This window comes from Micromonospora sp. NBC_00821 (assembly GCF_036347035.1).
GTDB classification, from domain to species: domain Bacteria; phylum Actinomycetota; class Actinomycetes; order Mycobacteriales; family Micromonosporaceae; genus Micromonospora; species Micromonospora hortensis.
This window is the reverse complement of sequence record NZ_CP108880.1, coordinates 2,295,288-2,352,958: the sequence shown is the minus strand read 5'-3', so window position 1 is coordinate 2,352,958 and position 57,671 is coordinate 2,295,288. Positions and strand designations below refer to the sequence as shown.

General features: G+C 69.1%; 50 protein-coding genes and 1 pseudogene (2 of these 51 cut by a window edge). 21 read left to right on the top strand and 30 right to left on the bottom strand.

All coding sequences use genetic code 11. The features are described 5' to 3' along the window. Positions 1–246, top strand: the 3' end of a protein-coding gene (locus tag OHB44_RS10795) for a family 43 glycosylhydrolase (RefSeq protein WP_330440670.1). The gene continues 741 nt to the left of window position 1, outside the view; 246 of the gene's 987 nt are visible here — the last part of the coding sequence; its start codon lies beyond the left edge, outside the window; its stop codon occupies positions 244–246. A 64-nt stretch (positions 247–310) separates the two neighbouring features. On the opposite strand, the gene OHB44_RS10790 is transcribed toward OHB44_RS10795, so the two are convergent. The 6 genes from OHB44_RS10790 to OHB44_RS10765 all read right to left on the bottom strand — a co-directional run bounded on the left by OHB44_RS10790 (position 311) and on the right by OHB44_RS10765 (position 8,306). Then, entirely contained in the window at positions 311–2,704 is a 2,394-nt protein-coding gene (locus OHB44_RS10790) for an RICIN domain-containing protein (protein WP_330440669.1), read from the bottom strand. 80 nt (positions 2,705–2,784) lie between these two features. Then, positions 2,785–3,636: a sugar phosphate isomerase/epimerase family protein gene (locus OHB44_RS10785; RefSeq protein ID WP_238686444.1), complete on the bottom strand. Its 852-nt coding sequence runs from the start codon at positions 3,634–3,636 to the stop codon at positions 2,785–2,787. A 6-nt stretch (positions 3,637–3,642) separates the two neighbouring features. Next, on the bottom strand, positions 3,643–4,815 hold the full coding sequence (locus OHB44_RS10780) for a substrate-binding domain-containing protein (RefSeq protein ID WP_238686446.1): 1,173 nt from the start codon (positions 4,813–4,815) through the stop codon (positions 3,643–3,645). A 25-nt stretch (positions 4,816–4,840) separates the two neighbouring features. Continuing rightward, positions 4,841–5,824 carry an ABC transporter permease gene (locus OHB44_RS10775; RefSeq protein ID WP_091401048.1) on the bottom strand — a complete coding sequence of 328 codons (984 nt, stop codon included), beginning with the start codon at positions 5,822–5,824 and terminating at the stop codon, positions 4,841–4,843. A gap of 2 nt (positions 5,825–5,826) precedes the next feature. Beyond that, the gene (locus tag OHB44_RS10770; RefSeq protein ID WP_330440666.1) at positions 5,827–6,753 is read right to left on the bottom strand and encodes an ABC transporter permease; all 927 of its coding nucleotides are present in this window, start codon (positions 6,751–6,753) and stop codon (positions 5,827–5,829) included. Positions 6,754–6,794: 41 nt separating this feature from the next. Then, a complete protein-coding gene (locus OHB44_RS10765) occupies positions 6,795–8,306 on the bottom strand; it encodes a sugar ABC transporter ATP-binding protein (protein WP_238686451.1) in 1,512 nt (503 codons plus the stop codon). A gap of 519 nt (positions 8,307–8,825) precedes the next feature. Between OHB44_RS10765 and OHB44_RS10760 the strand changes: the two genes are divergently transcribed. Further along, a complete protein-coding gene (locus tag OHB44_RS10760; protein WP_330440665.1) occupies positions 8,826–12,368 on the top strand; it encodes a ThuA domain-containing protein in 3,543 nt (1,180 codons plus the stop codon). An 89-nt stretch (positions 12,369–12,457) separates the two neighbouring features. Here the strand turns inward: OHB44_RS10760 and OHB44_RS10755 are convergent, their stop codons facing one another. The 8 genes from OHB44_RS10755 to OHB44_RS10720 all read right to left on the bottom strand — a co-directional run bounded on the left by OHB44_RS10755 (position 12,458) and on the right by OHB44_RS10720 (position 20,511). Continuing rightward, positions 12,458–13,450, bottom strand: a complete 993-nt coding sequence (locus tag OHB44_RS10755) for an aldo/keto reductase (protein ID WP_266303215.1) — start codon at positions 13,448–13,450, stop codon at positions 12,458–12,460. After that, positions 13,447–14,325: an amidohydrolase family protein gene (locus OHB44_RS10750; RefSeq protein ID WP_330440664.1), complete on the bottom strand. Its 879-nt coding sequence runs from the start codon at positions 14,323–14,325 to the stop codon at positions 13,447–13,449. The genes OHB44_RS10755 and OHB44_RS10750 overlap by 4 nt, the downstream gene beginning before the upstream one ends. After that, positions 14,322–15,083, bottom strand: a complete 762-nt coding sequence (gene kduD / locus OHB44_RS10745) for a 2-dehydro-3-deoxy-D-gluconate 5-dehydrogenase KduD (protein WP_238686458.1) — start codon at positions 15,081–15,083, stop codon at positions 14,322–14,324. The genes OHB44_RS10750 and kduD overlap by 4 nt, the downstream gene beginning before the upstream one ends. Continuing rightward, entirely contained in the window at positions 15,080–16,105 is a 1,026-nt protein-coding gene (locus tag OHB44_RS10740; protein ID WP_330440663.1) for a zinc-dependent alcohol dehydrogenase, read from the bottom strand. Before OHB44_RS10740 ends, kduD begins: the two co-directional genes overlap by 4 nt. A 106-nt stretch (positions 16,106–16,211) precedes the next feature. After that, positions 16,212–17,435: a mandelate racemase/muconate lactonizing enzyme family protein gene (locus OHB44_RS10735; protein ID WP_238686463.1), complete on the bottom strand. Its 1,224-nt coding sequence runs from the start codon at positions 17,433–17,435 to the stop codon at positions 16,212–16,214. 1 nt (position 17,436) lies between these two features. Further along, the gene (locus OHB44_RS10730) at positions 17,437–18,264 is read right to left on the bottom strand and encodes a carbohydrate ABC transporter permease (RefSeq protein WP_112601630.1); all 828 of its coding nucleotides are present in this window, start codon (positions 18,262–18,264) and stop codon (positions 17,437–17,439) included. After that, positions 18,264–19,238 (bottom strand): carbohydrate ABC transporter permease, encoded by a 975-nt coding sequence (locus OHB44_RS10725; RefSeq protein WP_238686464.1) that lies wholly within the window; start codon positions 19,236–19,238, stop codon positions 18,264–18,266. Before OHB44_RS10725 ends, OHB44_RS10730 begins: the two co-directional genes overlap by 1 nt. A gap of 10 nt (positions 19,239–19,248) precedes the next feature. Continuing rightward, positions 19,249–20,511, bottom strand: a complete 1,263-nt coding sequence (locus OHB44_RS10720) for an ABC transporter substrate-binding protein (RefSeq protein ID WP_238686466.1) — start codon at positions 20,509–20,511, stop codon at positions 19,249–19,251. A gap of 146 nt (positions 20,512–20,657) precedes the next feature. Here OHB44_RS10720 and OHB44_RS10715 point away from each other — a divergent pair, with 146 nt between their 5' ends. Then, positions 20,658–21,428 (top strand): FadR/GntR family transcriptional regulator, encoded by a 771-nt coding sequence (locus OHB44_RS10715; RefSeq protein WP_210781643.1) that lies wholly within the window; start codon positions 20,658–20,660, stop codon positions 21,426–21,428. Positions 21,429–21,500: 72 nt separating this feature from the next. Here OHB44_RS10715 and OHB44_RS10710 read toward each other — a convergent pair whose 3' ends face one another. The 3 genes from OHB44_RS10710 to OHB44_RS10700 all read right to left on the bottom strand — a co-directional run bounded on the left by OHB44_RS10710 (position 21,501) and on the right by OHB44_RS10700 (position 26,257). After that, positions 21,501–22,802, bottom strand: a complete 1,302-nt coding sequence (locus OHB44_RS10710; protein ID WP_442932665.1) for an RICIN domain-containing protein — start codon at positions 22,800–22,802, stop codon at positions 21,501–21,503. Positions 22,803–23,331: 529 nt separating this feature from the next. Next, positions 23,332–24,801, bottom strand: coding sequence for an endo-1,4-beta-xylanase (locus OHB44_RS10705; protein WP_372488394.1), 1,470 nt, complete (start codon positions 24,799–24,801; stop codon positions 23,332–23,334). A 448-nt stretch (positions 24,802–25,249) separates the two neighbouring features. After that, positions 25,250–26,257 (bottom strand): PaaX family transcriptional regulator, encoded by a 1,008-nt coding sequence (locus OHB44_RS10700; protein ID WP_266303221.1) that lies wholly within the window; start codon positions 26,255–26,257, stop codon positions 25,250–25,252. A gap of 250 nt (positions 26,258–26,507) precedes the next feature. Between OHB44_RS10700 and OHB44_RS10695 the strand changes: the two genes are divergently transcribed. Further along, the gene (locus tag OHB44_RS10695; RefSeq protein WP_330440661.1) at positions 26,508–27,827 is read left to right on the top strand and encodes an extracellular catalytic domain type 1 short-chain-length polyhydroxyalkanoate depolymerase; all 1,320 of its coding nucleotides are present in this window, start codon (positions 26,508–26,510) and stop codon (positions 27,825–27,827) included. Between the two features lie 81 nt (positions 27,828–27,908). Here OHB44_RS10695 and OHB44_RS10690 read toward each other — a convergent pair whose 3' ends face one another. Together OHB44_RS10690 and OHB44_RS10685 are read right to left on the bottom strand one after the other, a co-directional pair. Further along, positions 27,909–29,477, bottom strand: coding sequence for an arabinofuranosidase catalytic domain-containing protein (locus OHB44_RS10690; protein WP_266303223.1), 1,569 nt, complete (start codon positions 29,475–29,477; stop codon positions 27,909–27,911). Between the two features lie 185 nt (positions 29,478–29,662). Then, a complete protein-coding gene (locus OHB44_RS10685; RefSeq protein ID WP_330440659.1) occupies positions 29,663–31,498 on the bottom strand; it encodes an RICIN domain-containing protein in 1,836 nt (611 codons plus the stop codon). A 298-nt stretch (positions 31,499–31,796) separates the two neighbouring features. Here OHB44_RS10685 and OHB44_RS10680 point away from each other — a divergent pair, with 298 nt between their 5' ends. The 4 genes from OHB44_RS10680 to OHB44_RS10665 all read left to right on the top strand — a co-directional run bounded on the left by OHB44_RS10680 (position 31,797) and on the right by OHB44_RS10665 (position 36,615). Then, complete coding sequence (locus OHB44_RS10680; RefSeq protein ID WP_238686474.1) at positions 31,797–33,035, top strand: sugar ABC transporter substrate-binding protein; 1,239 nt, start codon at positions 31,797–31,799, stop codon at positions 33,033–33,035. Positions 33,036–33,185: 150 nt separating this feature from the next. After that, entirely contained in the window at positions 33,186–34,025 is an 840-nt protein-coding gene (locus OHB44_RS10675) for a carbohydrate ABC transporter permease (protein WP_238686476.1), read from the top strand. Then, the gene (locus OHB44_RS10670) at positions 34,022–34,846 is read left to right on the top strand and encodes a carbohydrate ABC transporter permease (RefSeq protein ID WP_266303225.1); all 825 of its coding nucleotides are present in this window, start codon (positions 34,022–34,024) and stop codon (positions 34,844–34,846) included. The genes OHB44_RS10675 and OHB44_RS10670 overlap by 4 nt, the downstream gene beginning before the upstream one ends. A 56-nt stretch (positions 34,847–34,902) precedes the next feature. Further along, positions 34,903–36,615: an amylo-alpha-1,6-glucosidase gene (locus OHB44_RS10665; protein ID WP_238686479.1), complete on the top strand. Its 1,713-nt coding sequence runs from the start codon at positions 34,903–34,905 to the stop codon at positions 36,613–36,615. Positions 36,616–36,625: 10 nt separating this feature from the next. On the opposite strand, the gene OHB44_RS10660 is transcribed toward OHB44_RS10665, so the two are convergent. After that, on the bottom strand, positions 36,626–37,639 hold the full coding sequence (locus OHB44_RS10660; protein ID WP_091401000.1) for a LacI family DNA-binding transcriptional regulator: 1,014 nt from the start codon (positions 37,637–37,639) through the stop codon (positions 36,626–36,628). Between the two features lie 199 nt (positions 37,640–37,838). Between OHB44_RS10660 and OHB44_RS10655 the strand changes: the two genes are divergently transcribed. Beyond that, positions 37,839–39,314, top strand: coding sequence for an arabinofuranosidase catalytic domain-containing protein (locus OHB44_RS10655; RefSeq protein ID WP_266303226.1), 1,476 nt, complete (start codon positions 37,839–37,841; stop codon positions 39,312–39,314). Positions 39,315–39,519: 205 nt separating this feature from the next. Next, a complete protein-coding gene (locus OHB44_RS10650; RefSeq protein ID WP_330440656.1) occupies positions 39,520–40,116 on the top strand; it encodes a VanZ family protein in 597 nt (198 codons plus the stop codon). Positions 40,117–40,152: 36 nt separating this feature from the next. Here OHB44_RS10650 and OHB44_RS10645 read toward each other — a convergent pair whose 3' ends face one another. From OHB44_RS10645 to OHB44_RS10635, 3 genes are read right to left on the bottom strand one after another with little or no spacing between them, the layout of a single operon-like run. Beyond that, positions 40,153–40,932, bottom strand: a complete 780-nt coding sequence (locus OHB44_RS10645; RefSeq protein ID WP_266303228.1) for a MerR family transcriptional regulator — start codon at positions 40,930–40,932, stop codon at positions 40,153–40,155. 44 nt (positions 40,933–40,976) lie between these two features. Further along, entirely contained in the window at positions 40,977–41,738 is a 762-nt protein-coding gene (locus OHB44_RS10640) for an ABC transporter permease (protein ID WP_238686489.1), read from the bottom strand. Then, the gene (locus OHB44_RS10635; protein WP_330440655.1) at positions 41,735–42,532 is read right to left on the bottom strand and encodes an ABC transporter ATP-binding protein; all 798 of its coding nucleotides are present in this window, start codon (positions 42,530–42,532) and stop codon (positions 41,735–41,737) included. The genes OHB44_RS10640 and OHB44_RS10635 overlap by 4 nt, the downstream gene beginning before the upstream one ends. Positions 42,533–42,629: 97 nt before the next feature. On the opposite strand from OHB44_RS10635, the gene OHB44_RS10630 reads away from it, so the two are divergent. Both OHB44_RS10630 and OHB44_RS10625 read left to right on the top strand, forming a co-directional pair. After that, positions 42,630–43,172, top strand: coding sequence for a hypothetical protein (locus OHB44_RS10630; protein WP_330440654.1), 543 nt, complete (start codon positions 42,630–42,632; stop codon positions 43,170–43,172). Positions 43,173–43,280: 108 nt separating this feature from the next. Continuing rightward, entirely contained in the window at positions 43,281–44,735 is a 1,455-nt protein-coding gene (locus OHB44_RS10625; RefSeq protein ID WP_330440653.1) for an alkaline phosphatase PhoX, read from the top strand. An 83-nt stretch (positions 44,736–44,818) separates the two neighbouring features. Here OHB44_RS10625 and OHB44_RS10620 read toward each other — a convergent pair whose 3' ends face one another. Both OHB44_RS10620 and OHB44_RS10615 read right to left on the bottom strand, forming a co-directional pair. Beyond that, the gene (locus tag OHB44_RS10620) at positions 44,819–45,235 is read right to left on the bottom strand and encodes a VOC family protein (protein ID WP_266303233.1); all 417 of its coding nucleotides are present in this window, start codon (positions 45,233–45,235) and stop codon (positions 44,819–44,821) included. A gap of 50 nt (positions 45,236–45,285) precedes the next feature. Further along, a complete protein-coding gene (locus tag OHB44_RS10615) occupies positions 45,286–45,807 on the bottom strand; it encodes a CGNR zinc finger domain-containing protein (protein ID WP_238686496.1) in 522 nt (173 codons plus the stop codon). 78 nt (positions 45,808–45,885) lie between these two features. Between OHB44_RS10615 and OHB44_RS10610 the strand changes: the two genes are divergently transcribed. Then, a complete protein-coding gene (locus tag OHB44_RS10610) occupies positions 45,886–46,620 on the top strand; it encodes a pyridoxamine 5'-phosphate oxidase family protein (RefSeq protein WP_330440652.1) in 735 nt (244 codons plus the stop codon). After that, positions 46,617–47,372, top strand: coding sequence for an MBL fold metallo-hydrolase (locus OHB44_RS10605; protein ID WP_330440650.1), 756 nt, complete (start codon positions 46,617–46,619; stop codon positions 47,370–47,372). The genes OHB44_RS10610 and OHB44_RS10605 overlap by 4 nt, the downstream gene beginning before the upstream one ends. 18 nt (positions 47,373–47,390) lie before the next feature. Here OHB44_RS10605 and OHB44_RS10600 read toward each other — a convergent pair whose 3' ends face one another. After that, positions 47,391–47,765 carry a cupin domain-containing protein gene (locus OHB44_RS10600; protein WP_238686500.1) on the bottom strand — a complete coding sequence of 125 codons (375 nt, stop codon included), beginning with the start codon at positions 47,763–47,765 and terminating at the stop codon, positions 47,391–47,393. Between the two features lie 187 nt (positions 47,766–47,952). Between OHB44_RS10600 and OHB44_RS10595 the strand changes: the two genes are divergently transcribed. After that, positions 47,953–48,468, top strand: a complete 516-nt coding sequence (locus OHB44_RS10595) for a GNAT family N-acetyltransferase (protein ID WP_238686502.1) — start codon at positions 47,953–47,955, stop codon at positions 48,466–48,468. 32 nt (positions 48,469–48,500) lie between these two features. Here OHB44_RS10595 and OHB44_RS10590 read toward each other — a convergent pair whose 3' ends face one another. Beyond that, the gene (locus tag OHB44_RS10590; RefSeq protein WP_238686504.1) at positions 48,501–48,998 is read right to left on the bottom strand and encodes a YcxB family protein; all 498 of its coding nucleotides are present in this window, start codon (positions 48,996–48,998) and stop codon (positions 48,501–48,503) included. Positions 48,999–49,091: 93 nt separating this feature from the next. Between OHB44_RS10590 and OHB44_RS10585 the strand changes: the two genes are divergently transcribed. The 4 genes from OHB44_RS10585 to OHB44_RS10570 all read left to right on the top strand — a co-directional run bounded on the left by OHB44_RS10585 (position 49,092) and on the right by OHB44_RS10570 (position 53,090). Next, entirely contained in the window at positions 49,092–50,051 is a 960-nt protein-coding gene (locus OHB44_RS10585) for a PaaX family transcriptional regulator (RefSeq protein ID WP_330440647.1), read from the top strand. A 282-nt stretch (positions 50,052–50,333) separates the two neighbouring features. After that, a complete protein-coding gene (locus OHB44_RS10580) occupies positions 50,334–51,542 on the top strand; it encodes a cellulose binding domain-containing protein (RefSeq protein WP_330440646.1) in 1,209 nt (402 codons plus the stop codon). Between the two features lie 85 nt (positions 51,543–51,627). After that, positions 51,628–52,215, top strand: coding sequence for a DinB family protein (locus tag OHB44_RS10575; RefSeq protein ID WP_330440644.1), 588 nt, complete (start codon positions 51,628–51,630; stop codon positions 52,213–52,215). Between the two features lie 20 nt (positions 52,216–52,235). Continuing rightward, entirely contained in the window at positions 52,236–53,090 is an 855-nt protein-coding gene (locus OHB44_RS10570) for a DUF4253 domain-containing protein (RefSeq protein ID WP_330440643.1), read from the top strand. Here the strand turns inward: OHB44_RS10570 and OHB44_RS10565 are convergent. After that, complete coding sequence (locus tag OHB44_RS10565) at positions 53,049–53,582, bottom strand: hypothetical protein (protein ID WP_330440641.1); 534 nt, start codon at positions 53,580–53,582, stop codon at positions 53,049–53,051. The genes OHB44_RS10570 and OHB44_RS10565 overlap by 42 nt on opposite strands. 352 nt (positions 53,583–53,934) lie before the next feature. Continuing rightward, positions 53,935–54,972 (bottom strand): serine hydrolase domain-containing protein, encoded by a 1,038-nt coding sequence (locus OHB44_RS10560; RefSeq protein WP_330440640.1) that lies wholly within the window; start codon positions 54,970–54,972, stop codon positions 53,935–53,937. 97 nt (positions 54,973–55,069) lie between these two features. On the opposite strand from OHB44_RS10560, the gene OHB44_RS10555 reads away from it, so the two are divergent. Further along, positions 55,070–55,939: a fructosamine kinase family protein gene (locus tag OHB44_RS10555; RefSeq protein ID WP_266303242.1), complete on the top strand. Its 870-nt coding sequence runs from the start codon at positions 55,070–55,072 to the stop codon at positions 55,937–55,939. A 65-nt stretch (positions 55,940–56,004) separates the two neighbouring features. Further along, a complete protein-coding gene (locus OHB44_RS10550; RefSeq protein ID WP_330440637.1) occupies positions 56,005–57,213 on the top strand; it encodes an MFS transporter in 1,209 nt (402 codons plus the stop codon). A 15-nt stretch (positions 57,214–57,228) separates the two neighbouring features. Here OHB44_RS10550 and OHB44_RS10545 read toward each other — a convergent pair. After that, positions 57,229–57,671, bottom strand: a pseudogene (locus OHB44_RS10545) (MFS transporter); its annotated part runs 670 nt beyond the window's last position; the annotation flags it as partial.

The following is a 57,671-nucleotide window of genomic DNA, read 5'->3' as shown; positions in this document are numbered from 1 at the left end:
ATCTGGGTGGTGACCGGCGAGACCACCCTCGGGCCGTGGGACATCGCCTCCGCCCAGCCGTTCGCCCACCCGCACCTGTACGCGCCCCGGCTGGTCCCCGGCCCCGCCCACGACTGGTCCCTCATCGGCTTCCTCGACCACGTCGACGAGACGTTCGTCGGGGAACTCACCGATCCCGTCCCGGTCCGCTACCAGGCCGCGACCGGGCTGACAGTGGACCCGGCGAGGGCGAACGTGGCGCGGTAGAGCGAACAGGTCCGGGCCGAGGCGTCTCGCCCCGGCCCGGACCTGTCGATGTCCAGCTGATGGATCAGCTACGCAGCTGCCACTGCTGGTTCGTACCGCCGGAGCAGGACCAGAGGATCAGCTTCGTGCCGTTCGCCGTAGCGGCGCCGTTGGCGTCCAGGCAGAGACCCGACTGCACTCCCGTGATCGTGCCGTTGGCGTTGACGTTCCACTGCTGGTTGGCACCGCCGTTGCAGTCCCAGATCACCACAGTGGTGCCGTTGCTGGTGCCCTGGCCAGAGGCGTCCAGGCACTTGGTGCCGTACACCATGAGCTGCCGGCTGGCGGTGTGGGTCCACCGCTGGTTGGTGGCCGCACTGATGCAGTCCCAGATCTGAGCCTGCGTGCCGTTGGTGGTGCTGGAATTGCCGATCTCGGCGCACCGGCCCGACTGGGCACCCACGATCTGCACGTTCGTCGGGTTGGTGCCGCCACCGCTCTGCACGCCAGCCGAGTTGATGACGGTCTGGGCGCCCGACGGCCAACTGCCGTTGCTGACCGTGACGTTGCCGTTGACCACGTTGCCGCGGTCGCCGTTGGTCACGTTGGTGGAGTTGTTCGTCGACCAGTTGTTGGTGACGGTGAAGTTGCCCATGTTCTCCGCGTACCAGTAGTTGGCGGTGGCCCAGGTACCGGTGGAGGAGAACACGTTGTTACGGGCGGTGTAGTAGCGGGAGCCCTCGTCGAAGTAGAGCCCGAACCAGCCGTTGGTCCGCAGGCAGTAGTTCTGGTTGATGGTTCCGCCCGGGTTCGCCGACAGCGTGTAGATGCACCCGCCGTCGGTCATCTGCTGCATCACGTCGTGCACGTAGTTGCCGATGACCTGGTTGTTGGCCGCGGTGGTCGCCGTGGTGTAGCGCGGCTGGTAGTTGTACAGACCCCGGTTCGCGTAGTGCTGGCTGCCGCCGGCGTCGTTGGCGCCCCAGCCGTAGCCGACCGACAGGCCGGTGTACGGCATGTTGTAGACCTCGTTGTACGAGACCGTCGCCGTGTTCACGTAGGTGGTCAGGATCGAGACCACGCCCCGGTACTCCAGGCCGAGATCGTGCACCCGGTTGTTGCTGATGGTGATGTTGCGGTTGACCATCCGCTGGTCAGTGGGGTGGTGGGCGTCGGCGCGTACGCCACCGACCACGACGCCACCGGCGGAGTTGCGGGCGATCTCGGAACGGGTGACGGTGATGTTGCTGGCGCCCAGGCCGACACCGCTGGCGTGGGCGTTGGCGTCGTTGCCGATGCCGATCGCGGTCTGCCCGAGGTTGACGAACTGGGAGTCGCTGAACGTGATGGTGTTGGCTGCGGAGACCTGCACGGCGGCGGGCATCTGGTTCCAGTTCGGCCGGGTGGCCTCGAACTGGGGGCAGCCGGCCTGGCAGGAGGTCAGCGCGTCGGACGGCCGGGACCAGGTGCCGGTGATGTGGGCGCCGGTCTGCTGGTCGGCGAAGCCGTTGCTGCTGCTCGGGCCGAGCCAGCTGGTGCCGGTGAAGGTGATGCCGCTGAACGAGATGTGGTGTGCCGGCGTGTCGAGAGTGCCGCCCACGTTGACCAGGGACTGCAACTGCGGCAACTCGACGCTGACCGAGCTCATGTTCTGCCCGGCGAGGGGGATGTAGTTGAGCTGACCGTTGCTGGGGTTGAGGTACCACTCCCCCGCCGTGTCCAGGAACTCGTACGCGTTGGTCAGGTAGAAGGGGCCGGCCCGGTGCGGGCTGGAGAGGGTGTCGAACCCGAAGGTGTTGTTGTTCCAGGCGGGCTGCTGCATCGTCAGGAAGTTGCCGCTGATGCTCTGCACCGGCGAGTACCGGTCGGTGAACGAGCCGACGCTCTCCACCTCGACCCGGTTCTGGTTGCCGAGGTTGTTGAGGTAGTTGAGCGCGCTGTTGGTGAACCGCATGCCCGACGTGGTGAAGGTGAAGTTGGAGCGGGTCATAGCGGTGCGCGCCCGCGTGGCGACGGCCCCGTTGACGTAGAGCTGTCGGGAGTCGAGCCCAGCGCCGACGTTGGCCCGCCAGATGTTCTTCGCGGAGTCGACGAGCGACCAGCCGGTGACGGCCCGGGCGCCGGTGATCGTCGGACGCGCCCCGGTGGCGGCCCGCCAGATCACCTGATAGCCGTTGTTGCCGGAGTCGGCCGCGGTGAACCGCATCGGCGACGAGAGCCGGTAGGTGCCGTTCGCCAACTCCACCACGATGTCACCGGACATCGTGCTGTTGATCGCTCGCACCGCCGTCTGGGCGGCGCTCAGCGAACACGGTTGGCTGGCGGAACAGGTGGTGCCGGTGCCGGAGGGTGACGCGTAGAGGGTGGTGGTGGCCGCGAGGGCCGGGGACGCCGAGGCGGTTACCGCGACCACTGCGGTCACCGCTGTCGCGGCTGCGCCGGCCAGCAGTCGGCGCAGCGCCGGAAGGGACGAGGACACGGGACGGTGCTCCTGACGTGAGAACGGGGTGGGGGTGGCGGAACGGCCTCGACCAGCGCGGGGGTGGCGGGTCGGGGCGGTCATCCGAGGATCTCCCGGAGATAGCGCAGGCCGTCCGTGGCGAGACGGTCCTGCGAGGGGGCCAACGGACGCCAGATCGCCGCAGCGGTGGCGATCGCATCGTTCTCCGCGGTGAACGACTCGATGCAGATCGCGCCCTGATAGCCGGTGTCCCGCAGGACGGCGAAGAAGCGGGGCCAGTCGAAGTGGTCAGCACCGGGAGCGCCCCGGTTGGTGCCGCTGACCTGGACGTGCTTGATGTGTCGGCCGGCGACCGCGAGGGCCGCGTAGGGGTCGGCCTCCTCGATGTTCATGTGATAGGTATCGATCATGATGCCGACGTTCGACGGTAGCCCGTCGATCAACTCGATCGTCTGCTCGATCGTGTTGACGACGCTCGTCTCGTAGCGGTTCAACGCCTCGACACCGATGCTCACACCCACCTCGCCGGCCTGGTCGGCAACCGGCGCCAGGGCCCGCCGGAAGTCCGCGTAGCAGGCCGCCCGAGCCGCCGGCGACATCCGCCAGGTGCGGCCGACCGAGGCGTACGCGGGACCGCCGACGCATCCAGCGCCGACGGCCGCCGCGCTCGCCACGCAACCCATGAGGTACGCCACCGTCGACTCGACGACCGCTGGTGGGGCGTCGACCAGTTCCCGCCCCGGCGAGGTGACCGCGCAGACGCCGGCGGCGACGAGGCCGTGCGCCGCCAACAGGTCTCGGGTACGGATCGGGTCCCAGTCGCCGGGCTGCTCGATCGGCAACTCGACAGCGTCGAAACCGAACGCGGCGATCCGCGGGATCAGCTCGGCCAGGGCCTTGTCGTCGACCGGCGAGGCCCAGACCCAGGGGTTGACGCCGATGGCGTACATCGGACCCTACTTCCAGCGCTGCGGGTAACCGGGCAGGTCGGTGCAGCCGCACATCGCGTAGTGCAGCGGCGGCATGCCCGCGTCGAGGTACTGGTCCAGGTTGTCCTGGGTGACTGTCGGCTGCGGCAGCTTCCACGGGTTGGACACCTGCTGGCCGTCGAGGATCCGCAGCGCGGCGATGACCGGCGTACGCCACTGGTAGGTCGGGTAGGTCGGCGCGATGGCGGTGAGCTTCTTGTCCTTCCAGATCTTCAGGAAGTCGAGCTGGTCCTCACCGTTCATCGGCGGAACCGGCTTGCCCGCGTCCTGGAACGCCTCGACCGCCGCGACGGCCACCGCTCCGGCGTCCATCCAGACCCCGTCGATCGTGCCGTACCGCTGGATGTAGTCGTCGACGATCTTCTTGGTCTTGGCCGGATCGCCATCGGTGAACTCGACACCGACGACGTCGACCTTCGCCTTGTCGAACGCCACCTTCGCCGCCGACCAGCGGGTCTCCAGGACGTCGACGCCGGGAAGGATCCGCAGGGCGAGGACCTTGCCACCGGGCTTCATCTTCTGGCTGACGAACTCGGCCCCGACGTGCCCGAACCCGTAACCCCCGATGGGGTTGATGAACGTGACCGGGCACTTCGTGTTGACACCACGGTCGAAGACGACGACCGGCAGCCCGGCCTTGCAGGCCGCCTCGACGGCCGGGGTGAGCGTGGCGGTGGTGTTCGGCGAGACGATGAGCGCGTCACAGCCCTTGCCGAGCAGATCGTTGATGTCCGCGATCTGCTTCTGGTCCTTGCCCTCGGCGTCGACGTGCACGAACTCACTGATGCGGCTCTTCTGCGCCTCGACCTCGGCCTGCATGGTCTTGAACCCGACCTGCCGCCACGGGTTGTTCAGGGCCGCGTTCGAGAAGCAGATCTTGTGCGGGCCGCTCTTCTTGAACTTGGCGGTGTCGACCATCGTCGGGTTGAGCACCTGCTCCCACGGCTTGTCGGCCGGGCCTGTCGGTGCCGCGTCGAGCAGCGCCAGTTCGGCGTCGTAGTCGGCCTGCACGAAGAACTTCGACTGGTCCCCGGTGCCGGACCCAGTGGCGGCGGACGCACTTCCCGACGGGCTAGCAGCCGGCTCGTCGGTGGCACAGGCGGCGAGGGACAGCAGGGTGACGGCGGCAAGAGCCGCCATGGAACGTCGCACTATGGTTTCCCCTTTATCTCGAAGAAGAACGCGTTGCCGAGACCGCCACGGCGAGCAGGATGATCCCGCCCTGGACGGTCGACCTGAGGGCGCCGGAGACGCCGTAGAAATTCATGAGGGCGAACAGCAGTTCGAGGGTCAGCGCGCCGAGCATCGCCCCGACGACGGCGCCGCGCCCCCCACCGAGCGCCACCCCACCGAGGACGACAGCGGTGATCGCACCGAACTCCAGACCAGCGCCGGCCTGGAACGACACGCCGCTGTAGCCGCCCAGCAGGATGGCCGCCACCGCCGCCGCGAGCCCGCTGAGGATGAAGGCGAAGGTCCGGGTACGCCACACGCGTACGCCGCTGAGCTCGGCGGTGCGCGGGTTGTCGCCGACGGCGACCAGCGTCCGGCCGAAGTCGGACCGCATCAGCAGCACGGCCGCCACCGCCAGGACCACGAGGACCAGCAGCGCGTACGGCACGCGGCCCAGCACCGGCACGTCCTCGAAGGCCCGCCGGCCGAACCGCCGGAACTCCTCGGAGAGCCCACCCTTCGGGGCGCCGTCGGACCACAGGTAGACCGCGCCGACGAGGATCAGGAACATGCCGAGGGTGGTGATGAACGACGGCACCCGCAGCCGTGTCGTGATCAGGCCGTTGACCAGCCCGACCAGTGCGCCGAAGGCGAGCAGGAGCAGCACCACCGGCCAGGTACGCGCCGGGTCGCTGTCGATCAGCCGGGCGGCGACCACCACCTGAGCGGTGACCAGGGAACCGACCGAGAGGTCGAACTCGCCGGACACGATCACGAAGTACTGGCCGGCGGCGAGCAGGATGATCGGCGCCGAACGACCGAGGAAGGACATCAGCGACTGCGGGGCCAGGAAGTCGGGCTGCCGGATGCCGACGAGCACCAACAGCACCGCGAGGATCGCGAGGATCGGCAGGACACCACCGGGACGCACCCGCGGCAGACGCAACGGCAGGGAACGGGGCTGGACGGTCTGCATGGCTAGGCCGCCTTTCGCATGGCCCGGCGGGCGTAGACGGCGACCGCGGCGATGATGATGACGCCCCGGATCACCTGCTTGAAGAAGGCGTCGACCTCGAGCTGGTTGAAGATGGCGTCGATGCTGGCCAGCAGCAGGACCCCGCCGACGGTGCCGATGACGCCGCCGCGCCCACCGGCGAGGGCGGTACCGCCGATCACCACCGCGGCGATCGACTCCAGGTCGTAGAGGCCCTCGGTGCCGACGCGCGGAGCGCCCGAGCCGAGCCGACTGGCAAGGTAGATGCCGGCGAGCCCCGCGCACATCGAGCACAGCATGTGGGCGGTGATGAGGACCCGGTCGTTGCGGACGCCCGAGAGCCTTGCCACCTCCGGATCCCCGCCGACGGCGACCAGGTGGTGGCCGAAGCGGGTCCGCGAGAGCGCGAACCAGGCCGCCGCGGTGACCGCTATCAGCAGCAGGAACGACACCGGCACCGGACCGACGCGCTGATAACCGAGCGCCTGCACCAGTGAGGGTGCTGTGGTGCCGGCGGGGCCGTCGTAGCCGTTGTCGAGGTAACCCTTGAGCAGCAGCCCGACGCCGAGGGTCGCGATGAACGCGTTGACCCGGAACCTGGTGACGAGGAGCCCGTTGAGCAGCCCGACGCCGGCGCTGACGACCAGCACCAGGCCGATCGCCGGCAGCACCGCGCCGTCGCTGCCGTTCATCGTCTCGGCCGCGACGAGAGTGCTGAGGCTGATCACGAACGCCACCGAGAGGTCCAGCGAGCCCCCCAGGATGACCAGGGTCTGACCCACCGCGACCAGCCCGAGGCCGGCGGCGACATGCAGCAGACTCACCGTCGTGGACTGGTTGAAGAGCTGACCCCCGTCGAGCAGGACGACCAGCCAGCCGATCGTCAGGGTCAGGGTCAGGGCCACGAACACGCCCGGTACGGAACGCCGGGCGGGCAAAAGCGACAGAGCGCTCACTGGGCCGTCTCCCGAACGGTGCCGACCGCCAACGCGACGACCTCCTCCTCGGTCGCGCCGGCGGGCAGCTCGCCCGCGACGTGGCCGTCCCGCATGACGACGATCCGGTCACTCATCCCCAGCAACTCCGGCAGATCGGACGAGATCATCAGCACGGCCGCGCCATCACGGGCGAGGCGGCGGACGAGGTCGTGAATGGCTGACTTCGCGCCCACGTCGATGCCCCGGGTCGGCTCGTCGAAGAGCAGGATCCGCGGGTTGAGCGCGAGCCATCGGGCCAGCACGACCTTCTGCTGGTTGCCGCCGGACAGAAAGCGGATCTCCTGGTCGTCGCCGGCGCCGCGGATCTCCACGGCGGCCAGCAACTCGCGTACGCGGGCGGTCCTCGCGGCCCGGCCGGACCGGGCGGCGAAGACGGCCCGGCTGGCGAGCAGCGCGTTGTCCAGCACCGACTGCCGGGGGACGATCCCCTCACCCTTGCGGTCCTCGGTGACGTAGGCGATGCCGGCCCGCATGGCGGTGCGGGGTGAGCGCAGTCGGATCGGCCGGTCGTCGAGCGTCACGTCGCCGGTCGTGAACGGCGACACCCCGAAGATCGCGCGGGCCAGCGCCGAGCGTCCGGAGCCCTGAAGGCCACCGATGCCGAGCACCTCGCCGGCGCGCAACTGGAGGTTGACGTCTCGCAGCTTCCGGTTTCCGGCGTCGCGAAGGTTGAGCCGCACCGGGCCCCGGTCCTGCGGGACGGCCCGGTCAGGGTAGTAGCTGGACAGTTCCCGGCCGACCATGTGCCGCACCAACGCGTCGGCGGTGGTGTCAGCGGTGTCCACTGTGGTGACCCGCCGGCCGTCCTTGAGCACTGTGATCCGACTGGACAGGTCGAAGACCTCGGCGAGCCGGTGCGAGACGTACAGCAGCCCGATGCCCCGCTCCTGGAGTCGACGCACCAGCCCGTAGAGCAACTCGACCTCGTGGTCGGCCAGCGCGGCGGTCGGCTCGTCCATGATGAGCAACCGCGCGTCCAGGGCGAGCGCCTTGGCGATCTCGACGACCTGCTGCTGCGCGACACCCAACTGCCCCACCCGGGCGTCGGCCGGCAACGTGGTCTCGCCGATCGAGGCGAGCAGCCGCGTGGTGCGGTCGAGCATCCCCCGACGATCGACGAGCCCGCGTCGAACCGGCTCGTGCCCCAGGTAGACGTTCTCCGCGACGGTGCGCTCCGGGAGCAGGTTGAACTCCTGGTGGATGATGCCGATGCCGGCCCGCTGCGCGTCGCGCGGACCACGGAAGGTGCGCGTCGCACCGGCGAACTCGACAGTGCCCCCGTCCGGGGCGTACCCGCCCGAGACGATCTTCATGAGGGTCGACTTCCCGGCACCGTTCTCACCGACCACGGCGTGCACCTCGCCCGGCGCGACATCGAGGTCGACACCGTCGAGAACACGGACTCCGAGGAATGACTTGCCGATGCCCCGAAGGGTGAGAAGCGGCGTCGGCGGCGGATCTGACATCCCGAAAGCCCTCACAGACAGTAATGATCGACAAGGTTAAATGCCACACTACGGCGGCTTCGAGGCGCTGAACAACAAACTTTCGTGCCAACAGCGAGGGCTTACGTTCTTGCGGTGCAAACATTTCCTTGACACCGGCGAAACATCACACGTATGAAGATAGATGTTTGGATGCGGCTCCGCAATCCTCGATCAAGCCCGACCGCCAGGCCGGGCTGCGATCGGCGGGCGGTGCCGCAACGAGGGGGCCGAGCGCGACCGCCGTCCACCGGGCAGGACGTCGGACGTTACTTCGTGCATTGACAGTCTTCGATCTCTAGCTCATCCTGACCTCGTGGACCACGGGACAAGAACCACAGCCACCATCACGCTGTGTGACGTCCCGCAGGTCTGACTGCCGTTGCGGCGAACGGCATGAGGACAGACCAGCGCGCCCGTGTCCCTCGCGTGTCCAGGTCAACCTGACGCGTCGTAGGACCCGTGTCCGCAATCCCAACGCCCGCCCAACTAGGAGACGGCATGCGTCGTAACACATTGCTCATCTCAGTGATCGCCGGTCTGTTACTGGCGCTCGGACTCGCTCCACCCGCGTCGGCCGCCCCGGCCTTCCGCGCCCTGGTGTTCAGCAAGACCACCGGCTACCGGCACGACTCGATCCCCGCCGCGATCTCCATGGTCCAGCAGCAGGCCGCCGCGAACAACTTCGAGGTGGTGGCGACCGAGGACTCGAGCGTCTTCACCGCCGCCAACCTGGCGACCTTCGACGTGATCGTGATGCTCCAGACCTCCGGCATGGTCTGGACCTCGGCCGCCCAACGCCAGGCGGTGGAGGGCTACCTCGCCAGCGGCAAGGGCATCGTGGCCGTCCACAACGCCACCGACATGGGCATCGAGTCCGAGTACCCGTGGTGGGACAACACCATCAACGGCGGCGCCCACATGCCCGAGCACTCCCCCGGCGTGCTGCAGGGCACCGCCATCGTCGCCGACAAGAAGCACCCGTCGACGGCCAGCCTGCCGGATCGGTGGACCCGCAGCGAGGAGTGGTACAACTTCGACGCCAACCCGCGCGGCAAGGTGCACGTCCTGGTGACCGCCGACGAGCGCACCTACAACCCGGGATCCCGGGCGATGGGCCCGGACCACCCGATCTCCTGGTGTCGGGACACCGGCGGCGGGCGGGTGTGGGCCACCGCGATGGGCCACGCGATCGCCTCCTACAGCGAGACGAACTTCCAGAACCACGTCCTCGGTGGCATCAAGTGGGCCGCCGGGAACGCTGCCGGCGACTGCGGCGGCACCGTCTGGGGCAACTTCGAGAAGCGCACCCTGGACGACAACACCGTCGACCCGATGGCGATGGCCGTGGCCCCGGACGGGCGCGTGTTCTACGCCCAGCGCGGCGGGCAGCTGAAGATCTTCAAGCCCTCCACGAACAGCACGGTGACCGCCGGCACGCTGAGCGTCTACACCGGCGGTGAGGACGGCCTCACCGGCATGGCGCTGGACCCCAACTTCGCCACCAACGGGTACGTGTACCTCTACCACTCGCCGGCGAGCAGCTCGACCGACGTCAACCGGGTCTCCCGCTTCACGATGAGCGGCGACACGCTGAACACGTCCAGCGGGGTGACGATTATCGACATCCCGGCGTACCGGGACCGGACGTTCCCGGAGCCCGGCCACACCGGCGGTTACATCGAGTTCGGCCCGGACGGAAACCTCTACATCGGCACCGGCGACGACACGCCGCCGAACCTCGACCCCAACTGGCAGGGCTACGCCCCGCTGGACTGGCGCTCGGGCAAGTCCAACCTGGACGCCGCCCGGACCGCTGGCAACACCAACGACCTGCGCGGCAAGCTGCTGCGTATCCGTCCCGGGGCCAGTGGCAGTTACACCATCCCGAGCGGCAACCTCTACCCCCAGGGCACGGCGCAGACCAAGCCGGAAATCTACGCCATGGGCTTCCGCAACCCGTTCCGCTTCTCGATCGACCCCGCCAACGGCTGGGTCTACCTGGCGGACTACGGACCGGACCGCAACCCGCCGACCACCAACCGTGGTCCCGAGGGCCTGGTCGAGCTCAACGTGATCAAGACGCCCGGCAACTACGGCTGGCCGTTCTGCCACGGCAACAACCAGCCCTACGCGCCGTTCAACCCGGACACCGGCGTCGTCGGCTCGAAGTTCAACTGCTCGGCGCCTGTCAACAACTCGCCGAACAACACCGGCCTGACCAGTCTGAAGCCGGTCGTCATGCCGAACATCTGGTACGGCTACCCCACCTCGACGACCTTCCCGGAGCTGGGCTCCGGCGGCTCCGCCCCGATGGGCGGCCCGGTCTACCGGTACGACGCGTCGAACCCGTCCCAGACGAAGTTCCCGCCCTACTACGACGGCGTGCACTTCTTCTACGAGTGGTCGCGCAACTACATCAAGGAGGTGCACTTCGACTCCTCCACGGCGGTGACCCGCACCAACCCGTTCCTGCCCAGCGGTGGGTTCAACAAGCCGATGGACATGGAGTTCGGCAAGGACGGCTCGCTCTACCTGCTGGAGTGGGGCACCAACTTCGGTGGCGGCAACAGCGACTCCGGGCTCTACCGGATCGACTACATCCAGGGCGGCCGGTCACCGATCGTCAAGGCCACCGGCACACCCACCAGCGGCTCCTCGCCGCTGACCGTCCAGTTCAGCAGCGCGGGCACGTCCGACCCGGACGGCAACACGCTGAGCTACCTGTGGACGTTCGGCGACGGCACCACCTCGACGGCGGCCAACCCGTCGAAGACGTACACCTCCAACGGCAACTACACGGCCCAGTTGAAGGTCACCGACAGCACCGGTAAGACCGGCTTCGCCAACGTCCCGATCACCGTCGGCAACAGCGCCCCGGTGGTCACCATCACCACACCGGGCAACGGAGGCATGCTGACCTTCGGCGACAAGGTGTCGTACCAGATCACCGTGACCGATCCGGACGGCGGCACCGTCGACTGCTCGAAGGTCATCCTCAATCCGGCGCTGGGTCACGACGACCACGCTCACGAGACCACGGAGTACCCGGGCTGCTCGGGCACCATCTCCACCGACCTGCTCGGCGGTCACCCGGATGGCGCCAACCTGTTCTACGTGCTGAACGCGCGGTACACCGACAACGGCGGCTCGGGAGGCGGGTCCCCGCTCACCGGCACCGCGCAGGCGATCCTGCAACCGAAGCACAAGCAGTCCGAGTACTTCAGCAGCCAGTCCGGCATCCGGGTCGTCGACCAGGCCGCGGCGGAGAGCACCAAGCGCATCGGTGACATCTCCACCAACGACTGGATCGCGTTCAACCCGATGAACCTGTCGGGCATCTCGACGGTCAGCTACCGGGTGTCGTCGCCTTCCGGCGGCGGTTCGATCGAGCTGCGCGCCGGCTCGCCGACCGGCACCCTGCTGGCCACCACCACGGTGCCCAGTACGGGCGGCTGGGACAACTACCAGTCCACGACTCCGGTGAGCGTCGCCGCGCTCAGCGGGACACAGACGCTCTACATGGTGTTCAAGAACAGCAGCAACTCGTTCGATCTGGACTCGCACACCTTCGGCGGCAACGGCGTCGGCACGCCCGGCACCGGCGGTGGCCTGGCGGGCAAGACCTACACGGTCACGGCGCAGCACAGCAACAAGCTGATGGACGTCAGCGGTGTCTCCACCGCCGACGGCGCCCAGATCACCCAGTGGGCGAACACCGGTGCCAACAACCAGAGGTGGCAGGCCGTCGACGCCGGTAGCGGCGCGCTCTACCTGAAGGCGGTGCACAGCGGTAAGTGCGTCGAGGTGGTCGGCAGTTCGACCGCGGCGGGTGCCTTCCTCCAGCAGGCCACCTGCAACAACGGCAACCAGCAGAAGTTCACCGCCACCGCGACGGGAACCTCCGGCGTGTACACGGTGAAGAGTGTGCTGAGCGGCCTCTGCGTGGACGTCAACGGTGCTGCCACCACCGACGGCGCCCGACTGTTGCAGTGGACCTGCCACAGCGCGGCCAACCAGCAGTGGCGGTTCACCGCGGTGTGACCCCGCGGCTGTCGCGGTAACAACTGACGTCCCGGTCGGGACCGGTGTCCGAGTAACGGAGCCGGTCCCGGCCGGGACGTCGTCGTTGGTCAGGCAGGCCGACCGGGCGGCGCGGCGAGCAGCCCGGCCGCGGCCAGGTCATCCCACAGTTCCTCGGGTACGACGATCCCGGACCGTCGCACCGTCTCGACCGCCTGCGCCTCGTTGCGGACGCCGACCACCGTCGACACCACGGCCGGGTGCCGGCGGACGAAGGCGAGGGCCGCCTGCGGCAGCGTCACCCCGTACGCCTCGCAGACAGTGGCGATCCGCCGCGCCCGCTCGATCAGCGCCTCCGGGGCCTGCTGGTAGTTGTAGACGGCGTCGGCCGGCGGCCGGTCCCGCGACAGCAGCCCGGAGTTGTAGACGCCCGCGATGACCACGCCCACCCCCCGGTTCTCGGCGGCCGGCAGCAGGTCGGCCGCCGCGCCCTGTTCGAGCAGGGTGTACCGCCCGGCGCACATCATCACGTCGACGTCGGTCTCCCGGACGAACCGCGCCAGCATCGCCGACTGGTTCATGCCGGCGCCGATGGCACCCACGACGCCCTCGTCCCGCAGGTCGATCAGGGCGGGTACGGCCTCGTGCGCGGCCTGCTCCCAGTGGTCGTCCGGGTCGTGCAGGTAGACGATGTCGATCCGGTCCAGCCCGGTCCGATCGAGGCTGGCCTCGATGGAGCGGAGCACGCCGTCGCGGCTGAAGTCCCACACCCGCCGGTGGGTGGCAGGCACATCGAACCCGTCGGAGTCCCGCAGGTGCGCGTCCTGGGGCGAGGGCACCAGGAGTCGCCCGACCTTCGTCGACACCACGTACTCGTCGCGCGGCCGGTGGCGCAGCGCGGCGCCGAGGCGGCGCTCGGACAGCCCGAGACCGTAGTGCGGCGCGGTGTCGAAGTACCTGACGCCCGCCTCCCACGCGGCGTCGACCGCCGAGGCGAACTCCTCGTCCGTCGTCGTCCGGTACAGGTTGCCCCCCTGCGCCGCGCCGAAGCCCAGCTCGGTGAGCCGTAGCTGCGGGCGGCGCGGCAGCGCGCGCGCCATCATGACGGCCCCAGCCCGTAGACGCGGCGTGCCGTCCCGCCCCAGACCGACGCCCGGCCGGTCCCGTCCTGGCGCTCCAGCAGCTCCGCCAGGGTGTCGACCCACCGCTGGTACGAACTGGCGAGCAGACAGACCGGCCAGTCGGAGCCGAACATCAGTCGATCCGGCCCGAACGCGTCGAGGGCGTCCTCGACGGCCTGCCGGAGGTCGGCCGGCGTCCAGTGCGGGAGCGGCACCTCGGTCACCAGCCCGGAGAGCTTCGCCGTCGTGTTGGGCGAGGCCGCCAACGACCGCAGGTCCCGGCTCCACTCGGCCATCTCCGGACTGCCGAGCGGGGGCTTGCCCAGGTGGTCGAGGACGAAGCTCACCTCGGGCAGGTCGCGCGTGAGACGCGCGGCCATGGGGAGCTGGTGTTGGCGTACCAGCAGGTCGAAGACGAGGCCGGCGGCACCGACCGCCGCGATCCCCCGACGGACGTCGGGACGGTCCAGGTACGCCGGGTCGCTCTCGGACTGCACGAGGTGGCGGATGCCGACGAGGCGTTCCCCACCTCGGGCTGCCCGCAGACCGTCGAGGCGCTCCGCAACATCGTCGGCGGTCAGGTCCACCCAGCCGACGACCCCACAGACGAGTGTGTCGTCGGCCGCAACTTCCAGCAGGTCGACCGTCTCCGTGTCGGAGGCGATGGACTGCACCACCACTGTCGCGGTGACCCCGGCCGCCCGGGCCAGCGGCGCGAGATCGGCGGGTTCGAAGTCGGCGTCGATGGCCGCCATGGTCACCGGGTCGATCCACGGCTGCGGGTGCCGGGCGCGGACCCAGAGGTGGTGGTGCGCGTCGACGATCCCGGCTCGCCCGGGCTCCTGTGCGCCCGTCATCGGCCCAACCAGCCGCCGTCGACGGGCAGCACGACGCCGTTGACGTAGTCCGACGCGCTCGACGCCAGGAACACGGTGGCGCCGCCGAGGTCGTCGGCCCGGCCCCACCGCCCGGCCGGGATCCGGCCGAGGATCGCCTGGTTGCGGTCGGGGTCGTCGCGCAGCGCCTGGGTGTTGTCGGTAGCGATGTAGCCGGGCGCGATGGCGTTGACGTTCACTCCGTGGGCCGCCCACTCGTTCGCCAGCGCCTTGGTGAGGCCGGCCACGCCCGACTTCGACGCGGCGTAACCGGGGACGGTGATGCCGCCCTGGAAACTCAACAGCGACGCTGTGAAAATGATCTTCCCTCGGCCGCGCTCGACCATCGTCCGGCCGATCTCCCGGCTGAGGATGAACTGGCTGCTGAGGTTGACCTCGATCACGTGGTCCCACATCTCGTCCGGGTGCTCCGCCGCCGGGGTCCGGGCGATCGTGCCGCCGTTGTTCACCAGGATGTCGACCGGCCCGAGAGCGGTGATGTCGCGGGCCAACCGGTGCACGGCCGCCCGGTCGCCGAGGTCCGCCCGCAGCGCGGTGAACCGGCGGCCGGTGGCGCGCACCCGGCGTTCGACCTCGCTGCCCTCCGCCTCGAGCTGGGCGGAGACCCCCACGATGTCGGCGCCGGCCAGTGCCAGGGCCTCGGCCATGGCGAGGCCGATACCGCGCCGCGCCCCGGTCACGACGGCGGTCTGGCCGGACAGGTCGAACAACGTCGTCACTTGTTGCCCTCCCGCACATCGAGCAGCACCTTCATGACGCCGCCACCCTCCAGCGCCTCGAAGGCCGCGCTGGCCGCCTCGACCGGCTCGACCCGGGAGATCAGCTGCTCTGCCGGGATGGCACCCGAGGCGACCAACCGGATCGCCTCCACCATGTCGTCGCGCTGATACAGCCGGGCGCCCAGGAGTTCCAGCTCACGCCAGAAGAACCGGTGCAGGTTGACCTCGCGGGGCTGAGGGTGGATCGCCACCATGACCAGCCGCCCACGAGTGGTGAGGACGTCGACCGCCGTGGTGACGCCGGCCGGTGAGCCGGACACCTCGAAGGCGATGTCGGCGCCCGCGCCATCGGTACGGTCGTTGACCAGCGCCACGACGTCGGTCGCTCGCGGGTCGACGGCCTCGATCCCGATGCCCTCCGCCACCTCGCGTCGGAACGGGTCCGGCTCGACGAGGAGCACCCGCGCGCCACGGCCCCGGGCGACGGTGGCGATGAGGACGCCGACCGGCCCGCCACCGACCACTACAACCTGGTCGTCGGCGGTCACGTTGCCCCGGCGGACGTCGTGCACGGCGACCGCCACCGGCTCGACGAGCGCCGCGTGGTCGAGGGGCAGCTCCTCCGGAAGCGGCAGAACCAACTCCACCGGCACCGTCCAGGAGGACTGCATGGCACCCGGTGAGTCGATGCCCAGGAAGTTCATCGCGTGGCAGACGTGGGAGTTGCCCCGCTGGCAGGCGGCGCAGCGCCCGCAGGGCCGGGTCGGCATCACGGTGACGGCCTGACCGATGTTCCAGCCGGTCACGCCCTCGCCGACGGCCGCGATCCGCCCGGACATCTCGTGCCCGATGATCGCTGAGTCACCAACCCGGGCGTCCATGTCCCCGTGGTAGATGTGCAGATCCGTACCGCAGATGCCGGTGTACGCCACCTCGATCCGTACCTGGCCGGGGCCCGGTGGCTCCGGGTCGCGGTTCTCGATTCCGAGGTGTCGCGCTCCCCGGTAGACGACTGCCTTCATCGTTCCTCCGTCTCGACGGTCGGTACGTCGGTCGTGCCGACCGGGCATGGTCGTGGGTGCACCGCCGTCGCGATGCACCCACGCCTCACCTGTTCTGGTTGTCAGCTCAGTGCCGTACGGTCGGCGACACCTCGTTGCGGGAGTTCAGCGACACGACAGGCACCTGGCGGGTGGGGATGACCCCGTCGACTCCGGCCAGCAGCCGTCGTCCGGCCCGCTCCGGCCGGACGTTGGGGCTGTCGGCCGTCTGCGCCTGCGGGCGGCGGTTGACCGCCCGGATCCGCTCCTCGTCCACCCGGACACCAAGCCCTGGCGCGTCGCCGAGGATGAAGGCGCCGTCCTCGACGTGCAGGTCGATGGAGACACCAACGGGTGAGTGCAGGTCCTGCAACTCGCTGGTCAGGTGGTTCGGCACCGAGGTCGCGGCGTGCAGCAGCCCGACCGGGCTGTTGCCGATCGGGCTGACCGGCAGGTCGTGAGCGTGGGCCAGTGCGGCCGCCCGCAGGAAGTGGGTGACCCCCCAGACGGCCGCCATCTGGACGATGTCGACCGCGCCGGCGGCGATCAGCGGACGGTACTGTTCGAGCCCGGTGAGGTTCTCACCGGTGGCGACCGACGCGGACACGCCTCGGCTGACCGCCGCGAGACCCTCGGCGTCCCAGCGCCGGACCGGCTCCTCGATCCAGATGAGATCCAGGGTGCGTTCCAGCTCGCAGACATGCCGGACCGCCTGCTTGCGGGTCCACGCCTCGTTGACGTCGAGCATCAGGCCCGGCCGTCGACCGTGCCCGGCCTCGGTCAGGACCTCCTTGACCAGGCCCAGACGGTGCCGATCGCGCTCGATGTCGAGGCCGCCCTTGAGCTTGGCCGCTCGCAGGCCGTGGCTCGCGTACACCTCGTACTCCGCGACGAGTTCGTCGTCGGTGAGCCCGATGTCCAGCCCGGACGCGTAGGCGGTGACCCGCCGGTCCCGTCCGCCCAGCAGCCGCCACAGCGGCTCGCCGGCGGCCTGCGCCTTGATGTCCCAGAGCGCGGTGTCCAGAGCGCCGATGGTGCCGAACACCGGCCCCGCGTGGCCAGCCTTGAAGGTGTGCCGCAACATGCGGTCGTACAGGGACGTCACGGCCCGGGGGTCTTCACCCTCGATGGCTGGGAAGATCCGCTCGATCTCGACGTGCGGCCCGAGGCCGACTCCCGAGATGCCCTCGTCGGTGTCGACGATGACGATCGAGACCGGGACCACCCCGTCGGCGAACACACCGTTGGCGTCGCCGACTGGTCGACCCCATTCCTGGACCGTGGAGAGCGTCCGATATCCCGTGATCCGCATGTCAACCCTTCGTGGAACCGGCGGCCACGCCGTCGGCAATTTGGCGCTGGAGGAACAGGTAGACCAACAGGACGGGTATCGCGGCGATCAGCACCCCGGAGGCGAAGGTGGGGATGTTGTCGGAGTACTGCCCGCGCAGCGAGGTCACCCCGATCATGAGCGTCCGGTGATCGGCCGAGGGCATCATCACCAACGCCATGAGGACGTCGTTCCAGCAGAACAGGGCGTTGAGGATCCCGACCGACAGCAGCGCCGGGGTGCCCAGCGGCAGCATGATCCGGCGGTACACGCCGTACACGGTGCTGCCGTCGATCCGCGCGGCGTCGACGATCTCCGGCGGAATGCCCTTGTAGTAACTCGTCATGAGAAAGACCGTGAAGGGCAGGAACTGGGCCACGTAGACCAGGATCAGGCCCGGGTACGTGTCGATGAGCGCGGTGTCGGCCATGATCCGGGCCAGCGGCACCATGATCACCTGGAACGGGATGAAGAGCCCCGCGAGGCAACCCAGGAACAACGCCGACGAGCCGCGGAACCGCAGTTGGCTCAGGGCGAAGCCGGCCATCGACCCGAACAGCAGCAGCAGGAGCACCGACACCGTCACCACGAACAGCGAGTTGATGAAGTAGCGGCCCATGCCGACGCTGTTCCACGCCGTGCTGATGTTCTCGAAGCGCAGGGCGTCGGTCAGGCCGAACCGGTCGAGGATGTAGTCACGCCGGGTCTTCATCGCGACGTTGGCGGTGAACAGCAGGGGGTAGATCGTCGCCAGGGCGAGCAGCGACATGGGGATGGCGACCAACCACCGTCCCAGGCGGAGGCGAGACATCAGTCCTCCTTTCCGGATCGTTCGAGCAGCTTGATCTGCAACAGCCCCACGACAAGCATGATCATGAAGAGGATCGTCGAGGCCGCCGACGCGAGAGCCGGCCGGTTCATCTGACCCTGCTGCTTCCAGATGTAGAACTCCGGCAGGTACGTCGACCCTTCCGGCCCGCCACTGGTCATGATGTAGAGGAGGCCGAACATCGAGGTCAGCATCCCGATCATCGTGGTCACGAAGACGAACTGGATGGTGCGCGAGAGGGCCGGGATGATCACGTGCCAGACGACCTGGCGCAGCGTCGCCCCGTCCACCCGGGCGGCGTCCAGGAGCGCGGCGTCCAGCGTGGCGAAGCCGGCGAGGAACACCACCAGGGCCATCCCGAAGGTGGCCCAGATATGCACGCCCACCACCATGAACATCGCGATGTCCGGGTCACCGAGCCAGTCCACCGGACCGACACCGAACGACCCGAGCACGGCGTTGAGCGGGCCGTCGAAGGCGAGCAACAGGTTGAAGATCGCACCGACGATGACCGGCGACAGCACCGCCGGGAAGAAGTAGACGCTGCGGTAGAAGCGGTGGCCCGGCACCCGAAGGTAGATGAACGTCGCGAGCAGACCGGGGATCGCCACCGCCACCGGCAGCAGAAGCACCAGCAGTCCGACGTTCTTCAGCGCGGTCTGGAACAACGGGTCGGCGAAGAGCTCACGGTAGTTGCCGAAACCGACAGCCGTCCCGTTCTGCTCACCGTCGCCGGTGAAGGAGAAGTTGACGCCCAGCAGCAGCGGGTAGAGCCGCAGCAGCACGATGATCAGGACGGCCGGGAGGACCAGGATGTAGGGGGCGTAGCGCTCGGCCCTCAGGCCACCACGGGTGCGACGGGGTCGCGCGCCACTCCGATGCGCGGCGGGGGTGACCGCCGCCCCGCCGGCCCGTCCGGCCGAAGCCGGACGGACCGACGGTTGCGTGTTTCCCATCGGCACGAGGTCAGCCCGCCTGGTCGGAAGCGGCCAACTGCTTCACCACCTCGTCGACGCTGATCGACCCGCTGAGCAGCTGCTGGGAGAGGCGCCCCATCAGGTCCAGCGTCTTCGAGGAGAGCGCCACGTGCAGAGCGGGCTTGCCACTCTTCAGCTCGCCGACGATCGTGCCGACGGCCGGCCCGGCCTGCGACACGTCGATGGTGGTGTCGGCGGCGATCGCGCCGGCGTCGGCGTAGAAGGCCTTCAACGCGTCGGCCGAGCTCAGGGAGCGCACCAGGTCGGCGGCCACCTTCGGGTCCTTCGTCCACTTGGCGACCGCGTAGCCGATGCCACCGTCGTACGGGAGGCTCGGGGTGGTGCCGGCGGTGACGACGGGAGCCTTCATGACGCCGAGCTTCTCCGCGGTCAGGAACTCGTTGAAGTCCTGCCAGTGCCCCACGTCCGACATCAGACCCATGACGTGGGCGGCCTTACCGGACTGGAAGAGCGCGAAGGAGTCGTTGAACATCGCGGTCGAGTTGGCCCCGTCGCTGTTCATCTTCCTGTCGCCGGCCTCCTTCCAGGTCTGGAAGATCCGCTTGACGTTGGGCGAGTTCCAGTCGCGCTTGCCGGCGATCCAGGCGTCGTACTCCGCGGCGGTGAGGGTGGTCGAGCCCAGGCTGGAGAGCCAGAACTGGATGCCGACACCTTCCTTGTTGCCGAGGGCGAAGCACTTGGAGCCGGCCTTGGCGATGGCGGCGCAGTCGGCGACGAACTTGTCCCACGTGGTGGCCGGGCTCGCCGGGTCGAGGTTCGCCTTCTGATAGATCGCCTTGTTGTAGTAGATCGGGTAGCCCTGCAGCGTCACCGGGACGGCGTAGGTCTTGCCGTCCTTGCCGAACGCCTCCCAGCCGGCCAACCGCTGCCTGTCCTCGGCCACGTAGTCGTCGAGGGGCACCAGCGCGTCCACCCGGTCGCGGATCTGGCCGCCACCGTTGAACAGCATCACGTCCGGGCCCTTACCGGACTGGATCGCCGCACCGAGCAGGGTGTAGTACTGGTCGAAGGGCTGCGCGACGAACTCGACCTCGACGTCGGCGTGCTTCTTCTTGAAGTCGGCCTTGGCCTTCTCCAGATAGGATTTGGCGAATGGCTCGCCGGACTTCCAGTCCCACACGACCAACTTGCCGTCCGAGCTGGTTGACTTGCCCGAATCGCTAGCACTTCCACAACCGGCCAGGGCCAGGCCCACAACGAGGACGGCCGACCATATTGCGCGCTGTCTCATCGATTGTCACCTCTATATGGGGGGTGGCCGGCGGGTGTCCCGCGAGCCAAATGTTGACCGGAAGGTAACTCGTATGACGTGTGACGTCAACAGTCGGCCGTACACTGACCCAGACGTCGTGCCACGGCGAGCCATTCGGAGGGGACATGACGCCACCGCAGGAGACAGCCCTGAACAGCCCGGCGACCCCGGCGTGGGTGCGTCGGCCGACCAACCTCGCCAGGGCGGTCACCGCCGAACTGGTGGAGCGCATCGTCCGCGGCGTACACCCGTCCGGGTCGTCCCTGCCTCCCGAGCCGATCCTCTGCGAGACCTTCGGCGTGAGCCGGACCGTCGTCCGGGAAGCAGTGAAGATCCTGCAGGAGAAGGGGCTGGTGCAGGTCCGTCAGGGCGCCGGCACCATGGTCACCCCACCGTCACACTGGGACATGCTCGACGAGCTCGTCCTCGCGGCCACCATCGCCGTGGACGACAGCCTCGCCATACTCGACGACCTGGTCGTCACCCGGCGGGTGCTGGAGTCCGACATGGCGAACGTCGCCGCCCGCCTCGCCGACAGCGGGACGGTCGATCGACTGCGGGCCATGGTGGACCGGATGGACGAACTCGTCGACGACCACGTCACCTACCACGACCACGACCGGGCCTTCCACGACACGATCATGCAGGCATCCGGGAACCGGATCGCCCGTGGCGTCGTACGCGCGCTGGAGAGCCAGGTCATCAACACCGCCCGGTACATGGGCCGGACCGAACGGGCGTTGTGCGTGGCGTCCAACCAGGGTCACCGGCGCATCTACGAACGCATCGCGGCCCACGACCCCAACGGCGCCGCCGAGGCGATGTTCACCCACATCACCGAGGCCTGGCTGGTCCGTCGCAGTGGCTCGGGGAGCCCGGTCCGCCTCGAACGCTGACCGTCACGAGCAACGGACGGCGCCCGCCCCCGAGGTACGGGAGCAGGCGCCGCCAGCTGTGGCCAACAAGAGTCACGAGAACTGGGCGAAGAACCTCCAGATCTCACCCTTGGTCCAGGTGGTGATGCCGCTCTCGGCGTAGGTGCCGTCCACCGGGCCGGGCATGTGGCCGTTGTCGTACGCGGCCCACTGCACCGGGTATCCGGCCCGGCAACCCGAGTAGGTGGTCGTGACGTGCGTGCGGCTGCCGGCCGCCGGCTCGCGCGGGCTCTGCGCGGTGCAGCCGTTGTTCCGGACGAACGTGTCGCGCAACGCCCGGCCACCCGAGATGCCCAGGACATTGTCCGAGATGCCGTGCAGCCCGAAGTACGCGATGGGCTGCGTACCGCCACTGCAGCCGCTGATCTGCCCACCGGAGATGACGGCGACGGCGCGGAAGACGTTGGCCCGCGCGCAGGCGACGGCGTAGCTCATGCCGCCGCCCCAGCTGAAGCCGAGCGCGAACCGCTGCCTCGGGTTGACGCAGAGGCTGCTCTCGATCCGGCTGATCATGTCGTCGACGAAGACGATGTCCTCACCGCCGGAGTTGCCCCAGCCGTTGCCGAACCCCTGGGGCGCGACCAGGATCGCGCTGTTGTTCGACTGCTCCTGCTGCCCGTAGTACGACCACGGGGTCCCGCTGGTGCCGCCGGAGGAGATCTCCTGCATGGTGCCGCCGCGCCAGTGGAAGGCGAAGATCAGCCGGTAGGGGTTGCTGTTGTTGTAGTTCGCCGGCACCCGGAGGATGAAGGTCCGGCTCTTGCCGTTGCTCTGGATCGTGTGCGTGCCGCTGGCCAGCGTCGGCGCCTTGCCGCACCCGCTACCACCCGACGGCGGCGGGTTACTGCCGCCCACCTGGACGAGCTGCCACTGCTGGTTGGTGCCGCCCCAGTCGGCGTACTGCACGATGTTCCCACCGTCAGCCGTGGACGCGCCCTGCACCTCGACGGCCTTGTTGCTGTTGCGGTTGATCAACCGAACATAGCCACCGTCCGAGTCGGCCAGCCGGAACTGCTGGTTCGTCCCGTTCAGATCAGCCCACTGCACGATCGCGCCACCGTCGGCGGTGGAGAAACCACTGACGTCGAGCACCTTGCCCGAGTGCCGCGACTTGATCCGGTAGTAGCCACCCCCGGAATCCACGAACTGCCACTGCTGATTGACCCCGTTGTTACGCGTCCACTGGCTGATCCGCGCCCCGTCGTTGGTGGCCGAGGCGTACAGGTCCAACGCCTTACCGCTGTTGCGATTCACCAACACGTAGGAGGCGTTGGTGTCCACCGTCGCCGCTGACGCGGGCGCCGCGTTGACGGCGACGAGTGTGCTGGCTGCCATGACCGCGGCCGCCGCCGCGGCCAACCCTGACCGCCAGCGAGATCTTTGTCGAGAGGCGGGACGAGCCTCACCGAGGGCTTCCATGGTCCACTCCTTCGATCGGGGTCACCCACGAGCGGGAGCGCCCGCGCGTGCCCTGGCGTGCGTGCCGGCGTCGTGGTGGTGGCGTCAGCACGTCTGGGATGTTGTGCGGGCAACCCGCTGCCGACGGCGTACGTCGATGGCGATGGCGATGGCGATGGCGATGCCACGATCCGGGCTTCGTGGCAGGCCGCGCCGAACCCCCGCGGTGCGACGTCGTGGCTCCCGAAGGCCGGGTGGCCCGCGGGGTGAAAATTAGCGGGTAAGACGTCATACGTCAAACGATTGGCGTCGATCCGAGCAGATGTCCGGCAGCGGCAACCCGACGGTCGCGGCGGCCCGCCCCGGAGGGAGCGGGCCGCCGCTCGTCACACCTCGCCTGGGCGGGCGCCGGCCGGATCCCGTACGGCCGGCAACTCCCGCTCCCCCGAGTCGATGACGGCGGTCGTCAGCCGATTCGGACCAGTTGCCACTGCTGGTTGTTGCCGCCCCAGTCGGCGTACTGGACGACGTTCCCACCGTCGGCGGTGGACGCGCCCTGCACCTCGACGGCCTTGTTGCTGTTGCGGTTGATCAGGCGTACGTAGCCGTCGGCCGAGTTCGCGAGTCGGAACTGCTGGTTCGTGCCGTTGAGGTCGGCCCACTGCACGATCGCGCCGCCGTCGGCGGTGGAGAAGCCGCTGACGTCGAGCACCTTGCTGGAGTTGCGCGCCTTCAGCCGGTAGTAGCCACCGCCCGAGTCGACGAACTGCCACTGCTGGTTGACGCCGTTGTTGCGCGTCCACTGACTGATCCGCGCCCCGTCGCTGGTCGCCGAGGCGTAGACGTCCATCGCCTTGCCGCTGTTCCGGTTCAGCAACACGTACCAGGCGCTGGTGTCCACCCCGGAGCCCGGCGGAGGCGTGGTGGGCGGCGGGGTCGAGCCGCCGTTGAGGGCGTCCAGGACGGCGGTGTACGCGGCCTTCTTGTTGCCGTTGCAGTCGAACAGCAGTGCGTTGTCCGAGCCACGCCACGAGTCGCAGTCCCGTACGCCCCAGGTGGTGATGCCGGTGCAGCGCGAGACGGCCAGGCAGGCGCGGGTGACGGCGCCGAAGATGTTGGCCTGGTTGCCACCGGTCATCACGTCCAGCTCGGTGATCTGCACATCCACACCGAGATCGGCGAACCGCTGGAGGTTGGCCTGGTAGTCACCAGCCAGCGAGGTGCCCAGGTGCGACTGGAACCCCACGCAGTCGATCGGCACGCCACGGGACTTGAAGTCCCGCACCATGTTGTAGATCCCCGTCGACTTCGCGTTGATCCCGTCGGTGTTGTAGTCGTTGTAACACAACTTCGCACCCGGATCCGCCGCCCGCGCCGCCCGGAACGCCGCCTCGATCCAGTCATTACCGGTGCGCTGCAGATTCGAATCCCGACGCCCACCACTACCACCGTCAGCGAACGCCTCGTTCACCACATCCCACGAGTGGATCTTCCCCCGGTAGTACGAGGCGACCTGGGTGACGTGGTTGATCATCGCGCTGCGCAACGCGCTGCCCGACATGCTCTGCGCCCAGCCCGGCTCCTGCTGGTGCCACAACAACGCATGGCCTCGCACACTCATGCCATTGGCCTGGGCGTGACTGACCAGACGATCACCACCGGTGTACCGGAACTGGCCCTGCTGCGGCTCGGTGGCGTCCCACTTCATCTCGTTCTCGGCCACGACACTGTTGAACTCACGGTTCAAGATCGTCGTGTAGGCGCTGGTGGAGAGCTTGCCGGTCGCGACGGCGGCGCCGAAGTAGCGGCCCTTCTCGGCGGCGGCCGCCTTCAAGGTCGTGCCGGCACCGGATGCGGGAGTCAGCGCCACCGTCATACCGGTGGTGAGGGCGACGGCGATGGTCGCCGCCGCCAGCATCGTTCTCATGGGTTTCATGGCGTTCCTTTTCAGTGGTTGCATCGGTGGTGGTGATGTGCCACTTCACTCGGGGCGACCGATCGGAACGGTCTTCCTGGCCACCCGGCATCAGCACGCGCGGTTGGTCCGAGAGGGCTGTCGCCGGCAACTGCCGGTCCCGAGGTGACGGCCGCATGCCCTTGCGGACGTCGTGATCCGAGGTACGACCCGTGCGGCTCGCCCGGTGAGCCACGGGAACGATCGCCCTCTATATCGAGAGTGAGCGATAACATGCCGTTCGTCAAGACGTAACGGGCCGTTCACGCCGATCTCCCGGAACGCCGCGTTTCGCCCGGTACCAAACGCCCAGAGCAACAGTGCTCAACCGCCGCGCGACCAGCGGAAGAGTCGTACCACCGCACCGCTCGGGCCACGCCGGAGGGCGACCCTGTTATCGCTCACAGTCGTGGCCGCGGCTCCTGGCCGTTCACGAGCAGCCGGTGGCCGAGCCACTCGGAGACGGCTGCGCCGGATCCACGTCGGCGCGTACCCCGGCGAGCAGGTCGGCTGTGGTGTGGGCCGCGATATCGGGCTGCGCGGCGTCGGCGAAGCGCTCGACGACCGCTCGGACGTGTCGCTCGGCGGGTGTGGCGAGGCCGTCGTAGACGGCCGCGAACAACTCCCGCGCCGGACGCCTGAGCCAGTCCCGTGGAAGCAACTCCACTGGCAACTGCGGATCGAGGACGGGAAAACGCCGGAAAGTGTCCATCACCTCGGTACGGGCCCGCACCGCGGCGGCGCCGTCGATCTGCCCGGACAGCACCTCGGACGACAGCGGCGTCCACCGCCGGAGGAACGCGTCGTAGCTCCGACCGATCGCCTCGACGTCCCAGGCCTCGATCGGTGCGCGGTGAATGGCCGAGGCGAGCGCGCTCTGCCGTCCGCGAAACACCGTCACGGCGCCGAGGGTGAGTCGGTCGAGTTCAGCCCGAGCCGCTGACGTCAGCTCCAGCGGCGAGATCCACAGACCGTCGTACAGCGGCGCGTAACCGAGCCACCGAAGTTGCGCCCGCAGGGCCCGGCGCTGCGCACTGCGATCCTGCGGCAGCGAGAAGGCGACGATCGTCCACCGCCCGTCCCAGAGCGCCGTCGAGGTGGTGGAGGCGAGAATCCACTGCCCGCCGGCGGAAAGGTTGGCGGCGGCGGCGCGGCTGAGCCGGTAGGAGCTGCGCCTCCCCAGTCGACTGCCCTCCACCACACCCCGGCGGGCCAGCCGACTGATCGCGGTCCGCGCTCCGGCTGGCGTCACGCCGGTCTCGCCGAGCAGCGCGACGATGGCCGCGGACGGAAGGGCGACCCGGGTCCGCAGCGTGTAGTCAGCCAACAGGGTCACCGCGACACCCTGCGGCGAGTTGCCGACCTGCCGGCGGGGCAGCCGCAGTGGCTGGTCTCCGTCGTCCGGATAGATCTCGTCGATGTCGAAAGGGCTTGCCACAGGCGCTCCGCGCTCCTCGGGGACGGCATGACGACTGTAGACGGACCGCCACCACTCCCCTATAAATCGAGAACCCTCGATTGACACTTACCGGCCCGGAGGGAACACTAACTGACACGCGACGCCATCCGAAGCCGGGCTGGGCGAGCCACAGGTAGCGGGCATCGTGCGATCACCGCGGCAGTCGGGCACACCGCGAGCGGATCGCACTGTCAATCCAGCCTGCACAGGCAATCAAAGGAGTCGTCAGTTGAGAATCAGAAGGAAGTTGCTACTCGCCCTGGCCACGGCACTGGCGGCGGCCGGCCTGGTGGCCCCCACTGTCGGGCCCGCGTACGCGGCGTCACTGACCGAGGTGACCAGCTTCGGTGACAACCCGGGCCGGATGCGCATGCACGTCTACGTGCCGGACAACCGGCCGACCCGACCGGCTGTCGTGGTGGCCATGCACGGTTGCGGCGGGTCCGGCCCCGGCTTCTACTCCGGGAGCGAGTTCGCCAGCCTCGCCGACCGCTACGGGTACATCGTGATCTACCCGTCCGCCACCCAGCAGGCCGGGTTCGGCAACTGCTTCGACGTCTGGTCGGACGCCGCCAAGCGACGTGGCGGCGGCAGCGACCCGGTGTCGATCGTCTCGATGGTCCGGTACGTGCAGCAGCAGTACGCGGCCGACCCGGAGCGGGTCTACGCCACCGGCAGCTCGTCCGGCGGCATGATGACCAACCACATGCTCGCCCTCCATCCCGACCTGTTCAAGGCCGGCGCCGCGTTCATGGGCGTGCCGTTCAACTGCTTCGCCAACGCGGCGGACTTCCCGCCCACCAGCAGCCAGTGCACCGGCGGAAACATGAACCGGACGCCGCAGCAGTGGGGTGACGCGGTCCGCCAGGCGTACCCCGGCTACTCCGGGCCCCGCCCGCGCGTGCAGCTGTGGCACGGCACCAACGACACGCTCGTGCCGTACTCGCTGTTGCAGGAGGCGATCGAGCAGTGGACCAACGTGTTCGGGCTGAGCCAGACACCCACCTCCACCGACACGCCCCAGGCCAACTGGAACCGCCGCCGGTACGCCGACAGCGGCGGCACCGTCCAGGTCGAGGCGTACAGCATCCAGGGGGCCGGGCACAGCCTGCCCTCCGGTGGCATGGCCGCGTCGGCCATCGCGTTCTTCGGACTGACCGATCCCACGACGCCACCGCCGACCACGCCGCCCCCGACCACGCCACCGCCGACCACCCCGCCGCCGACTTCCGGCGCCTGCCGGGTGACAGTCGACGTCAACGCCTGGAACACCGGGCTGACCGAGAACATCACCGTCACGAACACCGGCACCAGCGCCGTCAACGGCTGGTCAGTGGTCTTCACACTGCCGGCCGGGCAGACCATCACCTCGGGCTGGAACGCCACCTACTCGCCCAGCTCCGGGCAGGTGACGGCCCGCAACGTCGCCTACAACGGCGGCATCCCCGCCAACGGCTCGGTGAGCTTCGGCTTCCAGGCCACCCACACCGGTAACAACGCCCGACCGCCGTCGTTCACCCTCAACGGCGCGTCCTGCACTGTCGCCTGAGACCGGGTGGACGTCCACCCGCGCGTGCGCCGGTCACCACCTGGTGGTGACCGGCGCACGACTCGTACGGCGTGGCCGGGATCAGCGGTAACCGGCGGTCACCACGCTGGCCTGCACGGCGTTCTCGGTCGCGTCGGACGGATAGCCCGCGACCATCGCTCCCTCGTAGAAGGTGCCGGCGCTCAGGTTCGCGCCGCCGTCGGGCTTGCAGCAGTCACCGCCGCTGCCCAGGATGATGGCGCCCTGCTTCTTCATCGGGCTGTAGCCCGGCGGGAGCGAGCCGTCGTACAGCGTGTAGAGGCTGCCGACCTGCGCGTCGCTGCCCTTGATGGCGAACCGGGTCGTGCCGTTGTTCTTCAGCGTCGCGGTGACGAACTTGCTGGTGAACGCGCGCTGGTTCGGGTTCCAGGAGCTGCTGCCGCCCGGGAAGAGACCCCACTCGAGGTCGGCCTGCACCCAGGGCCCGCTGCCCGAGCAGCCGCCGAACCAGCACTGCTTGCCGAAGTTGATGGCGTCCATCGCGCCGGCGGCGTCGGCCTTCCTGGTCGTCTCGCTGTTGCCGTAGTCGAAGCAGCAGCCGCTGTTGACGTGGGTTCCGCTGGTCACCATGTACATGCCCTCGGGTGCCGCGCCGGTCGGCACGCCGGTGAGGTGCCCATCGCGCCAGTAGCTGTTACCGGGGTTGATGTAGAGCGAGTACGCCTTGGCGCCGCCCACGGTCAGCGACTCCGAGGTCGCGATCGCCGGCTTGCTCTGCGGGGAGCCCGGAACGACGCTCGAACCCTGGTACCAGAGGTCGTTGCCGCGCCCGGACTGGTCGAAGACGACAGTGATCACGCAGGCGGTGCCGGAGCAGAACGAGTCCTGCGTCGCCGCGTTGGCGGTGCCGCCGGTGCCCGTGAGCCCGATGTTGCGGGTCGTGTTGTCCGACGAGCGTCGGACCTGGTAGAGGTTTCCGGCGTACGCCTCGTAGAGCGCCCGCGTGGTGCTGTGCGCCGCGATGCACGGGGTGCCGCCGGAGGCGTAGATGTCGCACGGACGCGCGCCGGTCGGCGGGTTGGTCGGCGGCGGGGTGGTGGTCGGCGAGGCCCACTGCTGGTTCGCGCCGCCGTTGCAGGCCCAGAGGATGATTTTGGTGCCGTTCGCGGTGGCGGCGGCGTTGGCGTCGAGGCACAGCCCGGACTGCACGCCGGTGATGGTGCCGTTGCTGTTGACGTTCCACTGTTGGTTGTTCTGGCCGTTGCAGTCCCAGATGATCACCTGGGTGCCGTTGGCGGTGCCGCGGCCGGAGGCGTCCAGACACTTGTTGCCGTACGCCTGGATTTGCTTGGTGGACGTCCAGGTCCAGCTCTGGCCGGCACTGCCGTTGCAGTCCCAGAGTTGCGTCTGGGTGCCGTTCGTGGTGCCGGAGTTGGGCACTTCGAGGCAGCGGCCGGATGGCGTACCGACGATCGGGGTGCTTTGACCGACGACGATGGCGGCAGCCGAGACGGGTGCCGCGGCGGCGGACAGTGATGTGCCTTGTAGGGCGCCGACGCCGACGAGCACTCCGACCAGCGCGGTCGCCAGGGCGGCCAGACGTCGGGTGCGAGGACGTCTCGGGACGAGATCACGGGCTGTTCCTGGCCCGGTGGGGGACGGGGTTCGCACGAGGTGGCTCCTCGAAGTCGTGGAAGCGCGGTGGGTTTGTTCGACGGGCCATGGGGGCGGTGGCGATGGCGAATCGATTCGCAGCGAATCGTATGACCTTTAATTAATTCATGTCAATGAATGCGGTGGCGGGGTGGCGCGCTGGCCGTTGGGCGGACGACCGGCACGCCACCTCCCCGGGACGCCTACCGCCCCAGGAGCCGCCACGTCTGGTTCAACGGGCTGCCCTGATTGACCGCCCTGCAGGTCCACTGGTGGACCAGCGCGCCGGCGGCCGTGGAGACCGCGTTGACATCGACGCACTTGCCACTGTGCCGGGCGACGAGTTGGTAGTCGTGCGAGTCGTTGCCCGAGTAGGTCACCTTTCGCAGCGTGAACTGCTGGTTGAGGCTGTTCAGGCAGGTCCACTGGTGCACCGCCGCACCGTCGGCGGTGGAGACGCCGCTGACGTCGAGGCACTTGCCGCTCTGCTGGTTGACCACCGTGAAGGTGTTCGCCACTCCGGTTACCGGGCGGAAGTTCCAGAGCTGCTGGTCACCACCGTCGCAGTAGTTCTGCTGTTGGACGTTGCCGTCGGCGGTGCTCAGGCCGGCGTTGTTCAGGCACTGCTGGGAGTGCTGGGCCACCGCCACCGACTGGAAGCCACCGTCCGAGGGAGGCAGCAGCGTGACGGTGTACGTGTCGGTCTGGTTGGTGTACGGCACCGTCACCGTGGCGTTGTTGTTCGACACCCCGACCACGCTGTTCGAGACCGTGACCGGCCCCGCCACCGCGCCGCCACCGTTGTGCGGGATGCGTTGGGTGAGGACCCGGACCTGGTTGTTCTGCACGATGCCGCTCGTGGTGTCCAGGCGTTGCAGGTTGACTGTCAGGTTCCCGGTGGTACGACCACCGCCGATGAGCACCTTCGCCACCCCGGCGGCCTTCGTGGCGTACGCGTCGTACGACTGGCTGGGGGTCACCGCGACGATCTCCCCAACCTGGGAGGCGTAGTAGCGGTAGTTCCACCACTCCCCCTTGGGCTGGTGCTGGCCGGCCGAGTTACGGATCAACAGGTTGCCGAGATCGTTGTGCAGGCTGCCGCCGCTGGCCCAGTTCGCCCGCAGGCCGTCGGCCCGGGCCCGCTCCAGGCGCGCGATGTACCAGGCGCCGTCGGCCGGGTTCTGCTCGTCAGGCGCGCCGTACTCGTTGATCTGGTACGGACGCGGATGGGCGATGCCACGCGGGTCGAGGGTGGCGTTGGCGGCGGCGACGTTCGCCACCGGGTCACCGGGCAGCGAGTGCCAGCTGATGATGTCCGGCACCGTGTTCGTCGAGCGGACGAAGTCCAGGTACTGGTTCCAGAAGGCGTGGTTGGTCGACGGCACGCAGGCGCAGCTCGGCCCGACGATGAGCTGGCTGGGGAACTCCGCCCGGATGCGCTGGTAGGTCCGCCGCCACAGTTCGAGGTACTGGGAGATCGGCCGGTTCCAGAAGATGGTGATGTTGGGTTCGTTCCAGATGTCCCACTGCACCGACAGCCCGGACGCCCGGACGTCGTTGATCAGGCGGGTCAGGAAGTTGTCGTAGTCGGTCCAGTTGCCGTTGTCACCGGGGAAGCGGGAGATTCCGGCGCCGTCGGCACCCCAGAGGTCGTGCGGCAGGAGGATGAACTTCCCGCCGAGGGCTGTGGTGCGACGCGCCTGGGCGAGTGTGGAGTTCCAGCGGCGGTCGTAAGTTCCGCCGACCCAGCCGCTGCCCGGGAGCTGCGCGCCGCCGGCGCGCATGTACTGGAACTTGACGTCCCGGTAGAAGTGGTCGGCCGGACCGCTGGCGTTCTCGGTCATGCCGTAGATCCAGCCGGAGGCGCGGTAGGTCGGCGCACCGTTTGTGGTGGCGAAGTTGACGCTGATCGACTCGTCGGCGGCCTGGGCGGGGGACGGGGCGACGGTGACGGCGGCAGCGGCGGCGAGCAGGCCGACGACGAGTCGGGCCACGGACACGCGGGCTCGGCCTGACCTGCTGCGGGACGGGGTTTTCACGGGCGGCTCCTTGGTGGGGCGCGGGGGACGCTCTCCGGAGGGCAGCACTTGCGAATCGATTCGCACGGATCGTAGGACCGGGAACTGAACCATGTCAATGAAGTGACGGCGCGGTGACGTCCACGTTGCCCAGCGATCCTCACGGCGCGACCAACTGACCCTTGACCCCCGGCTATGGCCAGACCTATCTTCGGGCGAACCGATTCGTCGAATCGATTCGCAGCACGTTTGACTGTTCCACGCCGCGACGATCAACCGACACACCCCACCTGACGATCGATGTGAAGTGAGGCACCACATGACCGGACTCAGTCGTCGGCGGCGCCTGGCCGCCGTCGCCGTGATAGCTCTCGCCGCAGTGACGGGCAGCGCCTGCTCGTCGTCCGCCGACGGTGGCGCCGACGGTGGCGCCTACCTCGTCTGGGACCCGTATCCGCAGTTCGCCGACGACTCCGAGTGGGTCGCGCTGCTCAAGAAGTGCGGCACCTCCGCGGGGGTGACTGTCGAGCGCACCGGCTACGACACCACCGACCTGACCAACAAGGCGCTGCTCGCCGCTCAGCAGGGAAACTCACCGGACGTGCTGATCGTGGACAACCCGGTCATCTCCACTCTGGCCGAAGCCGGTGCGCTCACCACCACCGACGACAACAAGCTGGACGTCTCGGCCATGGAGAAGAACCTGCTCGGCGCCGGCCAGAGCGGCGGCAAGACCTACGGGGTGCCGATCGGGGCGAACACCCTCGCCCTCTACTACAACAAGGATGTGCTCACCGCCGCCGGCGTCGATCCCGCCGCCGTCACGGACTGGACCTCGCTGACCGCGGCACTGACCAAGGTTAAGACCAAGGGAAAGAAGGGCATCACCTTCTCCGCGATCGGCACTGAGGAGGGCAGCTTCCAGTTCCTGCCCTGGTTCTGGGGATCGGGCGCCCAACTGACGAGTCTCGATTCGCCGCAGGCGGTGTCCGCGCTGGCGCTCTGGACCGACTGGCTCAAGCAGGGCCACGCCCCGAACTCCGTCATCAACAACACCCAGACCACGAGCTGGCAGGAGTTCGCCACCGGCGACTACGCGTTCGCCGAGAACGGCACCTGGCAACTGGCCAACGCGGAGAAGCTCGGCTTCTCGTACGGCACCATCGCGATCCCGGCCAGCGCGGGCGGCCCGGCCCCGGCGCCCACCGGCGGTGAGTTCGTCTCCATTCCGGTGCAGAAGAAGACCGGCCGGTACGAGACGTCGCAGAAGCTCGTCACCTGCCTGACCAACGCCGACAACCTCCTCACCACCGACACCACGCTCTCCTACGTCGCGCCCGTCGCCGCCGTGCAGGAGCGACAGGCCACCGCGGACCCCAAGCTCAAGGTCTGGGTGGAGGCGGTCCGGGCAGCCAAGGGCCGCACCGGCGACGACCTCGGCACGAAGTACCCGAAGATCTCCGAGGCCCTGTGGACCGCTGTGCAGTCGGCCCTCAGCGGCGGAAAGTCGCCACAGGAGGCACTCGCCGCCGCGCAGACCGCCGCCACGACCAGGTAAGCGATCCGAACCGACACCATGCCCTCCACGACAGAGACCTCCACCGCCGTACGAGACCAGGGTGGGGCGGCGACCGCCGTCCCGCCCGGGCCTCCGCCATCCCGTGCCCGCCGGCCCAGCCGATGGTGGGCATGGGGCTTCCTGGCGCCCGTGACCATCTACCTGGCGGCCTTCTACGCCTACCCGCTCTACCGCAACGTCGAGTTGAGCCTGCGCGAGTACACAGTCCGATCGTTCGTGCAGGGCGGAGCGCCCTTCGCCGGCCTCGACAACTACCGAACGGTCCTGACCGACCCGGCATTCGGGCCGACACTCACGCACACAGTGGTCTTCACAGCGGCCTCGCTCGTCTTCCAGTTCACCATCGGCATGGCCCTGGCCCTCTTCTTCCACCAGCACTTCCCGCTGTCGCGCACGCTGCGGGCACTGATCCTCGTACCGTGGCTGCTGCCACTGATCGTCTCCGCGTCGACCTGGTCGTGGCTGCTCAACAGCGACTCGGGGCTGGTCAACGCGGCGCTCGGCGTCGTCGGGATCGACCCGGTCAACTGGCTCACCTCACCGGGCTGGTCACTCACGTCGGTGATCATCGCCAACGTCTGGATCGGCATCCCGTTCAACCTGGTGGTGCTCTACAGCGGCCTACAGGCGATCCCGACCGAGATGTACGAGGCGTCCGCGCTCGACGGCGCGACGGGGTGGCAACGGTTCTGGGGAATCACCTTCCCGTTGCTGCGCCCCGTCTCCCTGATCACGCTGCTGCTGGGGCTGATCTACACGCTGAAGGTCTTCGACATCATCTGGATCATGACGAAGGGCGGCCCGACCGGCTCCTCGGCAACACTCGCCACCTGGTCGTACCGGCTCGGCTTCGGCAACCTGCTGCCCGAGTTCGGCCCGGGCGCGGCCATCGGGAACCTGCTCATCGTGCTGGCTCTGGTCGCCGGCCTCGTCTACATCCGGATCGAGCGGAGGCAGCAGCTGCGATGACCACCTCGACGCCTCGCGCCTGGTGGAAGACCGGCGTGGGCCTGGTGCTGACCGGGCTGATGCTCTTCCCCGTCTACTGGATGATCAATGTGTCCTTCACCCGGGACCAGGACATGCGCGCCAGTCCCCCGCACCTGTTCCCCACAAACGGCACCCTGGACGGCTACCGGGCGGTGCTCGACCAGCAACTGCCCTACCTCGGCACCAGCTTCCTGGTCGGCCTCGGCACTGTGGTGCTGACCGTGGCGCTGGCCGCCCCCGCCGGTTACGCGCTGGCGAAGCTCCGGCCACCCGGCGGTCCGGCGCTGAGTTTCCTGCTGCTGATCGCGCAGATGATCCCGGGGATCATCATGGCGATGGGCTTCTACGCCATCTACCTCACCCTCGGCGTCCTCAACACGCTGCCCGGCCTGATCCTGGCCGACACGACGCTCGCGGTGCCGTTCGCTGTCCTGATCTTCACGGCGTTCATGTCCGGTATCCCCGACGAGCTGCTCCAGGCCGCCGTGGTCGACGGGGCCGGTCGGCTGCGGACCTTCTGGTCGGTCGTGCTGCCGGTCAGCCGCAACTCGATCGTCACTGTGTCGCTCTTCGCGTTCCTGTGGTCCTGGTCGGACTTCATCTTCGCCTCGACCCTGGCCGGCGGCGGTGACCACCAGCCGATCACTCTCGGCATCTACCACTACATCGGCAACAACAACCAGCAGTGGAACGCCATCATGGCCACCGCCGTCGTCGCTTCGATCCCCGCCGCAGTGCTGCTGATCCTGGCCCAGCGGTACGTCTCGATGGGTGTGACCGCCGGCGCCGTCAAGGACTGACCATCCGCGGCGGTCGAGGACTGACCACCCGCACCACAGAAAGGCACCCGCCACCCATGACCGTCGCCCCGTCCGGTCCGGAGTTCTCCATCCAGGACATCCCGTTCAGCTACCGCGGATCCTGGTTCAACATCTCCCCAGTGGTAGCCGAGAAGACGTACGCCGACGACCTCCATTTGGTCTCCCACCAGACCGGGCTGCACCCCGTACTGCGGTTCACCCCCACCGTCGCCGGCACCACAGTCGTCGCCACGCCCGCCCTGCTGAGCTGGCGCAACGGGGCCGACCGGATCGAAGCCGTCTACGACGGGCCGGACACCCTGCGGGTCCGGGGCCACCGGCTCGGCCTGCGGGTGGCCGCTGCCGCGCACACCCTCACCCCGTTCAGCGGCACCTACCTGTACGCCGACCCGGTCGACGGATCACACGTGTTCACCTCGTACGAGACCGGTCGCCGATACCGGATCACAGTGCTCTCCGGCGCACTGCCGCGGACCGACGGCTCGCAGGCGCTCGGCACCGCCGACCGTTCCCTGGATTTTCCCGGCGACCAGCCCTGGGAGATCGCGATCGAGGAGTACGCCACCGCCCGCCGCCCGTACGCCGGTTCCGTCACCTTCGAGCAGTTGTGCCGCGACCGGTTCGCGGAGTTCACCGCGTTCGTCGACGCGATCGCGCCCTGGCGCGGCCCGGACACCCCGGCCGCCGAACTGGCCGCGTACGTCCTGTGGTCGGCCACTGTCGCCCCGGCGGGCTTCGTCACCCGGCCGGCCGTCCTGATGTCCAAGCACTGGATGGACAAGGTGTGGAGCTGGGACCACTGCTTCAACGCGATCGCCCTGGCTGCCGGCGAGCCGGAGCTGGCCTGGCACCAGTTCCAGTTGCCCTTCGACCACCAGGACGAGGCCGGGGCCCTCCCCGACTCGGTCACCCACTCGGAGGTCCTGCACAACTATGTCAAGCCTCCCATCCACGGCTGGGCCCTCCGGCACCTGCGCCGACGCCTCCCCCAGCCGCCGGACCGGGCGGCCCTGGCGCAGACGTACGACCGGCTCGCCCGCTGGACCGGGTTCTGGCTCGACGCGCGACGCGCCCCCGGCCATGACCTGCCGCACTACCAGCACGGCAACGACAGCGGCTGGGACAACGCCACCACCTTCGACGACAACCGGGTCCTCGAGACGGCTGACCTCGCCGCGTTCCTGGTCTCGCAGCTCCGCTGCCTCGCCGACCTCGCCACCGAACTGGGTGAGCCCGCCACCCGCTGGTCGGAGGAGGCCGACCGGATCCACGGGGCGATGCTGCGCGACCTGTGGGACGGCGAACGCTTCTGCGCCCGGGACCCCCACACCGGGCGCCGGCGACCCAGCCGCAGCCTGCTCGACCTGATGCCCGTCGCGCTCGGGGCCGATCTGCCGGCCCCGGTCGCCGCCGCCCTGGCACGCGGCGTCGAAACCCACCTGACCACGCACGGGCTGGCCACCGAGCCGACCGACTCGGCCCACTACCTCGCCGACGGCTACTGGCGTGGCCCGATCTGGGCGCCCTCCACCGTCCTGGTCGAGGACGGCCTGCGCCGGGCCGGGCAGACCAGGATCGCCGACGACATCAGTCGGCGGTTCCTCGCGCTGTGTGAGAAGTCCGGCTTCGCGGAGAACTTCGACGCCGAGACCGGCACCGGGCTGCGGGACCGCGCCTACACCTGGACCGCCAGCAGCTATCTCATCCTCGCCGCCGCCCAGGAGGAGCGGCGGGTCAGGGGCGGGTAAGCCTGTCGGATCAGCGGCCGCGGACGGGGCCGGTGCTGGAGCGCAACGAGATGGGCGGGCTGTAGAGGCGGTGTCGTGGCACGGCGCCGGGAGCCGCGATGATCTCCAGAAGCAGCGACACCGCCTCGGCGCCCATCTCGACCATCGGCACGTCGGCGGCGGTCAGCGGCGGACGGAAATCCTCCGCCCAGTGCTGCGCGGCGACTCCGGTGACGGAGAAGTCGCGTGGCACTGACAGCCCGGCGCCGGTCAACGCGCGCTGCATTCCGGGCAGCGCGGCCTCGTTGATGGTGGCCACCGCCGTGACCTCCGGGTGCGTCGCCAACAGTTGCTCCATGCACGCCTCGCCGGAGGCGGTGTCGTCGCCGCTGCAGACCTCCACGCCGGTCAACCCCCGCTCCGCCGCCGCCGCCCGAAAGCCGGTCAGGGCACGATGGCTGGGGCCGTACCCGGCGGCCACCAACTCGGCGGACCGGTTCACGAGTGCCACGTGCCGGTGCCCCAGGTCGGCCAGGTGCTGCACGCACCGAGCGATCAGCCCGGCGTAGTCGATGTCGATCCAACTCATCCCGTGCGGCTCGGCGGTCCGGCCGATGGTGACGAACGGCAGCCCGGCCTTGGTCAGTCGGGTCACCCGGTCGTCCGCCAACCGGATCTCCATCAGGACCACGCCGTCCACCCGACGCCCGGTGACGATCCGCTCGAACGACCGGTCATGGTCGCCACCGGAGGGGGACAGCAGCACGTCGAGGTCATGGCGGGCGGCGGCCTCGACGACGCTGGCGACGAAGCCCAGCTGCATGTCGGTCAACCGCTGGCTCGCTGGCGGGATGACCAGCCCGAGGGTGCGGGTGCGCCCCTCCTTGAGAGCACGGGCGCTGGCGTTCGGCCGGTAGTCCAACTCGTCGATGACCGACTGGATCCGTTGCCGGGTCGCCTCCGACACGCTGCGTTTTCCGCTGAGCACGTAGGAAACGGTGCTGCGGGACACCCCCGCCCGGCGAGCGATCTCCCCGATGTTCATCAATCGCCCTCGAATCGATTTTTGCCCCGACACGGGGACGCACCTTGCTCCGCTGACCAGCATATCCGTCCTCAGGCTCATCGATCGATGACCAACGTGTGTCAACTAGCGCTCATAGATGGACGCCCATTAATGTCACAGGTATGACGTGTGACGTCAATTCCATCGCCCCACCCCGCTACGCACCCGAAAGGATCCGATGAATGTGAAGAGAAAACTGGGCCGCCTGATGGCCGCCGCCGGGACCCTGTTCGTCCTCGTCGTCGGCGCCGGCGCCTATGTGGTCTCGGACGCGCCGGGCGTCGCGCACGCGGCCGGCACGGGTCCGTGTGACATCTACGCCTCCGGCGGCACGCCGTGTGTGGCCGCGCACAGCACCACCCGCGCGCTGTACGGCGCGTACAACGGCCCGCTCTACCAGGTCCGACGATCGTCGGACAACACCACCCGCGACGTCGGCGTGCTCAGCGAGGGCGGCTACGCCAACGCCGCCACCCAGGACACGTTCTGCGCCAACACCAACTGCGTCATCACGATCATCTACGACCAGTCCGGCCGCAACAACCGTCTCACCCAGGCGCCCCCCGGCTACTTCGTCGGCCCCGCTCCCGGCGGATTCGACAACCTCGCCGACGCGAAGGCGGCACCGGTCACCGTCGGCGGCCAGAAGGCGTACGGCGTCTACATCGCCCCCGGCACCGGCTACCGCAACAACAACACCAACGGCGTCGCGACCGGCGACCAGCCCGAGGGCATCTACGCGGTCGTCGACGGCACGCACTACAACCAGTGGTGCTGCTTCGACTACGGCAACGCGCAGACCAACAACCTCGCCGACGAGCGCGCCATCATGGAGACCGTCTACTTCGGCGCCAACAAGCAGTGGGGCTACGGGGCGGGGGCCGGCCCGTGGATCATGGCCGACCTGGAGTGGGGGCTGTTCTCCGGCGTCAACGCGGGCTACAACAACATCGCGTCGATCAACCACCGCTTCGTCACCGCCATGGTCAAGGGCGAGCCGAACCACTGGGCGATCCGGGGCGGCAACGCCCAGTCGGGCAGCCTGACGACCTACTTCGACGGGCCACGCCCCAACGGCTACCACCCGATGAAGAAGGAAGGTGCCATCCTGCTCGGCATCGGCGGTGACAACAGCATCACCGGTCGCGGCACCTTCTTCGAGGGTGTACTGACCTCCGGCTACCCGACGGCGGCCACCGAGAACGCCGTCCAGGCCAACATCAACGCCGCCGCCTACGCGCCGGCCGGCGGCGGCAACCCGCAGCAGAACGTCCAGGTCGTCGGCGCACAGTCCAGCCGCTGCATCGACGTACCGAACGGCAGCACCACCAACGGCACCCAGGTCCAACTCTGGGACTGCGTCGGCAACACCGCGCAGCGCTGGACCTACACCGCCGGCAAACAACTCCAGGTGTACGGCAACAAGTGCCTCGACGCCTCCGGCCAGGGCACCGCCAACGGCACCCAGGCCATCATCTGGGACTGCCACAGCGGCACCAACCAACAGTGGAACCTCAACTCCAACGGCACCATCACCGGCGTCCAGTCCGGGCTCTGCCTCGACGCCAACGCGGCCGCCACCGCCAACGGCACCAAGCTCATCCTCTGGGCCTGCAACGGCGGCACCAACCAGCGGTGGTCCACCCGCAGCTGACCCACCATCCGATTGAGCGGCCGTGGGCGGCACGGCCGTGAGCTACCTGGCGGCCTGCACCGTTCAACTGGCCCGCAGTGTCAATCTGTGAGGAGCGGTATACCTCAGCGGCATAAATATGCCTCTGAGGTATACCGCTCAACACCGCGTCCGCCCGCGACCCGGGCCGGGTAGGTTTCGGGACTGGGCGAAAAGCGGGGGTCGGATGATCAAGGGTTGGCACGGCTGGTTCGGTACGTTCAACGGCGTCGTCCTCATCACTGTGGTCGTCCTGCCGTTGGCCGCCCTTGCGGTGTGGGCCCTGGCGCGTCGCCGACGTGCCACCGGCGACGCGTCGGCGTGGCGGACGTCTCTGGCCGACGTCGGCATCGTCTATGGCACGGTCCCCTGGGTCTGGATGATCATGTTGCCGGGTGAGCAGGCCGGCACCGTCTCCGGCCGGGTGACACTGGTGCCGCTGCGCGACCTGCTCACGATCTTCTCCGACGGGGGTCCGGGGACGGCGACGTTCCAGATCGTCGGCAACCTGCTGGTCTTCGCGGCCCTCGGGTTCTTCGCCCCGCTGCGGTTCCCGGCGCTGGCATCGGTGCCGCGGATCCTGGCCCTCGCGGCCGGCTGCTCGGTCCTGGTCGAGACCGCCCAGTACGTCCTGCGGCTGGACCGGGTGTCGTCGGTGGACGACGTCCTGCTCAACGCCGCGGGCGCCGGGCTGGCGGCGCTGGTATCCCGCCGCTGGTGGCGCGACACACCCGACACGTCCACGGATCGTCGACCTCAGCCGGCCCCGGCAGCGGGACGCTGAGCGTCCCGGTCAACTACCAACAGAGCTGACAGTCGATCAGGTGGACGGCCCTGCCAACCGCTCCAGCCGCGCCAGACCATCCCAGCCGCGCTCGCGCATCAGACCCAGCAGCCGCTTCACCCGCGGGTCCGCCTCGACGGCCAGCGCGTCCAGAAGGTCGAACGGTAGATCGTCCTGCGCCACCTCACCGAGGTCGATCTCGCCAGAGCGGTATGCCTGATCGGCGAGGCTGGCCAAGATGTCGGCGGCCTCCACCAGACGCGCGTCGTCGCTGGTGTCGCTCTCGAAGACCTCCGACAGGATCCGATAGAGCCGAATGAGTTGCGGGTCGTCGAGCTGCGCGATCTTGCTGGGCATCCATTCGCGGACGCGATCGGGCCAGCGAGCCGACATCAGGATCCAGCTGTCCCGCTCACCCGCCACCACCCGTTCGGAGACGCCAATGTCCCGGAGCCGGTCGAGGTAGGTGGTCACCTCTGGTGCGAGCGCCAGACGATCCCCGGAGGCGAGTTGCGCGATCTGCTTCCGGCTGGTCTCCAGTCGTGCGATCTCGTCGCCCAGGTGCCTGTCGATCTCCTCGACCGCGGCCGCGAAGGTCGACGCGTCGGCGTCCAGCATCTGACCGATCTGGGAGAGCGGTACGCCGGCGTTGGCGAGAATCCGGATCCTGATGAGGGACACCACCGCCCCTGCGCTGTACCGCCGGTAGCCCGAGGAGTCCCGCTCGGGCTCCGGCAGCAGGCCGATCTGGTGGTAGTGCCGTACCGCCCGCACCGTGACCCCGGTGTACGCCGCCAGTTGACTGATCGTCAGCATGCCCTGATCCTGCCCTTACCTTGCCAGCCCTGGCCGACATCGGGTCAGGAGATCTTGCGGCGGTAGGTCAGGGTGGCGAACAGGTAGGCCACCACGAGAATGCCGACGCACCAGGCGAGGGCGGTCCAGATGCCCGATCCGACCGGCTTCTGCGCGAAGAGGTCTCGGATCGCGTTGACGATGGCGGTCACCGGCTGGTGCTCGGCGAAGGCGCGCACCGGGCCGGGCATCGACGCGGTGGGCACGAAGGCCGAGCTGACGAACGGCAGGAAGACCAGGGGGTACGAGAAGGCGCTCGCGCCGTCCACCGACTGGGCGGTGAGGCCCGGGATGATGGCGATCCAGGTCAGCGCCAGCGTGAACAGCACCAGGATGCCGGCGACGGCGAGCCACCCCAGCACGTTCGTTCCGGTGCGGAAGCCCATGAGCAGTGCGACGAGGACGACGACGACCAACGAGATCAGGTTGGCGACCAGCGAGGTCAGCACGTGCGCCCAGAGCACCGACGATCGTGCGATCGGCATGGACTGGAATCGTTCGAAGATGCCGCCCTGCATGTCCAGGAAGAGCCGAAAGGCGGTGTACGAGATGCCCGAGGCGATCGTGATGACCAGGATGCCGGGGAGCAGATAGTTCACGTACGAGTCGGAGCCGGTCTCGATCGCGCCGCCGAAGACGTAGACGAACAGCAGCATGAAGGCGATCGGCATGACTGCGGTCGTGATGATGGTGTCCGGGCTGCGGGCGATGTGGCGCAGTGAGCGTCCCAGCAGGACAGTGGTGTCGCCGAGGAAGTGCTTGTTCATCGTTGTTCCTTCTCGGTCTTGGCGCCGACGAGGGTGAGGAAGACGTCCTCGAGGGTCGGCTGCTTCTCGACGTACTCGATCTCAGCGGGTGGCAGGAGCTGCTTGAGCTCGTCGAGGGTGCCGTTCACGATGATTCGTCCCTCGTGGAGGATCGCGATCCGGTCGGCGAGTTGTTCGGCCTCGTCGAGGTACTGGGTGGTGAGCAGCACCGTCGTGCCGCTGCGGGCGAGTTCCTTGATCGCCTGCCACACCTCGATGCGCGCCTCCGGGTCCAGCCCGGTCGTCGGCTCGTCGAGGAAGATGACCGGCGGGTTCCCGATCAGGCTCATCGCGATGTCGAGACGGCGACGCATACCGCCGGAGTACGTCCGCACCCTCCGGGCGCCCGCCTCGGTCAGCGAGAAGCGCCTCAGCAGGTCGTCCGCGATTGCGCCGGGCTCCTTGAGGTGCCGCAGCCGGGCGACCAGGATCAGGTTCTCCCGCCCGGTGAGGATCTCGTCGACCGCCGCGAACTGCCCGGTGAGACTGATCGACTGTCGTACCTCGGCGGCCTGGGTCGCCGCGTCGAAGCCGGCGACCCGGGCCGTCCCGCCGTCGGCCCTGAGGAGCGTGGCCAGGATCCTCACCACTGTGGTCTTGCCGGCACCGTTCGAGCCGAGCAGGGCGAAGATGCTGCCCCGCGCGACGTCGATGTCGACGCCGCGCAGCACCGTCAGCTGCTTGAACGACTTCTCCAGGCCATGCACGTGGATCGCGGGCTGCTCGGCCTGAGCTGGCGTGTGCGAATTGCTCATGGCGGCAGCATGGAGGGTTGACGCAGCGTCAGGGTCAAGCCCGATGCCGCAGGCCTCAGTCGGGCTTCGGTTGGGACCGTAGGCGACGCATCTGGGCGTGGCTGAGGTCGTGCGCTCGGTTCATGTGGCGCGTGATCACCTCCAGCTCCTCGTCGGTGTGCTCGTCGAGGAGTATCCGCCAGGACTGGCCGAGGTCGTCCCAGACCGCGGTGACCCGGTCGAGGCGATCCGGGACCGGGGCGACCAACACCCGGCGCTCGCCACCGGGGTCCGGCAGGGCCGGGCCCTCATTGACGCCGCGGCAGCCGCCGGCCTCGGTCACCTCGTGTTGACCACCGTCGCGCACGCCGACCGCCGCGTCGACATCGTCCCCGACGAACGCACACCCACCCAACTGGCCGAGATCCTCGCAAACACCATCGGCCGCCCGATCACCCACGCGCAGGTGCCGCTGGCCCAGGTTCGACAGCGGTCCACCGACCTGGCGGCCATGTTCGACTACTTCAGCACCGTGGGCCTGACCGTCGACGTCGCCGCGTTGCACCGGGACTACCCGGAGGTCGGCTGGCACAGCTTCGCCGACTGGGCCCTCGCCCAGGACTGGCCCGCGCTGCTGTCGGAGACGCGTGCGCGACCCTGACTCTTAACTCCGATGTCATCACCCGATCCCACTGGTGACGTGTCGCCGTCCGCCGGAAGGAGTTGGCTGCCAGTCGTCGCACTACGTCTTGACCAGGAGTTGATCCACGTGCCTTCCTCTCGTCGTACCTTCCTCGCCAGCGGCGCCGCCGCCGGCGTCGGCCTTGCCGTCGCGGGCGGCCTGCCGTCCCTGGCGCAGGCCAGCCCGGCCCGGCCGCACCCGCCGGTGAAGCCCGGTAACGTGCCCTTCCCGCCGCTCGTGGACGACCCCAAGGGAATCCTGGCCCTGCCCAAGGGCTTCAGCTACACGGTGGTCACGCGTACCGGTGTCACCCGGCTCGACCGCGGCCAGGGCACCACCCCGTCCGACCATGACGGCATGGCCGTCTACGACGCCGGCCACGGCCGGTACACCCTGATCCAGAACCACGAGATCGACCCGGGCGCCGAGTTCGGCGTGCCGCACGTCAAGGGCACTGTCTACGACGCGGGCGCCGTCGACGCCGGCGGTTGCACGGTGATCAAGACCGACCTCGCGGGCCGCAACCACGGTGAGTTCGTGGCGCTCTCCGGCACCATCTCCAACTGCGCCGGCGGGCCGACCCCCTGGGGCACCTGGCTCACCTGCGAGGAGACCGAGGACCGGGCCGGCGACACGTGGGAAGAGGGCGGCCGGTCCGGCGTCTACCAGAAGGACCACGGCTACGTCTTCGAGGTGTGGGCCGACGGCAGCGCCGACCCGAAGCCGATCAAGTGCCTGGGCCGCTACTCCCACGAGGCCCTTGCCGTCGACAAGGACCGCACCCGGGTCTACCTCTCCGAGGACGCCGACGGGCCCAACGGCCTCTTCTACCGCTGGACGGCACCACACGGCGTCAAGCTGGGCCCGGGCGTGCTCACCCGCCTCGCACCGAACGCCGGCGTGCTCGCCGCGATGCAGATCATCATGGATGACGGTTCGGTGCTGCCGGACGTCGCCTACCTGACCTCCGCCCAGCTGGGCCGCCCCTTCCCGGTCCGCTGGATCGAGGTACCGGACCGCGACGCGCGCACCACGTCGGTACGCGAGCAGTTCGCCGACGGCCAGGTCACCCGCGGACGCAAGTTCGAGGGCGTGTGGGCCACCGACGAGGGCGTGTACGTGGTCAACTCCTACGCCTGGGACGAGGGTGACCTGCCGGCGGACGCGGCGCCGCACGACGGAATGGTCTGGTTCTACAACTACAAGAACCAGACCATCCAGCTGGTGACGTACTTCCCGCACCAGACCGCCTCCGAGGAGGGTACGGCGGTCAAGTACACCGACCTCACCTTCGACGGCCCGGACAACGTGACAGTCACCCCGTGGGGAAGCCTCGTTCTCGCCGAGGACGGCACGGGAGCCTCGCACGTGCTCAGCACGATCCCGGGCGGGCCCACGTACGCGATCGCCCGCAACCAGCTCAACGACTCGGAGTTCTGCGGGCCGACCTTCAGCGCGGACGGCAAGGTGCTCTTCGTCAACATGCAGGACCCGGGCCTCACCCTGGCCATCACCGGTCCGTGGGAGAAGTACCTGGGCTGACCGAGCCCGACGGTGGGGGCCAGGCGATTTCGCCCGGCCCCCATCAGGCTCGGCCGCGCTCAGGAGACGCGCGGCAGGCGGCACTAGTCGAGGCAGAACTCGTTGCCCTCGACGTCCTGCATGTTGAGGCACGACTCGTTCTCACCGTCGGCGAGCAACAACTGCCCGCGTACCGCGCCGAGCGGGATCAGCCGCGCGCATTCGGCCTCGAGGGCGGCCAGGCGCTCTTCGCCCACGAGCCCGGTGACGACCCGCACGTCGAGGTGCACCCGGTTCTTGACGACCTTGCCCTCGGGCACCCGCTGGAAGTACAGCCGTGGGCCCACCCCCGACGGGTCACTGCACGCGAACCACGAACCCTGCTCGAAACTGACATCGTCCCAGGTGGCGAGCCCCTCCGGGGGCGGCGGCGGGACGTACCCCAACACCTCACACCAGAAACGACCGACGCGCACGGGCTCGGCGCAGTCGAATGTCACTTGGACCTGCTTGACCAACATCCGTTCACCTTATGAGTCGCGCTGCCGCCGCTGTCCTCGCGCCCCAGGTGCTAGGAGGTGACGCGCTGGCGTTGGTAGTGGCGGGCGGCCTTGGCGCGAGCGCCGCAGCCGTCCATCGAGCACCAGCGTCGGGTGCCGTTGCGCGACGTGTCGTAGAAGTGCAGGACGCACGCGGGGTTACCGCAGCGTCGGATGCGGTGGGGTTCCTGACCTAGCAGGTCCAGGTAGTTGATGGCCGCTCGCCAGGAGGGGAGCCAGCCCGGGTCGACGTCAGGCTGCTCATGCGCGGCCCCCGCACGGAGCGTGTAGCGCGAAGCACCACGGGCGAGGATCGCGTTGACCCCCCGTTCGGCGGCGTCGTCGGGCTGTTCGAGGACGCGGCGCAGCGCGGACCGCGTCTCCCGTAACGGGGTCTCCACCGCTGCGGGGTCACCCTCCAGATGGTGTTCGGCGAGCCATCCCCGCAGCCCGTCCGGCTCGTCGAACAGGTCGACCCGGCGGCCCCGCTCGACCCACTGGGTGTTGACCAGGTCCAGTGCGAGGGGTTCGCCCATCAGTGGCCGACGTGTCATGTCACCAACCTTACCACCGTCCGGCGTTTGACAGGTTAGCCACTGCGACGTATGTTCTTACCGGCAAAAGTCGTAACGATGGTTAGGTGGAACCCGTCCGCCTACCGGGGCGCCGACTCTCACCGCCCGGCCCACCCCTGGAAGGGGGCGCTCGTCATGCCACACCGCTACCTGCAGGAACTGACCACCGCGTCGGTGGTCGCCGCGCAACAGCGCTACGGCAGCCGGCCCGCCATGCAGCGCATGACCGCCGGGTGGGACACGGATGCGACATTCAGTGACGATGAGGCCGCTTTCATCACCGAACGCGACAACTTCTACCTCGGCACTGTCGGCGAGAACGGTTGGCCGTACCTACAGCACCGCGGCGGCCCACCCGGCTTCCTGCACGTCCTCGACCCCGTCGACGGGCACAGCGTCCTCGGCTGGGCCGACCTGCGCGGCAATCGGCAGTACCTGTCGGTCGGCAACCTCGCCACGTCACCGCGGGTCTCGCTGCTGCTCATGGACTACGCCCACCAGCGCCGGCTCAAAATCATCGGCACGGCGCACGTCACCGACGCGCGGGACAGCGGGTTCGAGGAGCTGCTGGCAAGGCTGAGCGCGCCCGGACCAGCGGGCCGGGTCGAACGGTTGATCACCGTCAAGGTGCAGGGCTACGACTGGAACTGCCCCCAACACATCACGCCCCGCTTCACCGAGGCGGAACTCTCCGACGCGCTCGCGCCGGTACGCGACGAACTCGCCCGCCTGCGCGCCGAGAATCAGGCCCTGCGCGAGCAGGCGCGTCAACAACTAGGGAGAACACCATGAACAAGCTGACCGTACGCACCGTCGGCGGCCCCACTGCCGTCCTCGACTACGCGGGCCAGCGCGTCGTGCTGGACCCGACGTTCGACGATCCGCGGACGTACCAGAACGGGCCGGTCACCGCCACCAAGTTCACCGGCCCGAGCGCGGCGCCCACCGACCTCGATCCGGTCGACGTGGTGCTCGTGTCGCACGAACACCACATCGACAACCTCGACATCTCCGGGCGGGAGTACGCCCGCCGGGCCCGACGGGTGTTCACCACCACGGCGGGGGCACCGAATCTCGGGCCACTGGCGACCGGCCTGCGGCCCTTCGAGTACGCCGAGGTCGGCGACGTGCGTGTCACAGCGGTTCCGGCGCTGCACGGTTCGCCGGAGATCGGCGTGGTCAACGGCCCGGTGATCGGCTTCGTGCTGGAGGCGACCGGTTGGCCGACGGTCTATGTCAGCGGCGACAACGCCTCGCTGGATGTGGTGGCGGTCGTCGCGGAGCAGTTTCCGGCGATAGAGATCGCGATCCTCAACCTCGGCGCGGCCCAGATCGCGGCCCGCGGCGAGGCGTTCCTCACCCTGACCGCGGAACTGGCGGCCCGAGCGGCGACCGTGCTCGGCGTCCGGGCGGTCATCCCGGTCCATCAGGACGGCTGGGGGCACTACACCCAGGGCGCCGACGACGTCGTGCGGGCCTTCGAGGCCGCGGGCCTGACGGACGTGCTCGTCGACCTGCGACCCGGCGACTCAGCCACCGTCTGACCACGGCCTGCGGATATCTCACTCCACCTTGGTGAGAAGTGGTTTCCCCTTCTCGACGACGTACGTGGCCAATTCGACAGCAACACCATCGCCGACGTTGCGGGCCTGGTGGTGCACACCGTACGGGACCGTGAGCGCGTCGCCGGGATTGCACACAATGGGTGGCTGCCCCTCCAGCCGATATTCGAGCGTTCCCTGCAGAACACAGATGATTTCCTCGCCGGGGTGGAAATGCTTGAACGGTGGCGAATCAGGGGTGAACTCCACCCGCGTCTGAATGACCTCTCGCCCGGGGATGCTGAGGTCGTGCCGTTGCAGATCGATCCGCCACAGCCCTGGTGCTGACTCCACCGCCGTGGGGCTGATCCCCTCGGGTCGATCCTTGGTGCTCATGACGGCCTCCTGTTAGCCGTCGGGCCGACGGCCATTACTCGGATTGGTGCATCCCCGTCGAGAATAGGGAGTCACAGACGATCGGGGGCGGGGATGCCGACACGGAGGTCCGATTCCGCGAAGCGGGCCTGTGCCGGGCGCGTAATTCGGCTTGTGCTGTTCCCTGAGGACTGCTTCGCTGTTGCCCGTGACCGAGCTTCGTACGCCGCGACTGCGCCTGCACCCCATCGACACCGCAGAGGGGGAACGCATCGTCGGGCAGCGCGCCGGGGCCGGGGACGACTGGGCCGAGGACTTCCCTTTCGACGGCGACGTCCTCGGCGTGCGGGGCTTTCTCGCCGCCACCGCTGCCTACGGCGACCGACGTCCGTTCGGGCACTACCGGATCACCCGCACCGCCGACGGAAAAGCCATCGGAGGAATCGGTTTCAAGGGCCAGCCGGAGGACGGACGCATCGAGGTCGGTTACGGCCTCGCCGCGTCAGCCCGGGGAAACGGCTACGCGGCGGAGGCACTGGCCGCCCTGCTCGACCTCGCGACCGCGCACGGGCTGTCCTGCGTTGTCGCCGAGACCACCGGCGACAACGTCGCCTCCCGGCGGACCCTCGAACGTGCCGGCTTCCGGCACACCGGCACCAACGACGATCTCTACCGGTACGAGGTACTCCTCGGCGCCCCCTCGCGACCGACTCGGACGCGGTAGTCCGATCCGGCGGCGGCCCGCTGCAGCCGAGGTCACCGACGAGGCAGCAGCCCTCGATCGGTCATGTGGGCGCGCAACGTCTCGGCATCCTCGGCGGACATCAGCCAGCGGGGGATCACGGTCGCGGGCATTCGGCCGACGTACACGACCCAGAAATCTCCGGTTTCCCGCACCTGGGCAACCCCGTCCCAGGCGATGCCGCCGGACTCCGAGCCGCTGCGCATCATGATGTTGTCATCGGTGATGTCGTAGGCGCCCTCGACGGCGTAGTTACCGGAGCGGCGTCGGGCGCGCGCCAGCACCCACGGCCGGTACAGCATCGACAGCACGCCGGCCACGACCAGCGCGGTCCACAGCGGCGAACTCCGCTCGCCCCACCCGAACCCTCGCGAGACGACGAGACCGATGACCCCGACTGCCGTCAGGACCGCCCCGATGTAGCCGAATCTGCGGAGCCGGGCGTTGCCGAGCGCAGCGGCCACCCGGCTCGGGTAGGCGGGATCGGCGGGGACGTCAAAACGGATCTGCACGCCAGAACGATAGTGCCTCCACCCGCCCCGGAAGGCGCCTTGCCCCGCCCCACCTGACACGGCGAGGGCATCCGGGTGCGGCAGTCTGATGAGGTGAACGCCGACGACGTCCGAGTGCCCCGGGCCCAGGCGGGGTCGAGCCCGCAGCATCTGCTGACGACAGTGCTCGGCGAGTACCTCGACTCCTCCGACGCCAACCTGCCTTCGACGGCGGTCATCGCGATTCTGCGGGAGTTCGGGATCAGCGAGTCCAGCGCCCGTGCCGCGTTGTCCCGACTGGTCAAGCGTGGTCTCATCGCGACAAGGAGGAAGGGCCGGTCACCGGTCTACCACCTCACGCCGCAGGCGATCGCCAAGCACCGCTCCCGGATGCGGCACTTCCTGAACTTCGGCTCTCACCCAGTGCCCTGGACCGGCGAATGGGTGCTGGCCTCCTTCTCTGTTCCGAACACCGGCCAGGCGTCCCGTCATGCGCTCCGCAGGTCGCTGACCGCACTGGGGTTCGTGGGCCTGTACGACAGCGTGTGGATCCGGCCGGGATCCGACGCCGCGCCGGCGCGGGAGGCGCTGCACGACCTGCTGCACCGCGTCGAGGGTGCCCGATGGTCGGTCCTGCACGTCCGGTTCGACGAGGAGGCAGGGCCACACGGGCCGGCCTCCGCGTACGACCTGACCAGTCTCGCGTCCGCGTACTCGAGCTTCATCGAGCAGTACGCGGAGCTGCGGACAGCCGCGCGCAACGGGGAGGTGGACCCGGCCCGGGCGTTGGTGGCTCGGACCTCCGCGATGGATTCCTGGCGGAAGTTCGCCGACATCGACCCGGACCTCCCCCCGCACCTGCTGCCGGGGTCCTGGCCTCGCCGGGAGGCCAGGGAGACCTTCCTGGACATCCACACCACGCTCGGCTCGCTCGCTCAGGCGCGTCTGGTCGAGGTGGCGACGCCGCACTGGCCGGATGCCGCCTCGTGGATCACCCACTTCCAGGCGTCGAGGGATCCCTCGCGGCCGGAGCCGACCGGCGGAAAGCACGGCAGCGGCCCACTCGCCGGCTGACGACGGAGCGGCCGGTCAGAGCCAGCAAGACATTGACACTTTTCATTGCGACAGTGATAGTAACTGCATACAGCTCCCATCTGAGCGCCTGTAGGGACCGCGGCCGGGCGGTCGCCGGCGCTGAATGAGCGGGCAGTGGCGACCGAGGGCACGGCCGCCGCCCAGGCCGCGACGCGCCGACGTCGACCACACCCGTGGCCAGCGCCGAGCACTCTCGTCGGGGCGCGAGTGACACCACCGCCACCGCTGGGAGCGCCACAGTGACTGTTCCTGGAGGATTCAATGAGAAGGCGAGCAAAGATCTACGCGGGGCTGTTGGCCGCCATCGCTCCGGTCACCTCCGTGATCATGGCACTCGGCGGGACACCGGCGTCCGCCGCGATCGGCGGTTCCGGCCCCTACCCCGCCGACTACGAAACCTCGGCCACCCTGGCCAACCACAGCATCTTCCGGCCGCAGACCCTCCCGTCCGAACGCCTGCCCATCGTCGTGTGGGGCAACGGCGGCTGCTCGGCCAACGGACTCTCCCAGGGCAACTTCCTCCGCGAGATCGCCTCCCACGGCTTCCTCGCCATCGCCAACGGCGCCCCGAACGGGTCCGGCTCCACCACCTCCCAGATGCTCACCCAGTCCATCGACTGGGCGGTCGCGGAGAACTCCCGGCAGGGCAGCAAGTACTACAACAAGATCGACACGAGCAAGGTCGCTGTGGCGGGTTTCTCCTGCGGAGGCCTGGAGGCGTACGCCGTCTCGAACGACCCGCGCGTCACCACGACCGGCATCTTCAGCAGCGGTCTGCTGAACGACGCCGACGACTACCAGCTCAGGAGACTGACCAAGCCGATCGCCTACTTCGTCGGCGGGCCCAGCGACATCGCCTACCCGAACGCCATTGACGACTGGGGCAAGCTGCCCGCGGGCCTGCCCGCCTTCATGGGCAACCTGAACGTCGGGCATGGCGGCACCTACGACCAGGCCAACGGCGGAGAGTTCGGCCGGGTGGCGACTCTCTACCTCAAGTGGCGCCTGAAGGGCGACACCACCGCCGGCCGCACCTTCGTCGGCGCCGACTGCGGTCTGTGTAGCAGCCAGTGGAGCGTCCAGCAGAAGAACCTGACGCTCGACGGCGGCACCCCGCCTCCCACCACCCCGCCTCCCACCACCCCGCCTCCCACCACGCCGCCGCCGACCGGTACCACCGGCTGCACCGCTGTCTACTCCGTCCAGGACCAGTGGAGCGGCGGATTCGTCGCCAACGTCAGCGTCACCGCGGGAACAACAGCCCTGACCGGCTGGCGGGTCACCCTCACCCTGCCCAGCGGCGCGTCGGTCAGCTCGCTCTGGAACGGGGTCAGCAGCGGCACCAGCGGGACCATCACGGTCGCCAACCAGAGCTACAACGGGCGACTGGCCGCAGGTCAGGCCACCAGTTTCGGCTTCCAGGGCACCGGCAGCGGCAGCGGAACCACAGCGAGTTGCACCGGAAACTGACGCCCCCGGCAGATCGAGTCGTTCGGTGGGCCGGTGCCCCGGCACCGGCCCACCGAGGCACGGCCGATAGGGAAGACTGGCGCGCATGGCTGATCTGAGCGATGCGAAGGCCGCGCTTCACCACTACCTCCGGGAAAGCCGCGAAAACCTCGTCTGGAAGCTCGACGGGCTCAGCGAACGGGAGGTCAGGCTGCCCCGCACGGCGACCGGCAACAACCTGCTGGGTGCGCTCAAGCATTGCCTCAACGTCGAAGCCGGCTACTTCGGGCCCACCTTCGGTCGCGAATTCCCGACGCCCCACGAGCTGGTCCCCTTGGCGGCGTACGACGAGGACCCGCAGGCGGACTGGTACGCCCGTGAGGACGAGACGAAGGACGGGCTGATCGACCTGTATCGCCGGGTTGGCGCGTTCGTTGACCAGACGATCGACCAGTTGCCCCTCGACGCGCCGGGGCGGGTGCCGTGGTGGCGGCCAGGTCGGCAGGACGTGACGCTACAACGGATCATCATCCACGTGACCTGCGATCTCGCCCGGCACGCAGGTCACGTCGACATCATGCGCGAACAGCACGACGCGGCGATCGGCCTCCGGCGGACCAACACCAACATCCCCGACGACTACGACTGGCCGGCCTACGTCAGCAAGCTGACGAAGCTGGCCGACCAGTTCTGATGATCGGCAAGACTGTCGGCGTGCGAGACGACCTCCCCCAGATCGAAGCGGCTCTCCTGGGCACGCCACTGGCCGGCCTGCCGCTCGGGCACGGCCCGTCGGGCACCATCCTCGTCGCCGACGTCAACCCCGACCGTCTGCACGAGGTCTGGCGGGCCGCCGAGGCGCTGGTGCCCGTCATCGGACGCCGGCCCGTCATGGTCACCGACGACTTCGACGACGCACTGACGATCCGGTCCGAGCCCGAGCAGGGTCCGTCGGAGTCGGAGCTGCGCGCCTTCGTCGACGTGGCGGCATCGTCCGACCCCTGGCTGACCTACCGCCACTACAGCGAGGACCAACAGGTCGACGAGGACGAGATCGAGTTCTACGCGCGGGGCACGACCGGCGTCGACCTGACCGCCCTGATGCCTGATGTGGCGCTGCCGACCTCACTCCCGGTGCTGGAGCGGGCGCTGTACGACCGGCTGCTCGCCGACGCCGACCTGCACGCCCAGGTACTCGGCAACGTGCGGCTCGTGACGCAGACCGAGTACTGGTACACGCCGGACAGCGTCCTGCTCATGTTGCTGCCGACCAGTGACGTCCGCGGCTCGGCGTACTGGGTTGACTTCTACGGTGCGCTCACCGAGGAGGACCGCCAGCGGCTCGCCGAGGTACTGGCCCAGTGGCGGCACCGGTGGGACGCCCGCCTGGTCGCGTCGTGGGACACCATGCTCCAGTTTCAGGTGGGCCGTCGCCCGACGCCGGGTGACGAGGCGTGGGCTGCCGCTGGTCAGCTCAAGGCGCTCGCTCCCGACCTCGAACTGAGCCAATGGGAGGTCGCCGTCGCCCTACCGGCCGGTGACGCGTGGTTCATCCACAATCGGCCCTGACGGACGTGGCTCGGTTACTGGCCTCGCGGTCTGTGTGACCCCTTCCTGACGTAGTTCGAGGACAAAGGGCTGATCATCGCTCCGGACGAACCGAATCTCCAGATCGAGGTCCGGGTGTCGGTAGCTACCGTCCGGCTCCGCCAGCAGGACAACCGGTTGCTGGGTCGAGGCGGCGAAGGTCAGTTGGCCGTCGGTGAGGGCGATGTCGATCGGGTAGTCGTCGCGCAGGACGTAGCGGCCCGTCACGTCGGCAGGCGGCGCGGGGGTGATCCTCGTGATGGCGTACCGACGGTCCACGGCGGCGCGGACGCTGACCAGCAGCTCCCAGCCATCCTCGGAGTTGGTCATCGCCGCGACGGCGGCGCCGCTGTCGGGCCACACGTAGGAGAAGCAGGTGTAGCCGACGTTCGACCCGGTGTGTCCGAAACGCCGACGCTCGGCGCTTCGTTCGCCAGCCGTCCGGAATCCTCGTGCCGCCGCCGTGGTGGCCATGCGCCACCTGATCCGGTCGCTGGTGCGGAAACTGCTGGTCGAAGCTGCTGTCGGCCATGGCCAGCGGGTCCAGCACCAGAGTTCGCAGGAGGTCCTCGAACGGGGTTCCGGTCGCGTCCACCATGAGCTGCTGGAGCACCCGAGTAGTGGCTGCCCGAATAGCGGAAGCGGCTACCCGGCAACACTGTCGGCCGGACCGGTGGAGTGGTCGTCGTGCCGCTGCCTTGCAGGACCTGCAACAGCGACGGGGCGCGATCTGCGGCGTAGCCGCGGTACCAGGTGTCGGACAGGCCGGCAGTGTGCGCCAGCAGCTGTCGATTGTCGACCGCACCTACCGGTGGATCAACTCCCGTCAACCGGTGCGGCTCGTGACGCTACGGGAGACCTCCCGGATCAGATCGAGCGGTTCTTCGGTCCAGTGGGAGGCGAGGACGAGTTCCCGGGCCGGGTCGACCCACAGCAGGTGTCGTCCGCCGTTGCCTCGGGCGCTGCGGCCGGTCGTCGGGGCTCCCGGCCACGGCACCTGCTCATCGTTGAGCCACCACAGATAGCCGTACTCCCGTTTGACCGGGCACGGGGCCCAGGACTGGTCGACCCATTCGGCGCTGAGCAGCCGGGTCCCGGCATGGGTCCCCCGGTCCAGGAAGAGCTGCCCGATCAGGGCCAGGTCCCGGGCCGGGACGATCAGTCCCCCGCCCCAGTGCGCGCCGCCGGAGACCACCTCGACCCGGCGGCCGTCGAGGTCGACGACGCTCGTCCGGTACCCGTGCCACGACCACCGGTCGGAGGCGCCCACCGGGTCCATGATCCGCTCCCGTAGCACCTCCGGCAGCGGCCTGCGAAGCAGCAGCGTCAGCGCGTACGCGAGCAGGTTCATCCGTACGTCGTTGTACGCCCATCCCTGGCCCGGGGGTGTGCCGTGCACCTCGGTCCGCTCGCGGAAGCTCTGCGCGTCGACGGCCGTCGGCTTACCCCACAGCTCGCCCTCCCACTGGCTCGACTGCTGCAACAGATGACGCCAGGTGATCTGCTCGTTGTGCGGCCCCCGGAACTCGGGAACGTCGACGACCTGGTGCACCGGTTGGTCCGGCACCAACAGCCCGTCGTCGAAGGCGAGGCCGGCCACCACCGACACGACCGACTTGGTGACGCTGAACGCCATCTCCGGGACGTCCGGGTCGCCCCAGGCCGCGACCTCCCGATTTCCGACCCGGACAACTCCACTGGCCCCACTGGCAGCAAGCAGCGGACCGACCACCTCGCGGTGACTGGCGTCGGAGACCTGTGCCGCCTGGTAGGTCTCGATGTCGGCGGCGGCCGTCGTCCACCGAGCGCCGAACTCCCGGACGATCCGCTCCAGCCGCTGCTGATCCACCGACACGTCACCCATGCCCAGCAGTGTCCAACACCCCCACCACCGGCGGGGCGAGCCATGACCAGGCACATAGGATCGGGCGACCTCGTACGCCGGACCTGAGGAGCGTCAGGTGACCCTGCTGGAGCGTCTGCACCTGGCCGGCATGAGTGAGGTCGTCTCGGTGCAGCCGGTGACCGGCGGGCTCGCGGCTCTCGCAGGCATCGCCACCCGCCGCAATGCCCCACCGGTGTTCGTCAAGGGCTTCGACGACCCTCCGGCCGACGACGTCTTCGTCGCCGAGGCCGAAGGGCTGGCCGCCCTGGGCGAGTTGGGCGGTGTGGCGACACCCGAGGTGATCCTGGCGGATCGGGACGTCCTGGTGTTGTCGGTGTTGAGCGAGAGGCCGCGCAGCGAGGCCTTCTGGGAGCAGTTCGCACACCTGCTCGCCCGCCTGCACCTGAGCACCACCCATCCCCGTTTCGGCTGGCACCGCGACAACTGGCTGGGCCGTCGCCGCCAGGTCAACACGTGGAACGACGACGGCTTCGCCTTCTTCGCAGAGCACCGGCTGCTGCGTTGGCTCGACGAGCCGCGCGTCGAGGCGGCGCTAGACGCGGAGGACCGGTCGGCGTTGGAACGGCTCTGCGACCGGCTGCCCGACCTGCTGCCGGAGCGTCCGGCGTGTCTGACGCACGGCGACCTGTGGGCACAGAACGTCCTGGCCACCGCGGACGGAGAGCCGGCGCTGATCGACCCAGCCGTGTCGTACGTGTGGGCCGAGGTCGACCTCGCGCACGTGTGGTCCACCTCGCCCCCGCCCGAGGCGCGACGGATGTTCGAGGTCTACGCCGAGCTGACCTCGCTCGACGCCGACTGGGAGGCCCGGATGCCGGTCATCCAGCTACGACAACACCTCGCGGTGCTGGCTCAGTTCGACGACGACTGGGGCGCGGCCGATCAGATCCGCGCCGTCCTGGCCCCGTTCCGAACGCGATCCTGACCACACGCGCGGCGTGAGGGGTCGGGCCCTCCATTACGGTGACCCCCTGGAATGGGGGGTGGGCCATGACACCGGAGGTGTCGCCGCGAAGGGCCAGGGCCGTGCTCGTCACGCTCTCCCTCGCCGCGTTCGCGTTCATCACGACCGAGCTGCTGCCAGTCGGTCTGCTGACCCGCATCGCACCCGATCTGGACCGGTCCCGCTCACAGGTGGGCCTGCTGGTCAGTGGGTACGCAGTCGTGGTGGTGCTGGCGTCAGTGCCGCTGACCCGACTGACTCAGCGGGTGCCCCGGCGGCACCTGCTCGGCGCCACGATGTTCCTGTTCGCCGCCGCGAACGCCGCCGCCGCGCTCGCGCAGACGTACGCCGTGCTGGCCGGCACCCGCCTGGTGACCGCCCTCGCCCAGGCGCTGTTCTGGTCCGTCGCCACGGCGACAGTGATCGGTCCGTTCCCGGTCGCGGTGCGCGGTCGGGCGGTGGCGCTGTTCGCGACCGGGGCGACGCTCGCCCCGGTGCTCGGCGTACCTCTCGGCACCTGGCTCGGGCAGCAAGCCGGCTGGCGCGCGGCGTTCGCGGTGCTGGCCGGTATCGGTGTGGCGATCGCCGGCGCGGTGCTGCTCCTCCTGCCCTCCTATCCCCCGGCCGCCGGCGGCGCCGCCCGGGGCACCGCACCGGACGGGCGGCGCTTCGCCGTCCTGCTGATCGCCACCGCCCTCGGCATCGGCGGCTTCATGACCCTGCAGACCTACGTGACACCGTTCCTGCTCGACGTCAGCGGCTTCGCCGACGCGGTGCTGGCGCCGCTGCTGTTCGTCTCCGGCGCGGCCGGCGTCGTCGGGACCCTGGTCGCGGCCCGGACTCTGGACACCCGACCGATCGCTTCGCTGCTGACGCCGCTGAGCATCGGCACTGCCTCGCTGCTCGGGTTGTACGCGCTCGGCGCGCTCAAGCCGGGCGTGGTGGCGCTTCTCGCCGGGATCGGCCTCGCGTACGCGGCGTTCGGCTCCGCCGTGCAGAACCGGATGCTGCACCTGGCCCCCGGCAGCACCGACATCGCGTCGGCCGGAGTCAGTATCGCCTTCAACGCCGGCATCGCCGGCGGATCACTGCTCGGCGGCGCCCTCCTGCCCACCTCGGGGGCACGCCCGCTGGCGCTCGCCGGCGGGCTGCTGGCGCTGGCCGCGCTCACGCTGCTCGCCGTGGACGCGCGTCGCGGCCGCGTCGTCGCGCCGGAGCCGACCGTCGCCCCGGCCCGGGTGGTAGGACCGCACTGACGTCCGTGCGGGTGAGCGGCGGGACAGCAGGTATCCGGTGCCCGCGGCGGCGAGCCCGGCAAGGCCGGCCGTCGCGAAACCGCCCGCCGGCACGGAGAGGTCGATCGCCACGCCGACCAGCGGGGCTCCGAGCGCGAAACCGGCGCTCTGCGCCGACGACTGCAGACCCGTCACCTCGCCGCGCACACCGGGCGGCGCCAGGCGGCTCACCACGTCGGCCACAGTGCCAAGGGTCGGCGCGGTGAGTAGTCCGCTGCCGACGACGGCCACGCACAACCACTGCCACTCGTGGGCCAGGCCGGCGGGGATCGTCACGAGCCCGAGCAGGGCGAGCAGCAGCCAGGTGGGCAGTGGCCGGGTCAACGCGCCGTAGATCAGCCCGCCGATGACCGACGAGACACCGAACACCACGACGACCACGGCGGCCCAGGACACCTGACCTGCCTCCCGCAGGGTGG

What these genes read in the sequence shown, in the direction of transcription:
- OHB44_RS10785 (WP_238686444.1), bottom strand. Translation starts at nt 3,636, where the DNA reads ATGTACGCCATCGGCGTCAACCCCTGGGTCTGGGCCTCGCCGGTCGAC.
- OHB44_RS10780 (WP_238686446.1), bottom strand. Translation starts at nt 4,815, where the DNA reads ATGGCGGCTCTTGCCGCCGTCACCCTGCTGTCCCTCGCCGCCTGTGCC.
- OHB44_RS10775 (WP_091401048.1), bottom strand. Translation starts at nt 5,824, where the DNA reads ATGCAGACCGTCCAGCCCCGTTCCCTGCCGTTGCGTCTGCCGCGGGTG.
- OHB44_RS10765 (WP_238686451.1), bottom strand. Translation starts at nt 8,306, where the DNA reads ATGTCAGATCCGCCGCCGACGCCGCTTCTCACCCTTCGGGGCATCGGC.
- OHB44_RS10760 (WP_330440665.1), top strand. Translation starts at nt 8,826, where the DNA reads ATGCGTCGTAACACATTGCTCATCTCAGTGATCGCCGGTCTGTTACTG.
- OHB44_RS10755 (WP_266303215.1), bottom strand. Translation starts at nt 13,450, where the DNA reads ATGATGGCGCGCGCGCTGCCGCGCCGCCCGCAGCTACGGCTCACCGAG.
- OHB44_RS10750 (WP_330440664.1), bottom strand. Translation starts at nt 14,325, where the DNA reads ATGACGGGCGCACAGGAGCCCGGGCGAGCCGGGATCGTCGACGCGCAC.
- OHB44_RS10740 (WP_330440663.1), bottom strand. Translation starts at nt 16,105, where the DNA reads ATGAAGGCAGTCGTCTACCGGGGAGCGCGACACCTCGGAATCGAGAAC.
- OHB44_RS10735 (WP_238686463.1), bottom strand. Translation starts at nt 17,435, where the DNA reads ATGCGGATCACGGGATATCGGACGCTCTCCACGGTCCAGGAATGGGGT.
- OHB44_RS10730 (WP_112601630.1), bottom strand. Translation starts at nt 18,264, where the DNA reads ATGTCTCGCCTCCGCCTGGGACGGTGGTTGGTCGCCATCCCCATGTCG.
- OHB44_RS10725 (WP_238686464.1), bottom strand. Translation starts at nt 19,238, where the DNA reads ATGGGAAACACGCAACCGTCGGTCCGTCCGGCTTCGGCCGGACGGGCC.
- OHB44_RS10720 (WP_238686466.1), bottom strand. Translation starts at nt 20,511, where the DNA reads ATGAGACAGCGCGCAATATGGTCGGCCGTCCTCGTTGTGGGCCTGGCC.
- OHB44_RS10715 (WP_210781643.1), top strand. Translation starts at nt 20,658, where the DNA reads ATGACGCCACCGCAGGAGACAGCCCTGAACAGCCCGGCGACCCCGGCG.
- OHB44_RS10710 (WP_442932665.1), bottom strand. Translation starts at nt 22,802, where the DNA reads ATGGCAGCCAGCACACTCGTCGCCGTCAACGCGGCGCCCGCGTCAGCG.
- OHB44_RS10705 (WP_372488394.1), bottom strand. Translation starts at nt 24,801, where the DNA reads ATGAAACCCATGAGAACGATGCTGGCGGCGGCGACCATCGCCGTCGCC.
- OHB44_RS10680 (WP_238686474.1), top strand. Translation starts at nt 31,797, where the DNA reads ATGACCGGACTCAGTCGTCGGCGGCGCCTGGCCGCCGTCGCCGTGATA.
- OHB44_RS10670 (WP_266303225.1), top strand. Translation starts at nt 34,022, where the DNA reads ATGACCACCTCGACGCCTCGCGCCTGGTGGAAGACCGGCGTGGGCCTG.
- OHB44_RS10665 (WP_238686479.1), top strand. Translation starts at nt 34,903, where the DNA reads ATGACCGTCGCCCCGTCCGGTCCGGAGTTCTCCATCCAGGACATCCCG.
- OHB44_RS10660 (WP_091401000.1), bottom strand. Translation starts at nt 37,639, where the DNA reads ATGAACATCGGGGAGATCGCTCGCCGGGCGGGGGTGTCCCGCAGCACC.
- OHB44_RS10655 (WP_266303226.1), top strand. Translation starts at nt 37,839, where the DNA reads ATGAATGTGAAGAGAAAACTGGGCCGCCTGATGGCCGCCGCCGGGACC.
- OHB44_RS10650 (WP_330440656.1), top strand. Translation starts at nt 39,520, where the DNA reads ATGATCAAGGGTTGGCACGGCTGGTTCGGTACGTTCAACGGCGTCGTC.
- OHB44_RS10645 (WP_266303228.1), bottom strand. Translation starts at nt 40,932, where the DNA reads ATGCTGACGATCAGTCAACTGGCGGCGTACACCGGGGTCACGGTGCGG.
- OHB44_RS10640 (WP_238686489.1), bottom strand. Translation starts at nt 41,738, where the DNA reads ATGAACAAGCACTTCCTCGGCGACACCACTGTCCTGCTGGGACGCTCA.
- OHB44_RS10635 (WP_330440655.1), bottom strand. Translation starts at nt 42,532, where the DNA reads ATGAGCAATTCGCACACGCCAGCTCAGGCCGAGCAGCCCGCGATCCAC.
- OHB44_RS10620 (WP_266303233.1), bottom strand. Translation starts at nt 45,235, where the DNA reads ATGTTGGTCAAGCAGGTCCAAGTGACATTCGACTGCGCCGAGCCCGTG.
- OHB44_RS10615 (WP_238686496.1), bottom strand. Translation starts at nt 45,807, where the DNA reads ATGACACGTCGGCCACTGATGGGCGAACCCCTCGCACTGGACCTGGTC.
- OHB44_RS10610 (WP_330440652.1), top strand. Translation starts at nt 45,886, where the DNA reads ATGGTTAGGTGGAACCCGTCCGCCTACCGGGGCGCCGACTCTCACCGC.
- OHB44_RS10605 (WP_330440650.1), top strand. Translation starts at nt 46,617, where the DNA reads ATGAACAAGCTGACCGTACGCACCGTCGGCGGCCCCACTGCCGTCCTC.
- OHB44_RS10600 (WP_238686500.1), bottom strand. Translation starts at nt 47,765, where the DNA reads ATGAGCACCAAGGATCGACCCGAGGGGATCAGCCCCACGGCGGTGGAG.
- OHB44_RS10580 (WP_330440646.1), top strand. Translation starts at nt 50,334, where the DNA reads ATGAGAAGGCGAGCAAAGATCTACGCGGGGCTGTTGGCCGCCATCGCT.
- OHB44_RS10575 (WP_330440644.1), top strand. Translation starts at nt 51,628, where the DNA reads ATGGCTGATCTGAGCGATGCGAAGGCCGCGCTTCACCACTACCTCCGG.
- OHB44_RS10565 (WP_330440641.1), bottom strand. Translation starts at nt 53,582, where the DNA reads ATGGCCACCACGGCGGCGGCACGAGGATTCCGGACGGCTGGCGAACGA.
- OHB44_RS10560 (WP_330440640.1), bottom strand. Translation starts at nt 54,972, where the DNA reads ATGGGTGACGTGTCGGTGGATCAGCAGCGGCTGGAGCGGATCGTCCGG.
- OHB44_RS10550 (WP_330440637.1), top strand. Translation starts at nt 56,005, where the DNA reads ATGACACCGGAGGTGTCGCCGCGAAGGGCCAGGGCCGTGCTCGTCACG.